Annotated in this window: 41 protein-coding genes (1 of these 41 running past the window's edge); 18 read left to right on the top strand and 23 right to left on the bottom strand. The window is 40.7% G+C overall.

Annotated features, from left to right (window positions below; all coding sequences use genetic code 11):
* The 3 genes from thrB to ATS75_RS18755 form a co-directional block, all read right to left on the bottom strand.
* Nucleotides 1-472 carry the 5' portion of a homoserine kinase gene (gene thrB, locus ATS75_RS18765; protein ID WP_058561955.1) on the bottom strand. 455 nt of this gene lie to the left of the window's left edge, so 472 of the gene's 927 nt are visible here — the first part of the coding sequence; its start codon is at nucleotides 470-472; its stop codon lies beyond the left edge, outside the window.
* 9 nt (nucleotides 473-481) lie between these two features.
* Entirely contained in the window at nucleotides 482-2,899 is a 2,418-nt protein-coding gene (gene thrA / locus ATS75_RS18760) for a bifunctional aspartate kinase/homoserine dehydrogenase I (protein ID WP_058561954.1), read from the bottom strand.
* Nucleotides 2,900-3,128: 229 nt separating this feature from the next.
* Nucleotides 3,129-3,494, bottom strand: coding sequence for a response regulator (locus tag ATS75_RS18755; RefSeq protein WP_058561975.1), 366 nt, complete (start codon nucleotides 3,492-3,494; stop codon nucleotides 3,129-3,131).
* 252 nt (nucleotides 3,495-3,746) lie between these two features.
* Here ATS75_RS18755 and ATS75_RS18750 point away from each other — a divergent pair, with 252 nt between their 5' ends.
* A complete protein-coding gene (locus ATS75_RS18750) occupies nucleotides 3,747-5,510 on the top strand; it encodes a sensor histidine kinase (RefSeq protein WP_058561953.1) in 1,764 nt (587 codons plus the stop codon).
* A gap of 146 nt (nucleotides 5,511-5,656) precedes the next feature.
* Nucleotides 5,657-6,568, top strand: coding sequence for a recombination-associated protein RdgC (gene rdgC, locus ATS75_RS18745; protein ID WP_058561952.1), 912 nt, complete (start codon nucleotides 5,657-5,659; stop codon nucleotides 6,566-6,568).
* 47 nt (nucleotides 6,569-6,615) lie between these two features.
* On the opposite strand, the gene ATS75_RS18740 is transcribed toward rdgC, so the two are convergent.
* The gene (locus ATS75_RS18740; protein ID WP_058561951.1) at nucleotides 6,616-7,455 is read right to left on the bottom strand and encodes an HDOD domain-containing protein; all 840 of its coding nucleotides are present in this window, start codon (nucleotides 7,453-7,455) and stop codon (nucleotides 6,616-6,618) included.
* A 276-nt stretch (nucleotides 7,456-7,731) separates the two neighbouring features.
* Here ATS75_RS18740 and ATS75_RS18735 point away from each other — a divergent pair, with 276 nt between their 5' ends.
* Nucleotides 7,732-9,423, top strand: coding sequence for a dipeptidyl-peptidase 3 family protein (locus ATS75_RS18735; protein WP_058561950.1), 1,692 nt, complete (start codon nucleotides 7,732-7,734; stop codon nucleotides 9,421-9,423).
* Nucleotides 9,424-9,467: 44 nt separating this feature from the next.
* Here ATS75_RS18735 and ATS75_RS18730 read toward each other — a convergent pair whose 3' ends face one another.
* Both ATS75_RS18730 and ATS75_RS18725 read right to left on the bottom strand, forming a co-directional pair.
* Entirely contained in the window at nucleotides 9,468-10,025 is a 558-nt protein-coding gene (locus ATS75_RS18730; protein ID WP_058561949.1) for a fused DSP-PTPase phosphatase/NAD kinase-like protein, read from the bottom strand.
* Nucleotides 10,026-10,092: 67 nt separating this feature from the next.
* The gene (locus ATS75_RS18725; RefSeq protein ID WP_058561948.1) at nucleotides 10,093-10,500 is read right to left on the bottom strand and encodes an HIT domain-containing protein; all 408 of its coding nucleotides are present in this window, start codon (nucleotides 10,498-10,500) and stop codon (nucleotides 10,093-10,095) included.
* A gap of 113 nt (nucleotides 10,501-10,613) precedes the next feature.
* Between ATS75_RS18725 and ATS75_RS18720 the strand changes: the two genes are divergently transcribed.
* Together ATS75_RS18720 and ATS75_RS18715 are read left to right on the top strand one after the other, a co-directional pair.
* Nucleotides 10,614-12,839, top strand: a complete 2,226-nt coding sequence (locus ATS75_RS18720; RefSeq protein ID WP_058561947.1) for a S9 family peptidase — start codon at nucleotides 10,614-10,616, stop codon at nucleotides 12,837-12,839.
* A gap of 326 nt (nucleotides 12,840-13,165) precedes the next feature.
* Nucleotides 13,166-14,803 carry a methyl-accepting chemotaxis protein gene (locus ATS75_RS18715; RefSeq protein WP_058561946.1) on the top strand — a complete coding sequence of 546 codons (1,638 nt, stop codon included), beginning with the start codon at nucleotides 13,166-13,168 and terminating at the stop codon, nucleotides 14,801-14,803.
* 262 nt (nucleotides 14,804-15,065) lie between these two features.
* On the opposite strand, the gene ATS75_RS18710 is transcribed toward ATS75_RS18715, so the two are convergent.
* The 3 genes from ATS75_RS18710 to dinB form a co-directional block, all read right to left on the bottom strand.
* A complete protein-coding gene (locus ATS75_RS18710) occupies nucleotides 15,066-16,589 on the bottom strand; it encodes a M17 family metallopeptidase (RefSeq protein WP_058561945.1) in 1,524 nt (507 codons plus the stop codon).
* 124 nt (nucleotides 16,590-16,713) lie between these two features.
* Entirely contained in the window at nucleotides 16,714-18,396 is a 1,683-nt protein-coding gene (locus ATS75_RS18705; protein ID WP_058561944.1) for a carbon starvation protein A, read from the bottom strand.
* A 314-nt stretch (nucleotides 18,397-18,710) separates the two neighbouring features.
* Nucleotides 18,711-19,763, bottom strand: a complete 1,053-nt coding sequence (dinB, locus tag ATS75_RS18700; protein ID WP_058561943.1) for a DNA polymerase IV — start codon at nucleotides 19,761-19,763, stop codon at nucleotides 18,711-18,713.
* A 224-nt stretch (nucleotides 19,764-19,987) separates the two neighbouring features.
* Between dinB and ATS75_RS18695 the strand changes: the two genes are divergently transcribed.
* Nucleotides 19,988-20,416 (top strand): acyl-CoA thioesterase, encoded by a 429-nt coding sequence (locus ATS75_RS18695; RefSeq protein WP_058561942.1) that lies wholly within the window; start codon nucleotides 19,988-19,990, stop codon nucleotides 20,414-20,416.
* An 11-nt stretch (nucleotides 20,417-20,427) separates the two neighbouring features.
* Nucleotides 20,428-21,480: an aldo/keto reductase gene (locus ATS75_RS18690; protein WP_058561941.1), complete on the top strand. Its 1,053-nt coding sequence runs from the start codon at nucleotides 20,428-20,430 to the stop codon at nucleotides 21,478-21,480.
* A gap of 296 nt (nucleotides 21,481-21,776) precedes the next feature.
* Here the strand turns inward: ATS75_RS18690 and ATS75_RS18685 are convergent, their stop codons facing one another.
* The 3 genes from ATS75_RS18685 to ATS75_RS18675 all read right to left on the bottom strand — a co-directional run bounded on the left by ATS75_RS18685 (nucleotide 21,777) and on the right by ATS75_RS18675 (nucleotide 26,357).
* A complete protein-coding gene (locus ATS75_RS18685) occupies nucleotides 21,777-22,382 on the bottom strand; it encodes a fumarylacetoacetate hydrolase family protein (protein ID WP_058561940.1) in 606 nt (201 codons plus the stop codon).
* Between the two features lie 182 nt (nucleotides 22,383-22,564).
* The gene (locus tag ATS75_RS18680; RefSeq protein ID WP_058561939.1) at nucleotides 22,565-25,084 is read right to left on the bottom strand and encodes a glycoside hydrolase family 3 protein; all 2,520 of its coding nucleotides are present in this window, start codon (nucleotides 25,082-25,084) and stop codon (nucleotides 22,565-22,567) included.
* A 13-nt stretch (nucleotides 25,085-25,097) separates the two neighbouring features.
* Entirely contained in the window at nucleotides 25,098-26,357 is a 1,260-nt protein-coding gene (locus ATS75_RS18675; protein WP_058561938.1) for a sugar MFS transporter, read from the bottom strand.
* Between the two features lie 271 nt (nucleotides 26,358-26,628).
* Here ATS75_RS18675 and ATS75_RS18670 point away from each other — a divergent pair, with 271 nt between their 5' ends.
* From ATS75_RS18670 to ATS75_RS18655, 4 genes are all read left to right on the top strand, one after another.
* Entirely contained in the window at nucleotides 26,629-27,921 is a 1,293-nt protein-coding gene (locus ATS75_RS18670) for a GH1 family beta-glucosidase (RefSeq protein WP_201020982.1), read from the top strand.
* Between the two features lie 18 nt (nucleotides 27,922-27,939).
* Complete coding sequence (locus tag ATS75_RS18665) at nucleotides 27,940-29,271, top strand: glycoside-pentoside-hexuronide (GPH):cation symporter (RefSeq protein ID WP_058561936.1); 1,332 nt, start codon at nucleotides 27,940-27,942, stop codon at nucleotides 29,269-29,271.
* A 21-nt stretch (nucleotides 29,272-29,292) separates the two neighbouring features.
* Nucleotides 29,293-30,294 (top strand): LacI family DNA-binding transcriptional regulator, encoded by a 1,002-nt coding sequence (locus tag ATS75_RS18660; protein WP_058561935.1) that lies wholly within the window; start codon nucleotides 29,293-29,295, stop codon nucleotides 30,292-30,294.
* Between the two features lie 99 nt (nucleotides 30,295-30,393).
* Nucleotides 30,394-30,906, top strand: coding sequence for an NUDIX hydrolase (locus ATS75_RS18655; RefSeq protein ID WP_058561934.1), 513 nt, complete (start codon nucleotides 30,394-30,396; stop codon nucleotides 30,904-30,906).
* A 58-nt stretch (nucleotides 30,907-30,964) separates the two neighbouring features.
* Here ATS75_RS18655 and ATS75_RS18650 read toward each other — a convergent pair whose 3' ends face one another.
* Nucleotides 30,965-31,999, bottom strand: coding sequence for an NAD(P)H-dependent flavin oxidoreductase (locus ATS75_RS18650; protein ID WP_058561933.1), 1,035 nt, complete (start codon nucleotides 31,997-31,999; stop codon nucleotides 30,965-30,967).
* Nucleotides 32,000-32,110: 111 nt separating this feature from the next.
* Nucleotides 32,111-33,205: an endonuclease/exonuclease/phosphatase family protein gene (locus ATS75_RS18645; protein ID WP_058561932.1), complete on the bottom strand. Its 1,095-nt coding sequence runs from the start codon at nucleotides 33,203-33,205 to the stop codon at nucleotides 32,111-32,113.
* Nucleotides 33,206-33,650: 445 nt separating this feature from the next.
* Here ATS75_RS18645 and ATS75_RS18640 point away from each other — a divergent pair, with 445 nt between their 5' ends.
* The 4 genes from ATS75_RS18640 to ATS75_RS18625 all read left to right on the top strand — a co-directional run bounded on the left by ATS75_RS18640 (nucleotide 33,651) and on the right by ATS75_RS18625 (nucleotide 39,848).
* A complete protein-coding gene (locus ATS75_RS18640) occupies nucleotides 33,651-35,231 on the top strand; it encodes an ATP-binding cassette domain-containing protein (RefSeq protein ID WP_058561931.1) in 1,581 nt (526 codons plus the stop codon).
* A gap of 60 nt (nucleotides 35,232-35,291) precedes the next feature.
* On the top strand, nucleotides 35,292-36,146 hold the full coding sequence (rhlP, locus tag ATS75_RS18635) for a rhombotarget lipoprotein (protein WP_058561930.1): 855 nt from the start codon (nucleotides 35,292-35,294) through the stop codon (nucleotides 36,144-36,146).
* Nucleotides 36,147-36,211: 65 nt separating this feature from the next.
* Nucleotides 36,212-38,266: a TonB-dependent receptor gene (locus ATS75_RS18630; protein WP_058561929.1), complete on the top strand. Its 2,055-nt coding sequence runs from the start codon at nucleotides 36,212-36,214 to the stop codon at nucleotides 38,264-38,266.
* Nucleotides 38,267-38,630: 364 nt separating this feature from the next.
* Entirely contained in the window at nucleotides 38,631-39,848 is a 1,218-nt protein-coding gene (locus tag ATS75_RS18625; protein WP_082665526.1) for an MFS transporter, read from the top strand.
* Nucleotides 39,849-39,906: 58 nt separating this feature from the next.
* Here ATS75_RS18625 and ATS75_RS18620 read toward each other — a convergent pair whose 3' ends face one another.
* From ATS75_RS18620 to ATS75_RS18605, 4 genes are all read right to left on the bottom strand, one after another.
* Entirely contained in the window at nucleotides 39,907-41,046 is a 1,140-nt protein-coding gene (locus tag ATS75_RS18620; protein WP_058561927.1) for a Na/Pi symporter, read from the bottom strand.
* 459 nt (nucleotides 41,047-41,505) lie between these two features.
* Nucleotides 41,506-41,757 carry a TIGR03643 family protein gene (locus ATS75_RS18615; RefSeq protein WP_058561926.1) on the bottom strand — a complete coding sequence of 84 codons (252 nt, stop codon included), beginning with the start codon at nucleotides 41,755-41,757 and terminating at the stop codon, nucleotides 41,506-41,508.
* Between the two features lie 49 nt (nucleotides 41,758-41,806).
* Complete coding sequence (locus tag ATS75_RS18610) at nucleotides 41,807-42,187, bottom strand: VOC family protein (RefSeq protein ID WP_058561925.1); 381 nt, start codon at nucleotides 42,185-42,187, stop codon at nucleotides 41,807-41,809.
* Between the two features lie 83 nt (nucleotides 42,188-42,270).
* A complete protein-coding gene (locus ATS75_RS18605; protein WP_058561924.1) occupies nucleotides 42,271-43,266 on the bottom strand; it encodes a fatty acid desaturase in 996 nt (331 codons plus the stop codon).
* Nucleotides 43,267-43,796: 530 nt separating this feature from the next.
* Here ATS75_RS18605 and ATS75_RS18600 point away from each other — a divergent pair.
* Nucleotides 43,797-46,958: an HD domain-containing phosphohydrolase gene (locus ATS75_RS18600; RefSeq protein ID WP_058561923.1), complete on the top strand. Its 3,162-nt coding sequence runs from the start codon at nucleotides 43,797-43,799 to the stop codon at nucleotides 46,956-46,958.
* A gap of 36 nt (nucleotides 46,959-46,994) precedes the next feature.
* Here ATS75_RS18600 and ATS75_RS18595 read toward each other — a convergent pair whose 3' ends face one another.
* The 3 genes from ATS75_RS18595 to ATS75_RS18585 all read right to left on the bottom strand — a co-directional run bounded on the left by ATS75_RS18595 (nucleotide 46,995) and on the right by ATS75_RS18585 (nucleotide 51,521).
* Nucleotides 46,995-49,430: an ABC transporter permease gene (locus ATS75_RS18595; protein ID WP_058561922.1), complete on the bottom strand. Its 2,436-nt coding sequence runs from the start codon at nucleotides 49,428-49,430 to the stop codon at nucleotides 46,995-46,997.
* 85 nt (nucleotides 49,431-49,515) lie between these two features.
* Entirely contained in the window at nucleotides 49,516-50,253 is a 738-nt protein-coding gene (locus tag ATS75_RS18590; RefSeq protein WP_058561921.1) for an ABC transporter ATP-binding protein, read from the bottom strand.
* A 17-nt stretch (nucleotides 50,254-50,270) separates the two neighbouring features.
* The gene (locus ATS75_RS18585) at nucleotides 50,271-51,521 is read right to left on the bottom strand and encodes an HlyD family secretion protein (RefSeq protein ID WP_058561920.1); all 1,251 of its coding nucleotides are present in this window, start codon (nucleotides 51,519-51,521) and stop codon (nucleotides 50,271-50,273) included.
* 345 nt (nucleotides 51,522-51,866) lie between these two features.
* Here ATS75_RS18585 and ATS75_RS18580 point away from each other — a divergent pair, with 345 nt between their 5' ends.
* Nucleotides 51,867-53,216 carry a sigma-54-dependent transcriptional regulator gene (locus ATS75_RS18580; protein ID WP_058561919.1) on the top strand — a complete coding sequence of 450 codons (1,350 nt, stop codon included), beginning with the start codon at nucleotides 51,867-51,869 and terminating at the stop codon, nucleotides 53,214-53,216.
* Complete coding sequence (locus ATS75_RS18575; protein ID WP_235591211.1) at nucleotides 53,213-54,508, top strand: sensor histidine kinase; 1,296 nt, start codon at nucleotides 53,213-53,215, stop codon at nucleotides 54,506-54,508. Before ATS75_RS18580 ends, ATS75_RS18575 begins: the two co-directional genes overlap by 4 nt.
* A 122-nt stretch (nucleotides 54,509-54,630) precedes the next feature.
* Here ATS75_RS18575 and ATS75_RS18570 read toward each other — a convergent pair whose 3' ends face one another.
* Together ATS75_RS18570 and ATS75_RS18565 are read right to left on the bottom strand one after the other, a co-directional pair.
* On the bottom strand, nucleotides 54,631-55,104 hold the full coding sequence (locus ATS75_RS18570) for a GNAT family N-acetyltransferase (protein ID WP_058561918.1): 474 nt from the start codon (nucleotides 55,102-55,104) through the stop codon (nucleotides 54,631-54,633).
* 202 nt (nucleotides 55,105-55,306) lie between these two features.
* On the bottom strand, nucleotides 55,307-57,244 hold the full coding sequence (locus ATS75_RS18565; RefSeq protein WP_058561917.1) for a BspA family leucine-rich repeat surface protein: 1,938 nt from the start codon (nucleotides 57,242-57,244) through the stop codon (nucleotides 55,307-55,309).
* Nucleotides 57,245-57,671 lie beyond the last annotated feature (427 nt).

Here is a 57,671-nt window from a genome sequence, read left to right as displayed (position 1 = left end):
AATCACCTGTTAACTGCAACCCACCTAAGTAACATGGGGTAATATTGTCATAATGGCGACCCCCACTGACAATGGCTTCAAAGTCAGCCATTAACTCAATGAGCTGAACTTGACTAAGCTTTGTATCAGCAAATTTGTCCAATGCAGCAAATGTGGCAACAACTGAACAGGCACTTGAACCTAGCCCCGAGCCGATAGGTAAGTTCTTTTTAAGTTCTAGCTTCACACTTGGCATGCTCGGTGCTATGTGTTCACGAAAATGCACTAAACACTGAAATGCAAGGTTCTCTTTGGCGTCCGAGGGGAGTTTCGCTGCGTAATCACCTGAGCAGACAAACTCATCCGAGTCTGAAGCTGAAACAACAACGGTATCACCAAGTAAAGAGCCATCGATGGGCGCAAGTGCCGCGCCAAGTGCATCAAACCCCACTGAAAAATTTCCAATAGAGGCAGGAGCATATACTTCAATCATAGCTCTCTCCTACCGCGATAACGTTTTTAAAATATCAGCAAATACACCCGCAGCAGTTACTGCAGAGCCCGCGCCATAACCACGAATTACAAATGGGCGCGGTTGGTAATACTCACTCAAAATTGCCAATGCGTTTTCACCATCACGAATAACACTCAGGGCGTGGCTTGAATCAACAGCCTCAATACCTACTTTACAGTGACCTTGTTTGATTGTGCCAACATAACGTAGCACTTTGCCTTCACTTGCAGCACTGTGAATGCGGTCACTAAAAGCAGCATCTAAGTCAGGCAACTTAGCCATAAACTCATCAACACTCTCACCTTGTGCAAACCCTTCTGGTAGCACAGATTCAACTTCGATATCACTGAGCTCTAATTTTAAACCTGCTTCACGTGCAATAATTAATAATTTACGCGCTACATCTGTACCAGACAAATCATCACGCGGGTCCGGCTCAGTAAAGCCACTTTCTTTAGCTTTAATTGTTGCTTCAGATAACGATAAACCATCTTCAAGCGCACCAAACATATACGATAATGAGCCTGATAAAATACCACTAAATTCAAGTAGCTCATCACCAGCACCGAACAATGATTGCAAGTTATCAATCACCGGAAGGCCCGCGCCGACATTTGTTTCATATAAAAATTTGCGGTTATTTTTTTGAGTGGCGGCAATTAAATCTTGGTAATAAGCGTATGAGCTTGTTGTCGCTTTTTTATTTGCTGCAACAACATGAAAACCAGCATTAAGAAAATCGACATACTGGGCAGCCAAAACATTAGATGATGTGCAATCAACTAAAACAGGGTTGATCAAATGATTTTGTTTAACAAATTGCTCTACCCGCTTTAAATCAAACCCTTGTTCTGATTGAGAAAGTTTTTGTTGCCAATCAGCAAACTCTATACCTTCACTGTCTAGATGTAGTTGACGCGAATTCGCAACACCATATAAATTAAGTTTGATATTACGCTTTTCAAGCCATGCTTGCTGGCGTTCTAATTGCTGGATAAGCTCTTGTCCAACTAACCCGCAACCGAGTAAAAACACATCGATAGATGGAATATGAGTAAAAAAGTTTTCGTGACATACTTTGACTGCATCGTTACATAACTCGCCATCTATCACGGCAGAAATAGCACTCTCTGTAGAATCTTGTGCAATGGCCACGATATTGACCTGCGCTTGTGCCAATGAAGCAAAAAACTTTGCAGCTAACCCTTTGTGTGCACGCATGTTGTCGCCCACAAGCGTGACGATTGCTAGATTTCGTTGAACTTGCACAGGTTCAATTAAACCGGCTTGTGACTCTAGTTCAAAAGCTGTTTGCAATGCCTCTAACGCAAGGGCTAAATCTGATTCATGGACGCAAAAGCTGATACTGAACTCGCACGATGACTGAGTAATTAATACAATCGACACATTATCATGGGCGAGCGCATTAAAAACTTTTGATGCCATACCAACCTTGCCTTTCATACCAGGTCCTGACACGGTCAACATAGCTAAACTTTGTAAGCTTGACAGTGCTTTAACAGGTTCAGATGAAACGCTTTCATTACTGATCAAAGAGCCCTGAGCCTCTGGGTTATGTGTGTTTTTAATTTCACAAGGCACGCCCGCTTTTGCACACGGTAAAATGGTTTTAGGATGAAGTACTTTTGCACCAAAATATGACAGTTCCATTGCTTCTTTGTATGATAAGAAATCAACTTTGGTGGCTTTTTTAATATAGCGAGGATCTGCACTGTAAACACCATCTACATCGGTCCATATTTGGCAAACATCAGCGTCTAAACACGCGGCTGCAATTGCTGCAGAATAATCAGACCCATTGCGACCAAGCGTTGTTAACTCACCTTGTTCATTACTGGCTGTAAATCCTGGCATAATATAAATTCTGGTAGGGTCTTGCTTTAAAGCGACTTGAAAACGCGCTTTACTTAGTGCCAAATCCGCTTCAGCATCAATGTAACCACCAGTGGAGGTAATACATGCTGTTGCCTCTAAATAGCGGGCATTATGGGAATTTAGTAGTTGCTGCATCAGTGAGACACTGACACGCTCACCAAAGCTAATTACATAAGCACGCACTTGGTCTGGACAACACTTTAGAAGCTTTACACCGGCTAACTTATTGCTCAACAAAGTTAAATCAGGCCAATTTTGAACCGTACCACACTCCGCCTCAACTGCCTTTTTTAAACCTTCACAGCGCGTAGTAAGTGCCTCCCATTGCTCACTATAATCATGACCTTGCTCAGCGCTACTTGCTAGTGCGACTAATGAATCAGTCATTCCGCCAGGTGCTGACAATACTAGCAACATTTCATCTTTTAGCTGTGCTTTGACCAACTGAGCTACCTGCTGTAAACACGCAAAGTCGGCGAGCGATGACCCACCAAATTTTAATACTCGCATCTTTATGTTTCCTCATCCCATAAAACGAAAAAAAGCCTGTGTTCTTAGTGAACACAGGCCTTTAAATTTATTGCACCGACCTATGCCACTATCCAGTAAGAATGGTGGTTGTAATAATAATGGTCAGTACGTGATTATATGTTTTCATAGCCTTTAGACTGCCTTAAAGGAGGCTATGCTGTCAACCCTACTTAAAAAGATAAATTATGTCTTTTGGTTATATTAGAAACTAGTGAATGCCAAATTTATGCAAGACCTCTTTCAATCTCGGTTTATCTATTGGCTTGTGAATAAAATCAATTGCACCTAATTGAGTCACGCGCAGCTTCATTTTTTCTTGAATATCGGCCGATATAACCAAAACAAAACACTCTATTTTTTGTGCTTTTATCGCTTCTAAAACCTGCACACCATCTACTTCAGGCATCGTTAAGTCAAGACACAACAGGTCAAAGCTCTGTGTCTTCATTAATTCAAGTGCTTCTTTACCGTTTTTAGCCTGCTTGATATCTGCATCAATACATTCATTTAAACAGCGCACTACTTGCTTACGTGCTACGGTTGAGTCGTCACAGACTAATACAGAAAAATTCATACCTTTAACTACTCGATTAGGAATAAAAAAGTTAATAAGTGGATTATACACCCATTGCGTTTTATCAAGCGATCATAGATTTTATACCACAAATAATAAAATGAGATAAGCTTAAGTTTTTGCTAAAAAAAGAAAAATTACTTACTTTGTTGCTTAATAAACAATTCTTTTATTTATTTTTATACGTTTATTAGCTAACTTTAGTAAAAGCAAAACGTAATTCAATTGCCACCAAGGAGCTATGGACAATCCATGCTACAAAAAAGTCTCTCAAAAAAGCTATTGACCAGCGTATTATCTGTCTACTTTTTACTTACATTCGTCGTCACTTGCGGCCAAGTAATTGCTGAATATATCAATACAAAAGATTACATTCGAAACGAGCTAACTACCTTACAAAAAACGTTTAGCCGTAGTTTAACTCGGGCAATTTGGGAGCTAAATACCAAACAAACCATCACCACTGCTGAAGGCCTGCTTGCGATCCCAATGATTGAGGGCATTATTGTACGCGACGACAGCGGCGAAATAATTTCACAACTTGGGCGTTCATTAGACATAAGAGAGCTATACAGCCAACAACTCGTTCAAGAAGAAGCGATTATTGAAGATACACCTTCTGGTTTATTTGGCTACACATTCCCCTTAATTTTTGAATTTTCAGGACGTGCAACTCAAGTCGGTGATGTGACCCTTTTCTCAAGTAGAGAAGTAGTTTTTAGCCGCATTATGATCTCAATTTATTTCTTAATTGGTAATGCCATGATCAAAACTACGTTTTTGATCATTTTGTTCTTAATGGCCTTTAGGAAGCTTTTAACTGATCCCCTGGCTCAATTAACAGAACAAATAGAAGATTTAGAATTAAACGAGATTGAAGGCCAACACATCAACATTGAAACAACTGAACATAATGAATTAAAAGTTATGGAGCAGTCTTTTAACACATTAATAGACAAAGTGGTGCAATACCGCAAAGAGCTTGAGCACACTCAAAAAGAACTCATTATAAGTAATGAAAAGCTCGACCAACAAAACCTGCAACTGGAGCAAGAAGTCGCACGAAAAACCTCTAATTTAAGCCAAGCGATGATGGACTTACAGCAGCAAAAATATGAACTAGAAAAACAAAAGCTAACATTGACTGAAGAAGTTGATTTACGTCGTCATACTGAGCAAGAGCTGCTTACTAAGCAAACTCAGCTACAGCGCTATGTTGATGAGTTAAATATTGCGCAAGAACGCCTAGTTGGCTCAGAAAAAATGGCTGCACTGGGTGGTTTAGTGGCGGGTATTACCCACGACATCAACACACCTGTAGGTATAGGTGTGACAGCAACGTCATTTTTACAGGAACGGCTAGTACAAATTGAAGCAGCCTATAAAGATAAAACACTCTCACCAAAAGCACTTGAGGAGTTTATTAATGACGCAAAACAAAGCACAAGCTTATTAACAAGTAACTTAGATAGAGCATCTGAACTTGTTGCCAGCTTTAAACAAATCGCTGTCGACCAAGCAAGTGAAGCAGTACGAACAATTAACTTCAAAGAATACCTGGGTGAAGTAATTCGCTCATTACACCCTAAAATCAAAAATACCAGCCATCACATCAATTTAGATTGCCCTGAAGAGCTCACTCTGAACTTACCTGCTGGTGCTATCAGTCAAATTTTTACTAATTTAATTATGAATTCATTGATCCATGGTTTTGATGGAATAGAAAATGGCATCATTGATATCATAATAAAAGATGATGATAATCATGTTGTTATTGATTTTAAAGACAATGGCAATGGCGTAAGTGAGCAACAGCTTGAAAAGCTTTTTGACCCATTTTTTACCACAAAACGCGATCAAGGTGGCAGTGGGTTAGGCACACACATTACATTTAATTTAGTTAAGCAGACACTCAGTGGGGATATAGACGTATCGAGCTCGCCGGGCAATGGTCTTCATTACCATATCAGTTTCCCTAAAGACATGCCTAAACCACTGTCTATCTTTAATAATTAACCCCGTTTTTGCGCACAGGTTAATGCTGAGTATAATTACTAAGCATTAACCTTTACTACTGTGCTTAGCTTTACTAAATCAGTCATTTCAGCATCTTCTTTTTATTGCTATGATTGAGCAAATTTACCAAATGGATCAATTCCCCTATGTGGTTTAGTAACCTTATTTGTTACCGCTTTAAGCAAGATGTTTCTTACACTCAAGAAGACTTTGATAACGCCCTTGAACAGGATGTATTTCGTCCATGCGGCAGCCAAGATTTAAGCACTTTTGGCTGGACTAAAGCCTTTGGGAAACACGGTGAATCACTTTCACACTTCTCACAGAAAAGTATCTTAGTGTGTGCAAAACGTGAAGAAAAAGTTTTACCTGCCGCCGTTGTGAATGAAATGGTTGCTGAGAAAATTGAGCAAATCGAAGCAGAAGAAAACCGCCCAGTAAAGAAAAAAGAAAAAGACGAACTTAAAGAAAACATTCTGCATACCTTATTACCACAAGCATTTAAAAAATCGAGTTTACAATTTGCATTTATCGACCAAGAAAATGGTTGGGTAGTCGTTAATAGTGGTAGTTTCAATAAAGCTGAAGAACTATTAGCTCTGCTTCGCAAGTCACTTGGCACTTTACCTGTAGTGCCAGCCTTTGCTAACTACGATCTGGATGTATTTCTAACAGATTGGTTAACTAACTTTAGCACTCCTGAGGGTTTTGCAATCGGTTCAGATGCCGAGCTTGAAGAAGCGGATGACAGCGGCGCGCAAGTTAAATTGAAAGGGCATGATTTAGCCTGTGACGAAGTTAAGTCCCACCTTGAAAGTGGTAAACGTGTAACTAAGCTAGCGCTTGATTGGCAAGAACGTCTAAAGTTTATGTTACAAAACGACGGGTCAATTAAACGATTAAGCTACTCTGATACGCTCAAAGAAGAAAATGCTGATATTCCTAAAGAAGACATGATGGTTAAGCTTGATGCAGATTTTATTTTAGCTTCTGAAGAAATAAAGCAAATGCTAGAGGAGCTAACATCGGGTTTAGGTGATGCTGACGATTTAGCGTAATCCAAAAAATAAGCGCCTAAATGGCGCTTATCAATCTAGGTAAAACGTTAACTAAAAACAGATTTCACATCATCTAACATGTCGTTGTATTCATCCGTTGCAAACACATCTAAAGATGAAATCGTGCCTTTGTCTACATACATTTGTAACGCAGCCGATTTATCAGAAACTTGAAGAATGCCTTCCATAATCGCACCAATGCGAATGAAATCAACATAACAGATATGCTCAGGGCGATAATTTGGATTTGCCCAACTCTCAGCTACTTCAACGAATTCATCCGTAAACTCCCATGCACGCATAATAGCGCCACCCACTTTGCCACTTAACTTTTGAATTGCATGAGCTAAAAAGCTTGGGTTTGCGAAAACTTCAGGATGACGTTCTGCTTCGGTTAAAATTGGTAATACCCCAATATTATAAACAAGAGCAGCTAACGTAATTGTGTCTCGGTTTAATGAAGTTTGTTTATTCTCTTTTAAAAAGAACTCCATCAATGTAATTGAATGGCACGCTACCTTCAGCGTTTTTTGCCATGCCTTGTCCATATAACCTTTAATGAGCTCATTATGAGAAACAAAGAGTTGCTCCATCGCCATGGCGGTTGCGATATTTTTAATCTGTCTGAGGCCGATACGTGTTACTGCTTGATTTAAATTGGATACTTTAACAGTGCGCCCCATAAATGCACTGTTTGCGACTTTAATCATACGCGCTGCTAATGCGGGATCATGTGAAATAACATCAGCCATTTGCATTAAGTTTACGTCAGGGTCATCCGCTGCTTGGCGAACGCGAATAGCAATTTCAGGTAATGTAGGTAACACTAATGTGTCATTATTAATTCGGTCAACCAAAATGGTTAGTAGTGCGTTTTCTGTTGACATAGATGTGCCATCCTTTTTTATTAGCTTGCTTAAAAAGCCAAACTATTTAACTTTTATTTGTTATACCCACAGTATTGTCTAAGTTCTCGCTAAAGTTAAGGAAATTACTCAAATTATCTCGCTTTATTTTAATAAAGAGACCCACTTCATCCAGTCTATTTATTAAAATACAGTAAACTTGCTATTTGCGCGTTAGGTTTGCTTTAATGCGTTACACAAGCGAAGCCAGTAACATGGAGTAACTGGTTATTAATTTACTTTTTGACAGGCTATAAAATGACTCTTAACCAAATTAGCAAAGCACTCGTTTTATGCGGTGCGGCTTTTCTTAGTGCATGCTCCGAACAAGCTTCAACCACAAATTCAGCCACACAAGCTCAAAATAAAACTCAAAAAACGGTCTCGCTGCAGCTCATTAATGCCGATACAGATCGCTTAGATATTTATACTGACTTTAGCTTAACCACAGACCTTTCACATTTAAGTGATAATCAAAAAGCCATGATCGCAACATTAATTGATGCATCAAAAATCATGGATGACTTATTCTGGCGTCAAGCATTTGGTGAAGACAAGGCTAGCTTCTTAGCGAAAATCAACGATCCCAAAGTTCAAAAATTTGCAGATATCAACTACGGCCCGTGGGATCGTTTAAATGGCGACCAAGTATTTTTATCGGGTTATGAAGAAAAAGCACTCGGTGCACAGTTCTACCCTGCTGATATAACAAAAGAAGAATTGAATAATGCAGACATTGAAGATAAAAACGGCCTATATTCAATCGTAAAGCGTGATGAAACAGGTAAACTTTATAGTGTTTCGTACTCAATTGAGTATGCACAAGCCCTTGAGAAAGCTGCCGTGCTTTTGCGTGAAGCAAGTCAGCTTGCAGACGATAAAGAGTTCGCAAACTACTTAAACCTGCGTGCAGAGGCTCTCCTAAATGATGATTATCAGCCATCTGATTTTGCTTGGATGGATATGAAAAACAACCCTGTCGATGTCGTTATTGGACCGATTGAAACATACGAAGACCAATTACTTGGTTCGCGCGCTGCATTTGAGTCCTATGTATTAGTTAAAGACTTAGCATGGAGTGAACGACTCGCTAAATTTGCAGCTTTCTTACCTGAGTTACAAAAAGATCTACCTGTTGATGCCAAATATAAGCAAGAAGTACCAGGATCTGATGCCGATTTAAATGCCTACGATGTTGTGTATTATGCAGGGCACTCGAACGCAGGTAGTAAAACAATTGCCATAAACTTGCCGAACGATGAACAAGTCCAACTAGAAAAAGGCACGCGTCGTCTGCAACTTAAAAATGCGATGCGCGCTAAATTTGATAAAATTTTAGTGCCTATTGCTGAGCAGCTGATTGTACCTGAGCAACGTAAACATATTACCTTTGATGCTTTCTTCGCAAATACCATGTTCCATGAAGTTGCGCATGGCTTAGGTATCAAAAATACAATCACGGGTAAAGGCACCGTTCGTCAGTCTTTACAAGAACACGCCAGCGCGCTTGAAGAAGGTAAAGCAGATATCCTTGGCCTATACATGGTTGAGCAATTATTGAAAAAAGGTGAAATTACACAAGGTACTCTGGAAGATTACTACACCACGTTTATGGCGGGTATTTTCCGTTCCGTTCGCTTTGGTGCTTCAAGTGCACACGGCAAAGCAAACATGATCCGTTTTAACTTTTTTGCCCAAGAAGGCGCTTTCTCTAAAAACGAGCAAGGCCTATACCGTGTAAATATGGAAAAAATGGGTGATGCAATGGCCAAACTATCTGAGCTTATTTTAACTTTGCAAGGTGATGGCGATTACCAAAAAGTCGATCAACTTATTGCCACCCATGGTGACATAAAATCCGAACTTGCTAAAGACTTAGAAAAACTAAGCCAAGCCAATATCCCTGTAGATGTAACCTTTAAACAGGGCAAAGATGTTTTAGGACTTTAATGAAATAAAAAGTGAATGAGCGAGCTCAATGCCGCTCATTCTTTTTAATTTTGATTGTTAATAACGCTCAGGGCAACTGGCTCTAAGCTTTTTAACCCCCAACGTTTACCTTCATCAATTGCAGCCTCCGTCTTTAGACCTTTTAGGTGGGCAGAAATGGCTATTAACGCACCGACTCGGTTACTGCTTGCACAATGCACCAGCACTCCTTCCCCTTTAAGCCTATTTAAGAGGTCTGATAATTTGGCTGCATTTTCGCTATTTACCTCATCTGCATTTGCAATCGGCATTGCATGGTAGGTCATACCTAAACCATTAACTAAGTCGTTTTCATCCCATGTTTGCTCATCAGGAGAGCGCAAATTAATAATATGTTTGATGCCACTCTCAGCCAGCATTTTTAGCGCTTCTTTCGACGGTTGACCTGCTGAATAAACGTGCCCGTCATGGCTCACAAAGTTGAGTATTTTTGCACGCTCAATTTTAGCTATATTATCGCTTACCTGCGATGTCTCAGCTGGCAGGCTTTGCTTAGCCAGTGTAGACAAGCTAAGAGATGATAAAACTAAAAAAACACAAAAATAATGCGATGTGAGTGTCATTTTATTTCCTTTACTATCAATATAAATCATCCTGCATCAGGGGTGATGCTATCTATTACTGAAGCAATTACTGCTCTTTCGTGAAAATACTTTTGAGCTTTTCAAGTTGTGCATCTTCATAAGGAACCGCAGAATGCTTTCCCCACACAGGTGCAGGCCAAGCGACATCGTTTTTAAACCGCACAATATGATGAATATGCAATTGCGGCACCATATTACCTAAAGCAGCCACATTCAATTTGTCAGGCGAAAACACCGCTCGTAGCAGGTGGCTTAACTTGGCAGACTCTTGCATTAATAGCACCTGTTCTGATTCTGTTAAATCTATACTTTCTTTTAGGCCTGCTTTTCGAGGCACTAAAATAAACCATGGATATTGGCTATCATTCATTAATAACACTTTACAAAGTGGCCAGTCAGCCACGTCAATGCAATCACGGGCAAGCTCAGGGGCTAATACAAATTCAGCTGCCATTCTTTTAATCCTCTTCAGTTAACGACTATTTTGTCACTTTAAAGCATTTAGTTGCAGTTGCCCACGCTTGGCTTTAACATCATGACAGTTTTTATTCGAGCGAAGGTAATTACGTGTTAAAAAAAATTAAACACCTCTCATGGGCTCTACCCCTAGTAGCAACGACCCTAACCGTGCAAGCACAACCTCTATCACTAGAGCGTATTTTTGACGACCCTAGTTTAGCGGGAAAAGCACCTGTACAACTTAAATTTTCGCCTGATGGTAGCCGTGTCACTTACCTACAAGGTAAAACAGATGATTACAACCGCTATGATTTATGGGAATACAATCTAAAAGATAACAAAAACCGCCTACTAGTGGATTCTGCCCAATTATTTTCTGGTCCAGAGAATCTATCTGATGAAGAAAAAGCGCGCCGTGAGCGCCAGCGTATTTTTGGTAAAGGTATTTTAGAATACAAATGGTCAAAAGATGGTAAAGCGCTTCTTTTCCCACTTAATGGCGACCTTTATTACTACGATTTAGCATCCGCAAAAAGCCGTAAATTAACAGATACCGACGCCTTTGAAACCGATGCTCGCTTCTCACCAAAAGGGAATTTTGTCTCTTTTATACGTGAGCAAAACTTATTTGCGCTAAACCTGAACTCAGGTAAAGAAATTCAGTTAAGTAAAGATGGCGGCGGTGTCATCAAAAATGGCATGGCTGAGTTTGTAGCGCAAGAAGAAATGGGCCGTATGACCGGTTATTGGTGGTCTGGTGATGAATCAAAAATCGCTTTTACACGCATTGATGAAAGCCCCGTAAAAGAAGCCATCCGTAATGAAATTTACGCCGATGAAGTTAAGCTATTTAATCAACGCTACCCATTTACCGGCACTAACAACGTAAAAATTCAACTGGGTGTTGTTAAAATTAATGACCAAAAGACAGATTGGATTGATTTAGGCAAAAATCAAGATATCTATATTGCGCGTGCAAAATGGCTAGAAGACGACACCACGTTATCTTACCAATGGCAAAATCGCTCACAACATAAGTTAGAGCTGCGCTTTTATAACGCTAAAACTAAAAAGCAAAACGTTGCCCTAACTGAAACCAGCAACACGTGGATCAACTTACATTTTGACTTACAGTTCTTAAAAGACAAAAAGCATTTTGTATGGGCGTCTGAACGTGATGGTTTTAAACACCTTTACCTATACCGTACTAATGGCAAACTTGTTCGTCAAATAACCCGCGGAGACTGGGTCGTTGATAGCTTAAAAGGTATTGATGAGAAAAAAGGCATTGTGTATTTTGCTGGCCGAAAAGATACCCCGTTAGAGAGCCACTTATACAGTACGCCACTATTCAAAAAAGGCGATATCAAACGCATCACCGAGCAAGGTGCTTATCATAAAGTGGTTATGGCTAAAGACAGCAAAACCTTTATTGATAATAGCTCGTCGGTTAATCAACCTAATTCAGCTGCACTTCGCAAAGTAAATGGTGAATTTATTACATGGCTTGAACAAAACAAGCTTGATGACAGCCACCCATTGACTCCTTTCCTTCAGGATTTAGCTGAGCCTGAATACGGCACACTAACAGCAGAAGACGGTCAAGTAATGCACTACCGTTTATTCAAACCTGCAACCATTAATACTGGTAAAAAGCATCCTGTGCTTGTGAACGTTTATGGCGGCCCACATGCCCAGCGAGTAACCAATAGCTGGCGTAGCAAAAACCTCTATTTTCAATATATGGCACAACAAGGCTATGTTGTTTTCCAACTTGATAACCGAGGCTCTTATAATCGCGGTAAAAAGTTTGAAGACGCTATATATAAAAACCTAGGTGAAATCGAAGTTGCCGACCAAATAAAAGGCGTTGAATTCTTACGAACACTTGATTATGTAGACCCGCAACGTATTGGCATATATGGCCACAGCTACGGTGGTTATATGGCACTAATGACCATGTTTAAAGCCGGAGATTATTTTCAAGCCGGTGTTTCTGGCGCGCCAGTAACTGATTGGGCTTTGTATGATACGCATTACACTGAGCGTTATTTATCGCACCCAGCTACGAACGCTGAGGGTTATACACGCAGTGCTGTATTCCCTTATGCAGATGGCTTAAAAGGTCCATTGATGATTTACCATGGCATGGCTGATGATAATGTATTGTTTACTCACGCAACCAAGTTATTTAAACAACTGCAAGATAATAAAAAGCAGTTTGAAATGATGACTTACCCAGGCTCAAAACACAGCTTACGCGGTAAACATGTACAAACACATTTACATCAAACCATAACAAACTTCTTTAACCGTCATTTTGAAGTTAAATAAATCCATTAAATGACATCAAGTTTAGACTAAAGGCTGATTGCAAAAATCAGCCTTTTTTTGTGTTAACTAATACTGCGCAAAGTGAAATTTAAGCTCATAAATAGGCAGCAAACACCTAGATATATTACCTTTTTTTACTACACTTATATCAGAGTGTATACCCATAACACATAAACATAATGAGCACGCGCTCGAGGTTTTTTGCATTAAATGCAACCTTTAAAGCATGTTGTGTGTGATCACCTAAGTACTGACTGTCAATATCAGGAATTAGTCACAAGAACATAAACTTAACCTTCAACACATTACTTACTTGAGATACAGCTATGTCGTACCTTCGTCAATTTACAATATTTCAACGATTAGCGCTTTTAGTATGCGTTGTTGTCATTGGATTAATGCTGTTAAGTGTTACTACATTAACTCAGCAATATGATTCACTAAAAAATGAGCAGCACACAAAAACTAAAAACCTCGTTGAGTCTGCACACAGTATTCTGACTCATTTTTATGAGTTGCAACAAAGTAGTGAAATGAGCGAGGATCAAGCCAAAAAAGAAGCGCTCAATACAATAAAAGCCATGCGCTATGATGATGATAACTACTTTTGGATTAATGACTTCGCGCCGACAATGATCATGCACCCTTTCAAGCCAAATCTTGTCGGCAAATCGCTAAGCGGTACAAAAGACCCTGATGGCGTATTGCTGTTTGTTGATATGGTTAACCTTGTTAAAAAACAAAACGAGGGAATTATTCCTTACAAATGGCCTAAACCAGGAAAAGATAAACCCGTTGATAAAATAGCCTACGTAAAGGGCTTTACTCCTTGGCAAATGATTGTTGGTTCTGGTGTTTATATTGACACCATAGATGAAGCTTTTGCACACCTTCGCAACTTAGTCATTATTAATGCAACCGTGATCATTTTACTGTTAATTGGGCTTAGTTATTTAATTGCTCGCAGTATTTTATTACCCACAAAGCTTGCTGCTAATATGATGAAAGATATCTCGCAGGGTGAAGGCGATTTAACTCAAACACTTGATGAGCAGGGTAATGATGAAGTATCTCGGCTTTCGCGTTACTTTAATTTATATACAAATAAAATGCGTGAATCACTCAAGCATGTAGCTCAAAGCGCCAATAATGTTAACCAATATGCGCATAGTATTGACGACGCGAGCAAAACGAATCTGTCATTCATCGAATTACAAAATGACAGTTCAACACAAGTGGCAACCGCTATGGCGCAAATGACCGACCAAATACACGATGTGAGTCGCAATGCTGAAGCCGCAGAACGTGCCGCAGCAGAGGCAGCAGGTAACGCCTCGGATAGTAAAAACGTGGTAGCGCAAACAATAAAAGCTATTGAAACGCTGTCGCATCATATCGAAACAGTTAGCCAAGTGACCGCTGATTTAGCACAAGAAAGTAACAACATAGGCTCTGTACTCGATGTGATCCGCGGCATTGCAGAACAAACAAATTTACTCGCATTAAACGCAGCAATAGAGGCAGCGAGAGCGGGCGAGCAAGGTCGAGGCTTTGCTGTTGTTGCTGATGAAGTTCGAACGCTTGCAAGTAGAACAGGTAAGAGCACCGACGAAATTCAGGCCATGATAGCCAAACTACAAAAAGGCGCGCAGGCGGCTGTTGATGCAGTAACAGCAAGCCAACAACTATCTAGTAGTACAGTTGAACAAGTCGGCACGGCTAACAGCTCACTCTCTGAAATTGAGCGTCTTGTCACGGTTATTACCGATATGAATAGCCAAATAGCACGTGCAACGGAACAACAATCAAGCGCAGCGAATGAGGTTAATTTACGCATTAACGAGTTATCACAATCAACAGAACAATCCCTAGAGAATACAGCTCAATTATCTGATGCGAGTGATAATTTAAAGCACAGCAGCCAAGAACTAAATGACGTAGTAAACCGCTTCAAATTGGATTAAAAACCCCAAGCAAAAAAAAGCCCCGCCATGTTAATTAGCGGGGCTTTTTATTTAACCTGAACTCTGGTTAAGATATTAATAATATTTTGATATTAAATTACAAATTTTTCCCTGAGTCTCCAGCCGAAGACTTTTAGCAATAACAAGGCGAATTTACGCGTCAATAGCTGGTCTATTGCAAGTAAATTCAACGCAGTTAGCGTTAAAAGTAGTCGCTGGAGATAGATTTATTATCCAGCGCTCAGGTTATTTAGCATTTAGATTACAAACAGTAACGAGCGAACAAGCTACTTAAACCTGCAGCTGTCGGCTTACCGTGCTGCCAATCCCCGCCTTCGACACCACTTCCAGCAATATCCATATGGATATAAGGAATTGGGTGCGCAGATTCACTGCCATGCTTATCCAATCCGCCAACAATGGCTAGAAACGCCATTGGGAACTGATGTCCTCGGGCAGTTACCGCAGACGCTGCGTTATTACTTGATAGTACATCATCGGCCAAGGTACGTGGTTTAACAAAGTCATAATCTTCACGGCGGCTACGCGATACTTCAGCGCCATCAGCCCATAAATCACCGCAATCGGCCAATTTACGAGATACATTAGCAAGACGTGCAGGGCCATTTTCAACATAAGCACTGTAAGGCCCCATCGCACGAGCGGCATGACCAGTTAATGTTGCAACAGTGAAAAGCTCTGGGTTAACCTCATTTTTAGCGAGATCTTTCATCTCACTCAATAAATCGCCCATTGCTAAACGCCCTTCTGCATCAGTATTACCAATACGAACGCGAACACCTTCACGGCTGGTAATAATTTCATCGGGTACAAAACAATCTGAACCAATAGAGTTGCGAACCACAGCTAAAAAGGCAATAACTTTAACGCCTTTTGGTTGAAAGTCAGCCACTGACTTCATAAAGCCCGCAACCGAGGCTGCACCGCCTTTATCGCGGCTCATGCCAGCCATGTAGCCGCCAACTTTCAAATCTGCACCACCCGTATCGTAAACCAACCCTTTACCGACAAACATTAACGTGCGGGTAACTTCGCCCTCTGGGGTATATTCAAGTTTTACAACACGTGGATGATGGCGCTCTACCGCATACGATGCACGCGCTACTGTGCTCATCATTGGGTAATCTTTATCAATTGCTGCAATGTCTGAGATTACTTCAACATTTACGTTAGAGTCTTTAAATAAATCAACGCAATAATCGGCAAAACGTGGCGGTGCCATACGCTCAGGTTCAGTACCACATAAATCACGTGCTGCGTACTGCCCTGCAGCAATCGCATTAACGGCTTTAATGGTTTCTTCTGTGGCACCAAATAGCGCAATTTGTGTAATAGGCTCAATACCTTCACCGTGGTGCTCACGGGCTTCAAGCGGTTGCCACAATGCTTGACAAGCACCTAAGTATGCAACTTCTAACGCATATTGATAACGAGAATCTTGGCTTGCCTGAGGAAGGAAAATCGCAGGCTTTTTACTACCAGACGCTTTTGCTTCATTGATAGCCAATTTTGCTGCATCAAAATAACGACGTACATCATCGTAATCACGGTTTAAAGGACCCGTTGGTGCTAAAATTACGCGTTTAGAGTCAACGACAAGGAGTGTTACTTGTTTACCTATGCGGGCATCAACGGCCATTTGAGCTTTAATTGCTTTGCTCAAATTAGGATCGTCTAGTTCAGAAAAGTCATCAGCAATAATAATAAGCGCATCATGTTTAGCGTTATCTAATTGCGGGGCCACAACTGCATGGGGGTATGCCATAAAAAAAGGTCCTGTTGTCAAAAAGCTTAGGACCTTATTATCATTTATTTATATAGCCATTGCCAGCAATGTGAGATGAGTTAACACATTACTGGCAAGTAAGTTTTACAGCTTAAACTACCTGCTACTCGCTAGGTTTGAGTGCGTTTTCGCGGCGGTGTTTAGCAATAACGGACCATGCTTCAAGCATCACCAATACACTAATTACTAGCACGACAACATCAAGTATCACCAGTAACCAATTGCCTTGCTGGTAATATTCGCCTAACTTAATCACACCCGCGAAGAATGCCATCACTAATACAAAGCTCATTGGGATCAGCGTATATCGCGCAGGACGGTTAGCTTTAATCAATATCACAGAGATAACCAATAAAGTTAAACTTGCTAATATTTGATTCGTTGATCCAAACAGAGGCCATATAATCATTCCACCGCTGCCGCTAGCACCACCCGCACCAAACGCCAACAATAGGCAACTTAATACCGCAATTAAAGTTGCTATCACACCATTTTTAATTACTTTAATGTTATAGATATCACCCCACTCTTGGATAATATAGCGCTGCAAACGAACACCTGAATCCATCGTCGTGCCTGCAAATAACACTACCATAACCGCAAGCAGTGTGGAGGCAATTTCATTGGATATCCCCCAACCACTTTCAATCAAATTAGCGCCGCCATTAACAAAGGCCCCAACGCTGCCCGCACCCAAATGGCTATATATTTCATGCCACTCTTCAGGTGATACAGCTAATGCAGCACCACTTACCGCAACCAGTGTAATTAATGCAAGCATTCCCTCGCCAACGGCACCTAAGTAACCTACAAAGCGACCATCAGTTTCTTTGTTTAATTGTTTAGAACTCGTCCCTGATGACACTATGCCATGGAATCCAGAAACCGCACCACAGGCTATTGTCACAAACAACAACGGGATAATACTTGGGGTATCGAGGGCTGTTTGCGTATTAAATGCAGGTGCAGTGATATCAGGCATTGAAACAAATACAGCGCCATATAAAAGCACTAGCCCCACCAGCAATTGCATGCCGTTAATAAAGTCACGGGGTTGCAGTAACATCCAAACGGGTAACAAAGACGCAATGGCTGCGTAAACAAATAAAATGATTATCCAGTTTGCGTTTGCAGATAAACCAAATAGTTCATCCGGTAACATAATTGGCATACTGCTGCCCAGATAAATGGTGTAATACAAGATCCCTACCCCAATAAAACATAGCGGGATAAGCGATACTTTTTTACGCAGAAGTTGACCTATAACAAGTGCGACTACGATAGCTGACCACGCAGGAAATACCGCATTTGGGCTATTAATAAACGACTTTGCTATGACCACTCCAAATACGGCATTAACCATTAACAAAACAAGGAAAACAACAATCATAAACAAAGCCCGAGTACGTTTGCCTATAACCGATTCTGAGAGTGCCCCCATGGATTTACCTTTATTGCGCGCACTTGCCCATAAAGCGCCCATGTCATGTACACCGGCAAAAAATATAGTACCAAATACAACCCACAGTACGGCAGGTACCCAGCCCCAGTAAACGGCAATTGCAGGCCCTACAATTGGTGCAGCCCCTGCCACAGAGGTAAAGTGATGTCCCCATAGAACCACTTTGTTTGTTGGCACATAATCCACACCATCTTCTAACTCATGAGCGGGTGTGACAAAGTTGTCATCCATCTTGAAAATCTTTTCGGCGATAAATTTTGAGTAAACAAACCAACCAAAAAGCATTCCAACCATACCCAGTAGTACAATTACAACTGATTGCATAGCATTCTCTCTTATAATTAAAATTGATATACCCGTGTGCGCACAAAATACAAACAAGGTTGAGTGCAACACGTTATTTTGACAAGCAAATTAAAAAGACAATCATCCTTCCCATTAGCAAATCAGTTATATACGGTTAAAAAACACGTTACCTAATTGTATTGATTACTTTAAAAAGGCAGGTGACCACTCACTCGTAGCAATACGTATTCCCAGTTTTTGGCGCTCTCAACCTGAATATTTTGAAGCGACACAAGTATAAGTATGTTCAATTTATACACTAACAATAATTGAGTCACGCTGACTCTAAACCTTTAGTCTAATATACTTAATTGAAGGTGCTGTTGTGGCTCACTTTTTATACCAACACCAATACCTAATAAACGAACAGGTTGCTGATTACCGCGTTGATATGCTTTGGTTAGTAGCTCGCTTAATATAACCGAGTTGAGTTGGTGTGCACTTTGATCCGCGGATGTCACCACAAAATTAGCAAACTTTACTTTAACGCTTAATTTATTTATCCGCTGAGCTAACTGCTGCTTGGCCAACCGTCGAGTGAGCTCTTCTAATAAAGCAGGTAATTGATCTAAGCATTCTTGTAGACTGGTTTTATTGTATTCATAGGTGTGCTCTACACTCAGCGATTTTCTTACTCTCTCTGTTGATACTGTGCCAATATGTAACCCCGCACATTTTTGATAAAGCGATACACCAAAGTTACCCACATGCTGCTGCATCCAATTAACTCCCTTTTCGCATACATCGGCACCGGTATACAACCCCTTTAAATTAAGCTTTTCCAGTGTGACTTTCCCAACTCCCGGTATTTTACCTAGTGGTAAGGTTGCTAAAAAGTCATCTACATTTTCTGGTAGCACAACACATTGGCCATTAGGCTTATTTTCATCACTGGCTATCTTGGCAATAAACTTAATCGGTGCAATACCCGCAGACGCGGTGAGTCCGGTTGTTGCAAATATATCGGCTCTAATTTGCTGCGCTATTAAGGTTGCACTGCCTTTGCATGCGCTGCTATCGGTCACATCAAGGTAGGCTTCGTCTAATGAAAGAGGTTCTATTAGGTGTGTATAATCTTGGAAAATCGCGCGAATTTGTTGAGATACTTCTTTGTAAACATGCATGCGCCCTGGCACGATCACTAAGTCAGGGCATAGTTGTTTAGCATGGTAGTTCGACATTGCCGAGCGCACACCATATTGTCTAGCAATATAATTAGCGGTGGAGAGTACACCTCGTCGACTCTTCCCCCCTATCGCTAAGGGAACATTCGCAAGTGATGGATTATCGCGCATCTCAACGGCTGCATAAAAGCAATCCATGTCGATATGAATAAACTTTTTCATTCCCCAAACCAAACAACTGTATATATGAACAGCTATTATTGATTAAGTTTTGCTGATTAGCAAGGAGTGTATTTTACACTGAAATATTTCCCATTACATAGCACACAAACACTGAACAACATCACGCTTAAAACAGCACAGCTGTAGGTGAAGTTGTTTATTTTCTTGAGCTGAAAGCGTCATGTTGCTAACCTAACGACTCTTTAAATTAATAGAGCTTTGCTATGCAATCGTTTATGGAACAATACCCTATCCACACTAAAATAAATGTAGCGTGGGGTGAAATGGACGCCCTGCAACACGTCAACAACGTGGTATATTTTCGTTACTTTGAAACCGCTCGCATTGACTTTTTTAATCAAGTAAATCTACTCGAAGACTTACAAACCACCGGAGTAGGCCCGGTGATCAGTGAAAATAATGCCCGCTACAAACGCCCTGTGACATTTCCCGACACCGTACTCGTTGGCGTGACAATCAGTGATATTCAAGCTGATCGTTTTATGATGCACTACACTGTTTTTAGCCAGCAACAAAATGCCATAACGACCATTGGCTCATCGCAAGTTGTTATGTTTAATTTTAAAACCGGTAAAAAAGCCACCTTAAATGAGCCTCTCATTGAGGCGCTCAAAACTTACTTGCAAGAATAAAAGGAATAGCCATGTTATACAGCCCATTAGGTAAAAGTGGAGTCAATGTTTCTCGCGTATGTTTGGGAAGTATGACTTGGGGCCTGCAAAATACACAAGCTGATGCTGATGAACAAATAGCCTATGCATTGGCTAATGGTGTTAACTTTATTGATACCGCAGAGATGTACGCCGTGCCGCCATCCGCTGACACGTACGGCAAAACAGAAGCGATCATTGGCGATTGGTTATCGCGCAATAAAAATAAACGTAATGATGTTGTTATTGCAACTAAAATTGCGGGAAATGGTTTACCTTGGGTAAGAGAAGGTGGCGATATAACACGTCAATCTGTTATCAATGCTGTAGAGGACTCACTCGCACGTTTAAAAACTGATGTTATCGATTTATACCAGCTGCACTGGCCAAACCGTGCAACGCCCCACTTTGGCCGTCATTTTCCTGGCACAATTCGTTTTAGTGATGCAAATACAGTTCAACACACAGCAAGTATGCTCGATATTCTTGAAGGGTTAAATGACTGTGTAAAAGCAGGAAAAATAAAACACTGCGGTTTGTCTGATGATACGCCTTGGGGCATTAGCCAGTTTTTACGCCTAAGTGATGAACATAACTTGCCACGTATGGTGTCTATTCAAAACGAGTTTAGCCTTATTCACGGCAAAGATTGGCCTTACTTAATAGAGCAATGTATTCATGAGGATGTTGCGTACCTTCCGTGGTCTCCCTTGGCAGGTGGCATGCTCAGTGGCAAATATCAAAATGGTGCACGCCCAACTGGCAGCCGCTGGACAATATCGCAACGGAATGGCTTGTTTCGTAATACCCAAGCCTCTGAGCAAGCAATCGACCAGTACATGGCAATAGCCAGCCAGCTTGGTATTTCATCAGCACAACTCGCTCTTGCGTGGTGTAATCAAGTCGATGGTGTTGCGTCAACAATAATTGGTGCCACTAGCATGGCGCAACTCAAAGAAAATATAGATGCATTTAATATTCAACTCAGCGAACAAACGCTAGATGATATTACGCAGGTATACCAGCAATTCCCTGTCCCTTTTTAATATATAATCTTGATAAAATAATGAGCTGCTAATGGTTAATCATTAGCAGCTCATCAAAAATCTTCTATGATAAACACTAGGATAAAATAAATAATAAGCACGGGCAACCAGTGTAACTTGTAAACCAGCTTGTTGATCCCGAGTTTGTTTTGGTCAAAGTGCAGCGAGAAAATTCACGCCTAAGCTAAATGAAATTGCAAAAATACTTCCTTCAAAAGCATATCAACGCAGTCAACTATTTTGGTTAGAAAACTCATTTACTAATTTTAATCAAATTTACCAACAAAATATATTGGCTAAACCGCCTGCCAAGACACCTCAATAAGCGACCGCTCTGCACATAATAAGTGGGCCTTAAACACATCCCCAGCGATTACTTTCCCTACTCCTGCTGGTGTGCCAGTCATAATAATATCGCCATCATTTAAAGTCATAAACTCACTTATTTGCGTTAATATATATGCTGGCTTATAAAGCATTAACCCCACATCACCTTGTTGCTGAAGTTGGTCATTAATACTGAGTGAAATTTTTAATTTAGCAATGTCATCCTGCTCTATTGCAACAAAATGACTAAATAAAGCGGAACCATCAAATGCTTTTGCTCGCTCCCACGGTAAGCCTTTCGCTTTTAGTTCTGATTGTAAGTCGCGTTTAGTAAGATCTAAACCAATCCCCACCTCAGCTAGGCGACCTTGCTGTACTTTAAAACAAATCTCAGTCTCAAAATGCAATGGCTCGCCGTTGTGTTCACTCGATAGTTGACTGCTAATTGCTGTGTTTGGCTTATTAAACACCACCATTTGGTCGGCTATTTGATTGCCCAACTCGTTAATATGTTCAACATAATTTCGTCCAACGCAAACAATTTTAGAGGGAACTAACGATAAAGATGGGTTCATTTTTAAGAGCCTTTATTTAGAGCTTAAACACAGCAGTTTTTTATCAAATCACATTAGCATAAAATTTAATGTTTTTCATCAATAAGTTAGCATGAAAAGGCACAGAGTATACAGGGTGTGAATAGTTAAAAAATAGCAGGTACTAATGGGCTAAGCACCTGCTAGAAGGGATTGAACTGTTTTTACTGGCAGGTTATTGCAGAGGTAGCATCACGATTAGTGTGAATACTTAACTTTGCAATTGATACATGCCAAGCTGCAGACGTACTTATTTGCCAAGGTGAGAATACCTGAGACAAGTTAACTCCTTGATCTGCAAAACACGCTAAATCTATGTTCAGAGTTTGCCAACCACTTTGCCCCTTGAGCTGCTTTGAAATATCAAACTTCCCCTGACAGTCACCGCCACATTGCATACCAAGCCATAGCGGCGCATCAGCAGTCTGATCGACTTTAATTTGCATCTGCAGTTGACCTGACTTTTCAACGTATGAACGTAAGTCTGATGGGAACGCTGCCATTAAACGCACAGCAGCGGTTTCACTGCCTGTAAAACTGATAGCTCGTGCATCTTCTTGTACATCTTTATCAAACGTTTTAACACTGACAGCACCAACAGACTCACGACTACTAGCCATAGTTTTTTGTTGCTCTGCACTTTGTAATACAAGACTCCACGGCGATTTAACTGCACGCTCAAACATTACCAAATCTTCAAGTTGTTGTGATGATTGACCTTGCTCAGCAAGGTCATCGCCTAGCGTATTTTTGTCTTTATAGGTTAAACCAAACCCGTATGGTAACAATGGCGTGTAGTCTTCATCACCACGGTTATGGTTATCAATTGGGTTATTTGGCCAAGAAAACGATAACTTGCCTTTAAAGTCATAATTTACAGAGCCGTCAGCGTGCGAAAATAACACGTCACTGATAGCATCCCCTTCTGTTCCAGGCAACCAAGTTGCCACAAAAGCATCGCTGGCATTTAATTCCGCATTTACCCACATTGGTCGTCCGCTAATAAAAAGAGAAACCACTGGAATGCCTTTATCTTTAAGCTTACGCAACAAAGCTAAATCGGTCTTATTACCACGTTGATACTCAAGATTATCTAAATCACCATTGCCTTCTGCATATGGCTGTTCACCGAATACCACAATTGCAACGTCTGGACGGGTATTAAACTCACCATTTAAGTCATACTGAACTTGGCCACCTGCTTGCTTTACGGTGTGTTTAATACCATCCAAAATTGACGTACCACCAGGGAAGTCACTATTCTCATTGCCTGTTCCCTGCCACGTGATACTCCAACCACCTGACTGCATACCAATATTATCGGCACCAAGACCCGCCACAAGTACGTTAGCTTTAGGTGAAAGAGGAAGCAATTGCTGCTTGTTCTTAAGCAGAACAAGCGATTCACGAACGGCTTGTTTTGCAATTTCACGGTGTTCAGCGCTACCAATCACTTCTGTTTTACCTGACAGCGGTCGTTTTGCAGGGCTTGGTTTGTCAAATAAACCCGCTCGCATTTTCACACGTAAAACACGGGTTACAGCATCATCGATGCGTGATTGCGCAATGGTGCCATTTTTAACTTGCTTAATCAGGTTGTCATACAAAGGCTTCCACGCATCTGTTGGCACCATATAAACATCTAAGCCCGCATTCGCCGCTTGTGCACAGTCACCGTTGGTACACCCAGGGATTTGTCCATGACCGTTCCAATCACCAACAACAAATCCATCAAATCCCATTTTGCCTTTTAACACATCAGTAAGAAGGTACTTGCTGCCATGTATCTTTTCACCATGCCAGCTATTAAACGATGCCATAACCGTTTGCGCACCCGCGCTTAAGCCACCCACATACCCTTGCGCGTGAATAGCAAATAAATCCGCTTCACTGTCTATATTATTCCCTTGATCATCACCGCCTTGTGTACCACCATCACCCAAAAAGTGTTTAACTGTGCTGATCACTCGCCTATCTGATAAGAAGTCTTCATCTGCAGCGCCTTGCAAGCCTTTTACAATTGCCGCTGAGTAGGTTTTAACTATCTCAGGATCTTCTGAATACCCCTCATATGTGCGGCCCCAACGATCATCACGGACAACAGCGACGGTCGGAGCAAATACCCAGTCAATACCTGTTACCATCACTTCTCGCGCTGTAGCAGCGGCTATTTTCTCTATTAACTCAGGGTTATTTGTTGCCCCTAAACCAATGTTATGCGGGAATAACGTCGCACCAATAACATTATTATGCCCATGCACAGCATCGGTTCCCCACATAGTAGGGATATTGATGCCATCTAACGAATCATCGACTGATGCCTGATACATTTTTTCAGCCAAGTCTATCCAATCTGCAGCAGAGGCATGTTTATTATTATTAGGAAATGCCCCCCCACCATTCAAATAAGAGCCAAAGCCGTATTTACGCATATCTTCAACTGTAATATCACGGATTTCAGGTTGGATCATTTGAGCGATTTTTTGCTCTAACGTCATACTCGACAACAACGTTGCTATTTTAGTTTCCATATCAGCGTCGTCATTAATACCCGTTGTTATCACAGGCCAAACGTCAAGATCGTGTTTAACACTTTGCGATTTAGGAGCAGGGTCAGAACAGCCGCTCATCGCTATTGTCGCCATAATTAGGGTCGAGAGTGTGAATGGTTTTTTTAGAGTCATGGTTTGCACCTGATTATAGTTGACGGGTTGAAGAAACCTTTGAGCCTGATAGCGCAAAGTATGTGATGTAAAGGTAACAAACAATGGGCAGCATCAATGCTAATTGTACGCCTATATTATCGGCTAATACGCCCTGCAACAGCGGCACAATAGCACCACCAACAATCGCTAGACACAAAATGCCCGATCCCTGAGAAGTGTATTTACCTAAGCCCTGTAATGCCAAACTAAATATAGTCGGGAACATAATTGAATTACATAAGCCGACCAATAAAATAGCCCACATAGCAAGTGAACCTTGTCCTGTCATCGCAACCAGAATAAACACAACAGCTAACAATCCATGACAAGCCAGAACAACATGCGCATTGACTTTTTGCATGATTGCAGCACCGGCAAAACGCCCAATCATCGCACCTGCAAAATAATAGCTGATGTAATGTGCTGCTTGTTGCTCACTTAACGCAGCAATATGGTCAAGGGTTAAAAAGCCCACCAAAAAGCTACCAATCGCGACCTCAGCACCGACATACACGAAAATACCGATTGCACCCAAAATAAGGTGGCGATACTGCCATACACTGCCTAAATCAACAAAGTTATCATCTGGCTGAACATGTTCTTGAGAATCTGTCTTACCCAATTTAGGAAGTTTTAGAAAAGCAAAAATAACAGCTAATACTAATAAACTTGCCGCAAGAATTAAATAAGGCAGTTTGACTTGCTCAGCTGTGGCTTGGCTTATTTCACTAAGAATCAACCACCCACCAAAAATAGGAGCGACAGTTGTGCCTAACGAGTTGAACGCTTGTGTCATAGTGAGGCGAGAAGAGGCTGTTTTAGCACTCCCCAATACGCTAACATATGGGTTAGCTGACACTTGTAAAATTGTTATACCGCAGGCTAATACAAACAGCGCAAATAAAAATAATTCATAAACATGTGCATCGGCGGCTGGATAAAACAGTGCACACCCTATTGCCGCCACGACTAACCCAACAACAATGCCGTATTGATAGCCAATTTTACTAACCAGTTTTCCTGCGGGAATAGACATTACGAAATAGGCACCAAAGAAGCAAAATTGCACCAACATGGCCTGCGTGTACGTAAGCGAAAACATGCCTTTTAAGTAAGGTATTAAAATGTCGTTTAAACACGTTATAAACCCCCACATAAAAAATAAAGTGGTCAACGATGCAAGCGCAAATGTTTGTTTAGGCATCGTCGGGGTGTCATTGTGTTGATGTGTTGTCAAAGGCGCTTGTGCCATAATATATCTCTAATTATTAATAATTATCAGTTGATTGCCCCTATACACCCACTTTCCCAAGTATTTAAAAAAGTAAATAATAGTTGCAACATAAAATGTAAGCGCTTACATTTATACCATATAAATTTTATTTAGCAATTTATTTACAATAATATTGTAAGCGCTTACATAAACTCGCTATGATGTGTTTTATCTAATGCGCATTGCCATTAAAAGTAAGAGGATATTCTCAATCGTGTTTAAAACAATCTCTTTACCTAAGCAATCAGCAATGCTCAAGCCGCCATTTACTTTTGGTGTTGCTACCGCCTCATTTCAAATTGAAGGCGCACGGGATACGCGCCTTACCTGTATTTGGGATACCTTTTGTGCGGAGCCCAATACCATTGCTGACCAAAGTAATGGCGATATAGCATGTCAGCATGTTCAATACTGGCAGCAAGATATCGATATGATAGCCGACTTAGCCGTGGATGCTTATCGGCTCTCAATCTCATGGCCTCGTGTAATTAACCAAGATGGCAACGTAAATCAACAAGGCATCACGTTTTACCGTAAATTATTAACAGCATTAAAAGCTCGTAATATCAAAACGTATGTCACCTTATATCACTGGGACTTACCACAGTATTTGGAAGATGAAGGTGGTTGGCAAAACCGCGATACGGCGTATGCCTTTGCCGCTTACACTGACATTGTAAGTTTGGCGTTTAAAGGGCTGGTTGACTCATATGCAACATTAAACGAACCTTTTTGCAGCGCCTACTTAGGGTACGAGATTGGCGTTCATGCACCTGGCATTAAAAGTCAAAAAGCCGGTCGACACGCTGCCCATCACTTATTGTTAGGCCATGGTTTAGCAATGAAAATACTACGTAAAAACTGCCCTGACGTTGAAGCCGGTATTGTTTTAAACTTTAGCCCCACTTACCCGCTTACTGAAGAGGATAAGCTCGCAGCACAACGTGCTGATCAATACCATAATCAATGGTATATAAAAGCGGTGTTAGAAGGTCAGTACCCTTCACTTATTAATGAGTTACCACTAGATGTTCAACCTAATATTGCGCCTGATGACATGGCAATCATTAGTCAATCGATTGATTTTTTAGGGGTGAATTACTACACCCGAATACACTATCAAAAAACAGCTGATGACGGGTTTGAAGAAGTTGCATTACCCGATGTTGCCATCACAGATATGGGCTGGGAAATATACCCACAAGGCTTAACAGAACTATTAACCTCATTGAATAAGTTGTACACCTTACCTAAGGTTTATATCACTGAAAACGGTGCAGCCATGGCAGATACACGCCAAGGTAATCAAGTGCTAGATTACGACCGTGTGAGTTACTACCATACCCATTTGAATGCCGTTGACGACGCGATAAAACAGGGCGTAGACGTACAAGGTTATTTTGCTTGGAGCTTGATGGATAACTTTGAATGGGCTTATGGTTATGAAAAACGCTTTGGTCTGGTTTATATTGATTATATAACCCAACAACGCATACTTAAAGAAAGCGCAAAACAATACCGCGCACTCTTAAAACAACGCTAATAACAATAAGAGCCGGCCATGCTAACAAAAAAAGAAAAAATAGCCTACGGGTTAGGTGATACGGCAAGTAACATCATTTTTCAAACGGTGATGCTATTTTTAACTTTTTTTTATACCGACATATTTGGTATTTCCCCAGCCGTAGTGGGGACATTATTTTTAGTCGTTAGAGTCATCGATGCAATCACCGACCCGCTAATGGGCTCATTAACAGACTCAACGCGCACTCGCTATGGCAGTTATCGACCTTATTTACTTTGGCTAGCTGTGCCTTTTGGGCTAATCAGTGTTATTACTTTCACGACTCCTGATTTAACTGATTCAGGCAAAGTCATCTATGCATTTGTCACTTACACCCTGTTAATGCTAGTTTATACCGCAATTAATATTCCTTACTCTGCGCTTGGCGGTGTGCTTAGTCGTGAGCCGAGTGAACGTGTCTCGATTCAGTCATATCGATTTGTATTTGGTATGCTCGGTGGCTTAATTGTCAGTGCATGCACCTTGCCATTAGTCAGCTGGCTAGGTAAAGGTGATAACGCGTTGGGTTATCAACTAACTATGGTGCTGATGAGTGCCCTTGGCGTCGCGTTATTTCTCATTTGCTTTAAGTTTACTAAAGAGCGGGTTTGCGCCAGCCAAAACAAACGACTCAATTTAAAGCAACAAATGACAACTCTTTGGAAAAATGGCCCCTTTAAGGTGCTATGCGCCGCATCAGCAGTCCTGTTAACAAGCATGGTACTTCGCACAACACTCGCTATTTACTACATAAAATACGTACTGGGTGAAGGTGATTTAGTCACCCAATTTGTGACCCTTGGCATGATCGGTAACATTTTAGGCTGCGCTTGCGCTCAGCCTTTAAGTAAATTTGTTGACAAGAAAACAGCCTATATTTATTTACAATTTATATCTGGTGCTATTAGCTGTATTGCCTTTTGGCTACCCAATGACAATCTTATTTTGGCCTTTGGTGTTTATTTTTTATGGTGTTTTTTCACACAAATGGCAACCCCCTTATTGTGGGCAAAAATGGCCGATACAATTGACTTTGGTCAATGGCAAGATGGACAACGTTTAACCGGGCTGGTTTATGCTAGTGTGGTATTTTTTATCAAGCTTGGTCTTGCCCTAGGCGGTGCGTTAGCAGGCTGGTTACTCGCTTATTATGGTTATGAAGCAAATACAGTGCTCAGTGAAACAACTAAAAATGGTATATTGATGTCATTCACCTTATACCCGGCTATTGGTAGTGTGCTTGTCGCGTTGATCATGAAAAGGTATATTCTTGATAATACAACCGTAAAAAAAATACACGCTGATTTAGCAACAAGTAATAACACGTAAACGAATACGTAAAGGAAAAACATGGCCACCATTTATGAGGTGTCAAAGCTTGCAGGGGTGTCACTTGCCACTGTTTCACGCGTAATGAACAACAATGCGAATGTGAGCGATACCACACGAAAAAAAGTAACGTCCGCAATGAATGAGCTCGGCTATAGACCCAACTCAATTGCTCAGTCACTTGCCTCTAATTGTTCAAACAGTGTGGGGTTATTAGTATCCGAGTTATCAGGTCCTTTTTATGGGCCAATGATGGGAGGTATTGAGAATGTATTTCGCAAGCAGAGTAAGCACGTTATTATTGCCGCTGGCCACAGTGATAAAGCACGTGAAGAGCAAGCTATTGAATTTTTAATTAGCCGCAATTGCGATGGCTTAATTTTGCATGTTGAAGCTGTAAGCGATCACTACCTTATTGAGCTGGCTAAAGGTAAAACACCGTTTGTTTTACTCAACCGCTTTATTCCTGAATTAGCTGAGCGCTGTATCACTTTAAATAATAAGCACGGTGGCTACTTAGCGGCAAAGTACGTTTTAGAGCAGGGCCATAAAAACATTGCCTATATAAGTGGCCCTCTTTGGAAAAAAGATGCACAAGCGCGTTTAGCTGGCCACAAGCAAGCCTTGCTCGAATACCACATCGCGTTTGATGAAGAACTACTTTATGAAGGTGACTTTATGGAAAGTGGTGGCACCCAAGGATATAAGCATTTACATGCTACGTCACATCCCTTCACAGCATTAATTTGTGCGAATGATGAAATGGCAACAGGCGCAATGGCATGCGCAAGAGAGCATGGGGTTGAACTGCCTGAAGCTCTTTCTATCATGGGTTACGACAATGTCTTTTTCACTCGCCATGTATTTCCACCTTTATCTACAATCAATTATCCTATCAACGAAATGGGGAGAATGGCCGCTAACTGGATTTTAAGTGAGGTATATCAAAAAACCACGCCAACGTTACAAACCGTTTTTGAACCTGAACTGGTGATACGCCAATCAATCGCCAATAAGACGTGATAATAAAGATAAATTGATGGATTTTAGTAAGACAGAGTCGATTTTAAGTTGGCTTGTCATTTTTAAAAGCTATTTTTTTAATATATTTTTAGAGGCTTTATGCATCTTCTTAAAACAACGACTCACCCAAGTATAACCGCCGATAACCCAAACCAATTTACCCGTCTTACCGGCCGTGCGATTGTTTTGAAAGGTGAACAAATACTATTAATGTATACCGCTCGCTACGAAGATTATAGTTTACCCGGTGGCGGCGTTGATGATTTTGAAACACTTGAACAAGGGCTGATACGCGAACTACAAGAAGAAACCGGTGCGCAAAACATTCAAGTAATTGGGGAGTTTGGTCTGTATGAAGAATATCGCCCATGGTACAAGGATGACTACGAAGTCATTCACATAAAGTCTTACTGCTATTTTTGTGACATTGATGACACCTTAGGCCAAGCACAACTAGAGCATTACGAACTACAAAATGGCATGCAAGCTAAATGGGTAGACATACACAAAGCGATTGCTCATAATGAGCGCACATTAGCCAATAGTGATAAGCAAGGGCTCTCTATTATTCGTGAAACTTACTTACTTAAAGCAATCGCTCAGCAGCTGTAGTTACTTTCATATTTAATGTAAAACAAGAAAGTGAGTATAAACTTACACCATACTATTTCTAACGCCAGCCTTGCATAAGTAACATGGTAACTTGTTCTGCGTTAAGGTTTGGTCTAGCTATAAAATTTTGCCCACACCACAATGGTGAAAAGTCACTATCGCCGAGCGCTTCAGCTTCTGTTCTGAGTGCGGTCATTGCGATGCTGGCAAAAGGAAATGGCGGGACATGAATCGAATGTTCTGCCAATTCAGTCATTGCACGATTACAAATACCCCGCGCGGCGCGCCCAGAAAATACAGACGTCAATGCGGTATCGTTTTGTGCAAATTTATTTAAAGCCGCTTTATGCAATGACGATGTTCGTGCTTCATCACACAACAAATAAGCACTCCCTACTTGCACTGCTGATATTCCTAACGCCTGTAGTTCACCCACACCTTCAGGTGTTGTAATTCCTCCGGCGGCAATAACAGGAATTGATAACTGCGCAACACATTGCTCCACTAAATGCTTTACGCCACACTGCAGGCTCACATCATTCTTTAAAAAGTGGCCGCGATGACCACCCGCTTCAAGTCCTTGCGCGATAACGGCATCAGCCCCATGATCAACGAGCCATTTAGCTTCATCAACCGTGGTTGCACTTGATATCACTTTTGCACCCCACCCTTTTATTTTATTGACCATATGTGGCTTAGGTAAACCAAAATGAAAGCTCACTACAGGTGGTTTAAAAGGCGCTATTAAATCGATAATTTCATCATCAATAGGCTTACGCGAGGCGTTCATTCCTATTTTTGACTCATCCACACCATACTCATCAAAATACGGTGTTAATAACGAATGCCATCGGTTTTTTTGCGCCATAGTGTAGTTTTCTGGGGTGTGGCAAAAAAAATTTAAGTTATAAGGGTGCTCTGTAGAATTAACTAACGTATGCAGCTGATTTAAAAGTTGTTCATTAGAAAACATTGCACAAGGTAATGAACCTAACCCACCAACATTGCACACCGCACTGGCTAAAAATGCATCTTGCACACCAGCCATCGGTGCTTGAATTAACGCAAAACGTGTATTAAATAATGTTGACATAACTGACTCCCTGTAATTATTTTATTTCTTTGCATTTATTATCTATCAAACTTTAAATATCCGTGCGTACAGCCTATAAGTGTCATGCGTTCACTCACTAAAATACTGTTTTTAAAGTAACTCTTTATTTTTCTTATCTTCAAACATAGGCACTGATTGATGCGACGTATTATCCATTTGCAATTTGTTTACAGCTTGCTGGATGTCCATATCATCATCTAACTGCTGATTACTATTAACGGGCTTATGCACTAACTCAGTTAACAGCGCAAAATGATCTGAACCATATTTGGCTAAACGTTTAATCCGTTTAACCGTAAAGCCGTGACTATGAAATAAATGATCAAGTGGCCAACGCATAAAGAAATAACCAGCATGAAAAGTATTAAAAAAGCCTCGCCCCTTTCGTGGGTCTAACAGGTCACTTATTTCCATAAATAACCGTGTGCTTCTAGACCAAGCAACATCGTTTAAATCTCCTGCGACAATCGTCGGCCGAGTATTATTTTTTAATGCTTTAGCGAGTAAAATCAGTTCGGTATCGCGCGGCCTTGAGGTGTCTTCTTCTGTTGGACTAGGTGGCGCGGGGTGAATAAAGTGCCCTTGCATTACAAGCCCTTGCGCGGTCTCAAACAAGATATGTATGGAAGGAATATCCGCCTCAACCAGTTCGCAAATCTGCTGCTTTAATACCTTGCATTTGCTGTATACGTGTATGCCATAGCGGTTATCTTTAGGGCAGAATATAGTATAGGGGTAATCATCTTCGAGAATAGAGAGTTGTTGCTGCCAATTACTATCAGATTCAAGCGTGATCAATATATCGGGTTGGTTATCATTGACTAAATCGATTAAATTTTGATAGCTGGTATTCGACATCAACACATTAGCCGACATAATACGAAGACTGTGCTCACTGCCTGCGGGGCTTCGTACAACCTCTTTTTTAGCCAGCCATGTATAAGGGTATATCCATTTCCCTTGAATAAGTAAAATCACGCTGGCCATAATTAGCGATAATAAGACCAATGGTGATAGCGTATTAACAGCAAAATAAATGCTTAAACACAATCCTCCTAGCGCAAGATAAAAAACCTGTAAACGAATAAAATCACAACTACGAATTAAATAATGTTGGCTGTAAGACACAGGTAAAAGCGTCACGAAGAGCAAGACACTCAACATACAAAACAGCGTAATTAACATGCAACAATCCTTTTCAGACAAGCTAAAATATAAGTAGAATCAATAGTCAGCCTACACATTTTCGTATGGGATTGATAATTTTTAGTAAAATGGCAGTAAAGTTTAGCAAAAAAAATGAAAGCAACAAAAATCTTCACCACATAAACAAAGAGAAACTTAAAAGCCTCACTGTACTTAATTACACAAGATGTAGACTGCACTTCAATTAAAATAAGGTTATAAAAGTGCAAAGGCAGACAAATCCTCCTATATTTGTATAATACCCATTCACCTTTGTTATTGGAGTTTGCGCTACGATGAATAACTAACACCTGTTGAAATTCGTTTTATTTTGAATTTATGGGGTTAGTGGGCGCAAAATTCGTCATTTATCAGCAATACTGTTGCTTTTATCAAGTTATTTTAAACACTTTGCGCGCCATGCCCTGCTCACATCAGAGGCATTATGCATACACTACACATTCACAACTTAAGCTATCAACACCTTGATGGCCACACACAGTTTAAACAACTTAGCATTTCAATCTCTGAAAAGCTCACCGCATTAATTGGTGCTAATGGCAGTGGAAAATCCATATTAGTGAATATAATAGCGGGTCATCAACAACCCTCTAAAGGGCATATTCATTTCCCGGGAACAACATTACTGGTTTCGCAACAATTAAATAACCAAACAACAGACCCCATTCCAACTATTGCAAAAGCCTTAGGCGTAGACAACAAGCTGGCTGCACTGATGCGCGTGAACCAAGGGGCTTCAACAGAGGCTGACTTTGACCTAATTGCTGACGATTGGCAATGTGAGCAATATTACCAACAACAGTTATATAGCATAGGCATAAGGGCTCCTCTTAACACACCGATTAACCAGTTAAGTCCTGGACAACAACGCTGCCTAACACTTTATAGCGCACTGAGAGCTCAGCCTGATTTATTAATTTTAGATGAGCCTACAAATCATTTGGATAAAGCAGCAAAACAATGGTTAATAACCCAGTTGCGTCAATTTTCAGGGCAAGTGCTTATCGTCAGTCATGATCGCCAATTACTTAATGAGTGTCATGCGACCATTGAACTTAATCACCTTGGCTGCCATTACGAAACGGGGAACTACCAGCATTTTTGCCAGCGAAAAATACTGCAGCAAACAGCACTCTCAAAACAAATACATCACTTAGCCAAAGAGCAAAAAAAACACCAGCAGCAAACTCAAGTTAATCATGAAAAAGCGCAACAACGTGCCGCACAAGGCAATAAACACCGTCAAAGTGACAGCCAAGCTAAGGTCATGCTCGATTTTAATAAAAATAAGGCACAGGCACGTAAAGGAGCTAATGCGCGCTTAGCATCGACAAAGCGCAATACCCTCGCACAGCAGCAACGTGCCCTTAAACAACGACAACCCCACAAGATTGAGAGCAACCTAACATTCACTCAATCCACCAGCAAAAAACGCCTGCTGTTCATTGATAAACTTTGCTCAGCACGCATAAACCGCAGCAACCCCATAACATTGCAGGTACTCAGTGGCAACAAACTGCATGTAAACGGCCCCAATGGCTCAGGTAAATCAACCTTATTAAGGGCCATAAATGATTCAGTGCAAACGCGTATTAATCCGGCTATTCATCTAAACAGTCAGGTACTTTACATTGATCAACAATGTTCTTTTTTAATTCCCTCACAAAGTTTAATGGATGCAGTTCAGCTGCATTGCGACCTTAAACCCCAAGTAATACGAAACGTACTGGCAAACATAGGATTTAAAGGAGATGCCGTTTATCGTCAGGTCGCTCGACTAAGCGGGGGTGAAAAAATGCAATTAGCGATGCTGATAGCCAAACAAAATGCCAGCAGTCATTTGTTGCTTCTGGATGAACCCGACAACCATTTGGATCTCGATAATAAGCGACACCTTGCTAAAAGCCTTGCCGATTTTATTGGTAGTGTTATTTTGGTTAGCCATGATGAAGTGTTTGTAAAACAAACGACAATAACAACAACTCTGACATTAAATGAACCATAATAGAACTTTTTGGTTATTTGCTGTTCAAACTCATCGGATCACTTAATAATAGGGAATAATATGAAAACGCTCCAACTGATTTTAGTATTCGTTATCGTCTCTCTGGCAGGCTGTAGCAGTATGCTTAGTCAAAATGCGAATCAAAAAACACGGTCAAGTAGTCTCGTGGACTTTCTATACCCTGACGAACAAAGCCGTCAAGAGCATCAACCAAGCATTCCTACTCTAAACTTACCTGCTACCGTAGGCATTGCGTTTATTCCAAACCAATACGATTCAGGTATTCACAGTAATGAAGAAATTGCGTTGCTTGAAAAAGTAAAAAAGCAGTTTTTGCAATACGACTATATCGACCGCATTGAGATTATTCCAAGCAGTTACTTAAAAGGTGGTCAGGGATTTACAACCCTTGATCAAGTATCTCGATTATATGATGTTGATATAATGGCACTGGTGTCGTACGACCAAGTGTCGCAAACACTAGAGAATAATGCCGCTTTTTTATACCTCACTATTGTTGGCTTGTATGTTATACCTGGTAACGAAAATACGGTTCAAACCTTTGTAGATACCGCGGTTTTTGATGTGAAAAGTAAAAAAATGCTGTTTCGAGCACCCGGAATTAATAAGGTTGATCAGCGCAGCACGGCCATCGGTATTGACGATACTTTGAACGATCAATCAAGCAGCAGCTTTAATCTAGCCGTAGATGACATGATAGTAAATTTAGATGCTGAACTTGGCTCATTTAAAAACCGAGTAAGAGAAGAAAAAATAGCAAACGTAAACCATAAAAATGGCACGAGTTCAGGCAGTGTTTTTTGGCTGTTAGCACTACTTGCTGGTGGTTTTATTTCAAAATACCGCCAACACACCCGCTTTTTTAAAAGTGCATCAAACGTCGTTCATCGCTAAAGTTTTAGCATTCGCCTAAAAGGCTATATCCTGCCCTTTTGAATTAGATAAGATAAAGGGCTTATATGCTTTTTCGAATACTGTGTTCAACGCTAATTTTTACAGCAGCCAGTGATTCTTTTGCTGCACAAAACAATATTGAACGCATCACGACAACAGCATCTCGGTCGCAGGTAAGTGCCGATCCTCTCCCCTTAGTTGTCAGCAGCATCACCCAAGCAGAGCTGGATTTAATTGCCCCCACTCACATTGAGCAAGTGTTAAAACAAATTGCTGGCGCAAATGTACAACACGGTAATGGTCAAGAATACTTGCCCGCGCTGCGCTCACCGGTGCTATCTGGTGCTGGCGCCTGCGGTGGTATTTTGACCGCTGAAGATGGCATTCCACTGCGTGCGGCTGGTTTTTGTAATATTAACGAATTATTTGAAGCTCACACCGAAATGGCCGAACGTATAGAAGTGTTAAAAGGCCCAGGCTCAGCCCTTTATGGTTCAAATGCAGTGCATGGGGTTATTAATGTCATTACGCCAGATACCACTTACGATGAACATTTACTAGGAGTTGATTTAGGCTCTTACGGTTACAGCCGTTTAAAACTGCGTAGTGGGAAAGATTTAGGTGTTCAAGGAGTTGGAATCAACGCCAGTGTTACGCGCGATACCGGTTACCGTGATGATGAGAGCGTAAACCAAGAAAAACTCAACCTACGCCATCGCTACTTAAATGATGACTGGTCTATTAATACAGGACTGAGTTATACCCACCTAGACCAACAAACAGCGGGCTTTATAACCGGTTTCGAAAGCTATAAAGAAGAAGCAATAGCCCAACAAAACTTTAACCCTGACGCATTTAGAAAAGCCCGCTCTTTTAGGGTTTGGTCAAAAGCACAGTGGCAAACACAAATCGATACAATCACCATAACCCCCTATATGCGTAAACAAAGCATGACCTTTTTCAAGCATTTTTTACCGGGTACACCGCTTGAAGAAAATAGCCAAAATGGCGTTGGAGTACAGTCACTTTGGCAACATAGCTACTCGAATGAACTGACTGTTAACGTAGGCTTAGACAGCGAATATTCTCGCGCTGACTACCTGCAATACCAAGACAAGCCAACCCAAGGCTCTGCGTTTTTAGTTGCGACTGTGCCGCAAGGCAAACATTACGATTACGATGTAAATAGCACGCTGATTGCGCCATTTATTAGTATTGATTGGCAATGGCAACAACTGAATGTCAGCCTAGGTGCTCGCTTTGAACGACTCAATTACGACTATACCAATAACATGCTTGCAGGGCGCACCGCTGAAAATGGCAGCGAATGTGGGTTTGGCGGATGTCGTTACTCTCGCCCACCCAGTGATGAGAATACCTTTACCAATACATCACCCAAATTAGGCTTGAGTTACCAACTAACTGTCGATAACTATTTATACGCAAACCTTTCCCGCGGTTATCGCGCTCCACAAGCTGCCGAGCTTTATCAGCTCCAGCGCGAACAACAAGTGGCTGATCTAGAATCTGAAACAGCAGACAACCTTGAGCTAGGCCTCAAAGGTCAATATCAACAATTGCACTATGTAGTGTCTGCCTATGCTATGGATAAAGAAAACGTCATTTTTCGCGACAGTGACTTTTTTACAATTAATGACGGGCAAACTCAACACCGCGGCATTGAGCTAGAGCTAGACTATCAACTAACTCAATCTTTACAGCTTAGCATTGCAGCAAGCCATGCCAAGCATACATACAACTATGACCGTGTATTATCCGGTGTAAACATTAATGGGAATGACGTAGACACCGCGCCACGTAATATCGTTAACCTACAGGCTAACTGGCAAATCAATGATAACTCCCTTGTTGCAATTGAATGGCATCATGTTAGTGATTATTTTACCGATCCTGAAAACCTTCACAGCTATGATGGCCATGACTTACTAAATTTACGTGGCGCTTTGCAGCTCACTGAGCAACTTAAACTTACCGCGCGAATTAACAACCTAACCAATATCGCTTATGCAGAACGTGCCGATTATACAGGTTTCAGTGGGGATCGTTATTTCCCCGGCAGACAACGTAACGTGATGTTTTCAGCAAGTTATGCTTGGTAATAAGCCTGTGGCCTTAGCTCCCTTTTATTAATAGGGTTTTATTTTATATCTCTAAGTGCGCCTTTAATCTAGGTGCACGGTTGAGCGCCCCTTTAGCGGGCTTTTTATACACGGTAGTTTGCGCTACATTTAGCATTTTATCGGCTTGTCCTCGCTGCTGGGTCAATGTAGTTAAAACTAACCTTAGTTTTGATTACGCCCCCTAACAAACATTTATTACAGCCTATTAAAGTCAGTAAAGTCAGTAAATTCAGGTGCTGCGGCTTTAATTAATGGGTTAGGTATTTTATGAAATGCCGACTCATCCTATTTTATATCTATGCAAGGATAGCCTAGGCTATAATCGCGCCCCTCTTTGTTATTGATGACTTTAATTTTGAATTCAACTCCCATTAAACGTACTGCCTTGTCTTATGTTATTTTAATTTTAGGCATCATCTGTATTGCCGCAAACTTGCGTGCTCCGGTTACTGGGCTTGCACCCGTTCTTGATAACATTATTTTTAGCTTTAACTTAACTCCCTCACAAGCAGGTATGCTGACAACGTTACCATTAATTGCTTTTGCACTGGCTAGTCCAATGGCAACAAGTATCGCTAAAAAACAAGGCTTAGAAATCTCATTATTTATTGCACTCATTCTAATTGGACTTGGTCTGGCATCACGGTTAATTGACTCTGCCACTATGCTATATTTAGGCACAGCGATCATTGGCATCGGTATTGCGATAGGTAATGTGTTGCTACCGAGCTTAATTAAACGCGATTTCCCCCATAAAGTGGCGGTGATGACATCTACTTATGTACTGGCAATGGGGATTTTTGGTGGCTGTTACTCAGCATTAATTATTCCATTAGCTGAGTATAAAAATATTGGTTGGCAAGTCGCTTTAGCCTGTTATGGGCTACTCACTATACTTAGCATTATTATTTGGTTACCCCAATTAAAATCGCACACTAGACCCACCAAAGATTTACTAACGAGTGCTCATAACAACAGGGTTTGGCAAGAGGCACTTGCTTGGCAAATTACTTTACTACTGGGCTTAAACTCATTTTTTACTTATATCATAATTGGCTGGTTGCCAAGCATTTTACTTGAAGCTGGCCACACAGCTCAACATGCTGGTGCTCTGCAGGGAGCATTTCAGATAGCATCTGCAGTCCCTGGCATTATCTTAATCCCACTGCTAGCAAAACTAAACGATCAACGTATTTTAACTAGCTTATTGGCATCAATAGCCGCAATATGCTCACTTGGACTGCTTTATTTCCCTGAGTTTGCTGCCCTGTGGACAGTTACATTAGGCTTTTGTTCAGGTGCGTGCTTTATCTTAGGTTTGTCGTTTATTAGTTTACGTACTCATAATGCACAACAAGCGACGTCGCTTTCTGGTATGGCACAGTGTATAGGTTATTTGCTCGCGGCCTCAGGGCCACTTATTGCGGGGGCATTGCATAGTTATTTTGGAAACTGGGCGACCACATTGTGGTTGTGTACTGTAGCAAGTGCACTCTGTGCAATCTTTGGCTATTTAGGGGGACGTAATATTACGATGAAGCAGGCTATTGAAACCCGCTAAATAAAAAATGCGCTATATGATAACCATATAACGCATTCTTATCATTTTTTTGGTTTGACTAGCGCACCGCAAGTACGATTAAACCGGGTATAACAAAGAACGAACCCAATACATATCCCAGTGCTGCCGACTTGTTCTTCGTGCCTACTTCAGCCAGCTTTTCAGCTAGTTTAATTGGAATCTCACGTAATACTGGAATACCGTAAATAAGCGCAACAGCAAACACATTAAACATAACATGCACAAGTGCAATAGTCAGTGCCACTTCAGCCATTGGACCGGTAATAGACGTTGCAGCCAATAATGCAGTGATCGTCGTACCAATATTTGCACCTAATGTGAATGGGTAAATTTGACGCGTAGTAAATACACCGCTGCCCGCAAGTGGAATCATCAAGCTTGTTGTTGTTGACGACGATTGCACCATAACCGTTACAGCTGCACCTGATGTAATACCCGCGATTGGACCACGGCCAATTGCACCATGTAAAATGTCTTTTGCTTTACCAACAAGCGCCTTTTTAAGAAGCTTACCTAATGTTGTTACTGCAAATAAGATTAAAAAGATACCCGCAACGACCATTGCTGCACCCAACATTTTTGTATCTAAGAAACTAAATGCATCTTTGATTACACCCACAGCAGGCTTTACCAAAGGTTTAACAAAGTTATAGCTCTTTAATGATAAGTCAGCATCGCCCACGAATAAATGCGATAACATGGCTGAAAGCTTTTGTAATAGACCAAACATGATTTCAAGTGGTAAAAAGATAGCAACAGCGAACAAGTTAAAGAAGTCATGAACTGTTGAGGCAGCAAACGCACGCTGAAACTCTTCTTTTGAGCGAATATGACCAATTGATACCAACGTGTTTGTGATAGTTGTACCAATATTTGCGCCCATTATCATTGGGATAGCAATACTTAAAGGTAAACCACCTGCCACAAGACCAACGATAACCGATGTTACAGTAGAAGAAGACTGCACTAAAGCCGTTGCTAAAGCACCTAGTAATAAAGCGATAAACGGGTTAGTTGCAAATGCAAAAATTTCTTGCGCGCCTTGTGTACCACCTGACGCTAACTTAAAACCACCACTGACTGTACCTACGGCAACCAGTACTAAATAAACTAAAAAGGCGATTGCTGCCCAGTTAAGCGTTTTAATTAATAGCGTGTTCTGCTTTGATTCACTCATGTTTAAATCTCAATTATTGTCTTACCGAATATGGCATTTTAATGACGTTTTTGTTTCAGAGCGCATTAGAACACCTAAATATTACAGAAATATTTCACTCAAATTAACGAGCGCTCTTAAAACCTTCATTCACAATGTAAAAACTCTTAACTTAGATAAAAAAAGACTGAGATATAAAAAATAGTTAAATATTATCATAAGGTTAAATATACAAACGACCTTTACATTGATTTACAGAGCAACTGAGTTCTCATTATTCTATTTATTAAATAAATTGTATTTTTCTGTCTAAGGGAAGAGTTGATTTATAGCCTAATGTCATAAATACGAAGCGGATTGAAATTGCAAAAAACAAAATTGAGTTGCTTTTCAATTCAAAAAGCAGGTCATTGAGGAGCATTTAAAGATGAGGGCAAAAATTTTAGGTCAATTAAGCCCCCTTCTTAGATGGACAACACACTAACGATGTTTGTATTGTGTTTTACAGTGGCTGCGCATAATGGCTGGGTCACGTAACTTTAAATGCTTTGTTGTGCGACCACTGTGACGTTTGCGCCACACTTTGAATGAACCACTGGAAACATTATTGCGCATAAAAGTAACGAGCTGTGGGTGGCTTAAACCAAAAAGGTCTTCAATAGCTTCAAAGGGTGTGCGGTCCTCCCACGCCATTTCAATAATCCGAGAAGTTTCACTGTCATTAAATTGCATATTTTACCCAAAATATGTTCATACGCAGTCATTTCTACTTTAGCTCACCTTATTGAACACTTATATCAACTCGCCATGGTGGATTTAAGCGGTTTTCTCCGGCCCAAAAAAGCTTAATTTGGTTTCCTGATGGGTCTGTCAGCCTAGCCTCCTGCCATAAGTAACGCTGCTCAACAATCTCTGTATCAAATTTAATGCCTTTAGCTTTTAGTAGCTCAACCCACTCAGTGAGTGTGTTACTTTCAAAGTATATTGTTGCCCCATGACTAACCACGTCATGTGTAAATACTAAGGAAAATGTAACATGATTAGCGCACTCAAAGCGCGAATAATGAGGTGTTTTTACAATTTGCGTAAAGCCCAAAGCCAGGTAAAAAGCGTTGGCTTTTTCAATGTCAGTGACAGGTAAAGTGATTTGATTAAGGTTCATAGTCGCTACCTAAATATAAAGTTAGGTAACGACTTTAAAACCTTAACCAAACTTGAGGTCAATTAGTAATTTGCACTTAGGTATTAAGAAGCTTGATAACGATTTGCCTGCTTGATACTGGCAAAGTCATTAAACCGCACCCCATGTTTCTTCATAACCTCAAGAACCTTTTTACTGATCATTTGGCGTAAATAGAATGGCTGATTCGGCACAAAATGATGAATAGTATGGGTGTGACCAAAGTTAAAACAGAACAAGTTAAACGGGGCAAATAAACGGCTAGTTATTACATGAGTTTGCTCCAGCATGTTATTAACGCCGCCATAATAATGCATTGATGACGTAACAAAGTTCAGCGAACTTGAGCGAACAATATTAGGCACAATCAACACCACCATCAAAAACTCAAATACAGCCATAATTTCTAACGCAAAAGCAGGTGAATTAGCTTCAAGCGGCATAAATAAATTAACCAAATGAAACACAATTACACTATACAAAATGGCAAAGTAAGCCGTTGTTACCGGAAAACCCGCATTAAATACACTTAAAAAGCTAAAGTTTTTAATTTCTTTACTGAAACGCTTGGCATTTATTAACAAACCAAGCAAACCATCCACAATCACCAAGGCGCGTAAAAATGGATTTTTAATGCCGTTACCGACTAAACGTTCTTCTAAATCTTGCTCCGTGCCTGACACCTTATGGTGATGTAAATGCATTTGACGACGATACCAAGGGCTAATAGTGTTTGGTCGCATAAGCCACACTGTTAACATCATAAAATTATGCAAAAAAGGTTTTTTACTAAAGTATTGCTTATGAATGAGGTCATGTTCCAGTTCATGGGAGATTGACGTCGCAATCGCAGCTAACACGATACACAACCAAGCAGGAATTATAGCAAGGTAATACAGTGTGCCTACACCAATCAAGGCACTAAGTGAGAGTAATAAAATAGCCATCCCTAACGTGTTTTGATGGGCTAACAATGGATGTTTCTGACGAAGCTTAGCTTCTTCTGCTTTAATAGCTTTAACAATGGCTTGAATATTTTCTTTGGCGCTCAACGGGGTCATAACTAGCAACTAATAATCAACGTTGCGCAAATGATACCCGAATAATTAACACGCCGCTATAGCGAGCTAAGCGGTAAGCGGTAAGCGGTAAGCGGTAAGCGGTAAGCGTAAATTACAAAATGGAGTTATTTAAATCAAGGAATGCTCTCAAGATAAATACTTTCAATTCAGTTGTTCATCTCTACAACAATTTATAGAACGATAACAGCCTTCCAACAACTATCAGCAAAACACGGTTACATCTCACTGTTCTTATACCTAAACAACCGTTTCACATGCATAAAAGTATAAAAAGAAAACAATATTAACTGGTATTTTTCTTATTATTTCCTATTTTTATATCAATCGAATTAAATTCAGACCGTTTTTAGCAACAGAATAGCAGAATGATAACAAAGCAACATTTTTGACGTGTTGTTGCTTTAAATGAAAAATGACTACCATTGTTAGCACTAGAATGGTTGCATGTTTAAGTCGATTGTAAATATATGGAATGTGCCTATTCAGTAACTTATTGACAAGGAAATGTCATGTCATCTCTTTTTGGTTTTAAACTATCAATCCGTTTTACTTTGTTCTCTATCTTTGTGATTGCCACCTGTATTACCGCTGGGGTAGCAATCATGCTGCAATACTATTTTGCAACGGAGTATGCAAATAAGAGCGCCTTAAATCAATTTCATATGTCGGCCAAATACACTGGCGATTATTTGGCTGCAATTGATCACAGGGCTACAAAACTTACTGAGTTACTGGCTGCTGATAGTCAGCGTAACCTTGATAATGAGAACCTCAATGTGATGGCAAAAGCCATGGAAAGAAACCCTCTTTATCATTCTATTTTTATAGGTCATCAATCAGGTCTCTTTACTCAACTTATTAATTTAGACGCGACATCGATCACCAGAGAACGCTTTAATGCGCAGCAAACAGACAAGTGGCTTAAAATAGAGATCTTTCCTCAACGAGGAGAAGTCCCAACCCGGCAACTGACTTTTTTAGATGAACAGTTAAACGCCACTTTGGTAACCAAAGCGCCTCATGCGTTTGATCCCACTGTACGCCCTTGGTTCATTGGCGCAAATACGCATCAAGTTTATAAATCGGCACCATATCAGTTTCAATCTCTTGATGCGCCAGGGCTTACTTATTCTAAAAAACTGAAAAATAGCGATGCTATCTTAGGAGTGGATATTGCATTAGCGAGCCTCTCTGCTTATTTAGCAAAAAATAATATGGCCATTGAAAGTCAACTTTATTTGTACCAACCCACCGGAGAGGTTATTGCCACTAATCAAGTCCAAAGCGTGACTGATGACCATGTATTAACGTCTACAAAAATTGCCTTGAGTCGTGATGAGAAAAAACTGATTGAAAATATGCCGGTATTGCTGATCTCAAACTCCAAAGATTGGAGCCCTATTGATTTTGCGATATCGGGCCAACCAATGGGTTACGCGGTAGATAAGATTAATCTAATTACTGAAATGACAGGCATAAAAATAGAGTTTATTAATGGATTTACCTGGCCGGAATTAGTCCAAAAATATAAAGAAAAAAAATTAGATGCCTTGCAAGCTGTTTACCAAACTCCAGAAAACCTTGCCATGGGCACTGTGTCAGCACCTTTTATGGATATGCCTTTTACCACCATTACTCGCACTGATCAGCCGGTTATTACAAACCTAACAGAAATGACAGGTCAGACTCTGGCTATCGCGAAAGGGTGGTCTATTATCCCCCCTTTAAAACAAAGGTATCCATCTATAACGCTCCTTGAAGTAAACACTATTCGAGACGTTTTTGCTGCTGTAAAAGAAGGTAAAGCAAATGCGGGATTAGATAGTCACCTATCGTTAGCACAAACGGCTTCTCAATTTTTTATAGAGGGCGTTAACATTAATCCGCCGCTGTTTTTCGACGATGCACAATTCCCTTCTTCATTGCACCTTTTGGTTCAAAATGAATGGCAACCCCTGCTGCCTATAATTAATCGTGCGCTTAGTAAAATTACGCCTGCTCAAGAGCGCTATCTAAAACAAAAATGGCTATCTGATATAAGTAAAACTAAACATTCACAAAACACATTCGCAGTACCCCACAAAACCTTAATTGATGCTATCGATAATCCTACACTGCACAACTCGCTTATCAAGGCCAATATGGATGGTCAACCCGTGTACCTCTACATCAGTCCAGTTAAAGTAAATGACAAGCAACAGAGCTATTTCGCCATCATTACTCCGAGCGAATTGGTTTATGGCGACACATTAGAAGAAGTAACATTATCCATTATTATCACAACGCTTTGCTTGCTTTGCCTGCTTCCTCTGTCCTACGTTTTTTCTGCGCCCATTGTGCAGCCTATTCATAAACTGATGGCTCAAAACAAAAAAATTCAACAAAGAAAGTTTGATGAAGTAAACGTTGAACCATGCCCTATTAAAGAGTTAGACCAACTTGGCCATTCGTTAAATGACATGGCTAATGCAATAAAAAAACACGAGCAACAACAAGCAAATTTACTCGAGTCATTTATTGAGTTGATTGCGCAAGCGATTGATGACAAGTCTCCCTATACGGCGGGGCATTGTAAACGCGTACCAGAAATAGGCATGTTACTGGCGCAAGCGGCTAACAAATCAGAACAAGGGATTTTTACTAACTTCAAGCTGCAAACCAAAGAGCAGATCAGAGAGTTTAGAATGGCGGCTTGGCTGCATGATTGCGGCAAAATTACCACTCCTGAGCATATTGTTGATAAAGCCACCAAGCTTGAAACCATTTATAATCGCATTCACGAAATACGTATGAGATTCGAGGTACTGTGGCGTGATGCACTTCTTGAATATCAACAACATATTCAACTTAACCCTGAATCACAGACATTTTATAAAACCGAACTCAAACGAAAGCAGCTCAAGCTACAAGATGATTTTGGTTTTATCGCTGAATGCAACCTCGGCGGCGAATACCTCAGTGAAGATAAACTCAAGCGCCTAGAAGAGCTTGCTGCTATTACTTGGGAAAGACATTTTGATGATACTTTGGGCTTATCTGAGTTAGAGCTTGAGTATAAATCTAAAAACAAACGCCCCCTTCCTTGTGTTGAAATGCTATTAAGCGATAAACCAGAGCATAAAAGACAACGCCTTCACCCCCATGAACATGCCGATAAATTTGGCATTAAAATGGATATCCCAACATTATTAGCCGATAAGGGAGAGCTCTATAACTTATCAATTTCACGCGGTACGTTAACACCTGAGGATCGCTTTAGAATCAATGAACATATGATCAGCACCATCAAAATGCTTGATAGCCTGCCCTTTCCTGATGACTTAGCCAATGTACCGCGCTGGGCATCAACCCATCACGAAACATTAATTGGTACTGGCTACCCACGCAAGCTACACAAAGAAGACTTATCAATCCCTGAACGTATTTTAGTTGTTGCAGATATTTTTGAGGCACTTACAGCATCTGACAGGCCTTATAAAAAAGCTAAAAGTTTATCTGAATCACTGAAAATCATGTCTTATATGGTAAAAGACCAGCATATAGATGCGGATATCTTTGAGCTGTTTTTAACCTCTGGCGTGTATTTAGAGTATGCCAGACAGCATTTAGACCCTTCACAGATTGATCCAGTTGATATCACCTTGTTTATAGATGATGCCAAGGTGGCATAAATGCCCTATTCTATATGCCACCTTACACCACCGATTTTACTGTTGTAACCCTTGTACACCGTAAATTGCAGGGTGTTTTAACTGGGCACTTAAAGGTAAATAACACGCCAGTGCGCCAAGACTGATTACAAATAATAACGTCATAAATAACATAGCAAACTGCATAATTTGCGGTATGCCACCAGCAATGAATTGCAATGGTTGCTGTAAAGCCAGCAATAACGCCATACTGAGTAGTATTCCTGTTACGATTGCGCTGCCATTTTGCTTAAACACTAACAAAAACAGTGCCATTGGTTTTGCCCCAACACACAAATGAATACCAATTTCAGCACGCCTTAAGAGTACTGAATAACGCATAATGCCTATTATACCAATACTAGTTAAAGCAATGGTTGCAATGATAATCATCAACGTTGTACCTGATACGACATATTGACGAAATAACGCATTATTTCGCTGTGCACTTAATGGCTCCAATTGATGAATAGATAAGCCCGAATCAATTGATTGTAATAAGGTATTAAGCGTATTTTTTGTTACGTGCTGGGTATGTTTAAATTCGATGATAAATGAATTGTAACCTGCACGAGTAAGATAAGCTTTAGGCTCAAGCGACGTTTTTCCCGGTATTGGCATTGCTTTAACTACACCAATCACGACTAAATCGTTTTCGCGCCCAGAAGTTATATCAAAACTTAAATGCATACCCAGTGCATTACCATCACTTGACATTTTTTCTGCAAGTACTTCATTGATAATTATAACATTTGCATTACTTTCAACATCTTCACTTGTAAAACCACGGCCTTGCAATACGGGCTGTTTCAGGAGTGAGAAGTACAGTTCATCAACAGATTTTCCATAGGGTAATAGGATTTGATTACTAGCTACTTCAACTAATGACCAAGTAATTAAATTATCATTAATAGGTGATGAAGACCGACTGACTTGCGCTACCCCTGGTAATAAAGCTACCTCGTTAGCCACTTGCTTTAGTAATTGATTTGCCTTGTCTCTATCTGCTGCCAGGTGGCTTGCTAGGTTAACTTTTAAACTCGTTAATTGCTCAAGTGGCAGTGTAAAGGCTTCGTCAATATTACTTTTATTTACGCTAAAAACTAAAAAGTTAATAAACAATAATGTACATGCAACACTGACCTGAAAGGCGACTAAGCCCTGCCACACACGCTTACCTACCTGTACTGACATACCTTTGCCCGCTGATTTTAAACTAGTTATTAATTGTTGATAATTTATAATCTGCGTACACAGAAATGCAAAAAACGTGGTTAATATTAAACCACTAACCAATGTTATCAGCAGTGATACTTTATTGATAGCAAGCTCATTAGCACGCGGTAATATCGCCATAGCAAAATCACTCAGAGTCACTAAAAAAAACGCTGCTAACGCAAGCCCTATCAAACTTGCCAAACCAATTAGCAAGGCAATTTCCTGCCAAAACTGTTTAAACAAAGTAAATCGGGTTGCGCCCAGTGCCGCATTCAATGCCAATGTGTGCTTGCGCGCTGCTGTTCTTACAATAAACACATTACTAATGTTTACACAGGCAATAAAAACCAAGCCTGCAACGGCTAAAATCAGCCAATAAATATTTTGTGGCGTCTCTTTTAATATCACTTTTTGCAAGGAGTTAAGCTCAAGTTCGATATGCCAATCCGCAAAAAATGCTTCGTTCGTAATATGTTGTTGCCATACATTATCAACATACTGCGATAACTTTTTACTCGCCTGCTCAATACTTATATCGTTGGGTAACTTAGCCACAAAATGGCTGCGCGAGTAACGATTCCACCAAATTGGTTTAGCCTCTGCTGAAGTTAAATTGTAATCCCACGGCAACCACACATCTGTGATTTGGCCTGTTTCAATCAGTGCAGGCGATTTAAAATCTGCGGCAGCCACACCTATAATTTTGAATTGTTGGCCGCCCACACTCAATGTTTGACCTATTATGCTTTCTTTACTGGCAAAGTCATTTTGCCATGCTTGATAACTGATCACTGCAACAGGGTTAAAACTATCTAAGGCTTCAGCCTGTGTAAAACCTCGTCCTAAATGCAGTTTAATAGCAAATATTTCAAACCACTGTGGAGTAACAAAGGAGGTGTTTACTATAGGCAAACCCGCTACATCATCGAGCCGTTGTTCGGCGTAATAGACCAATGCAGCTTGTTCAAATAAATTATGGTTTTTATATAGGTCTATCAATGCTGGGTAATTAAAAGCACGGGTATTGAGTGAGCCTGTTTGGTCAATTTGAGCATATTCAGCTTTTACTAGCCGCCCCTGTTCAGGGTATGGCAATGGTTTTAATAGCATAATGTAAGCAAGCGTTAATACTGTAATTAACGCTGATAAAACAATGCTTAACGTTGTAACAACACTCAAGCTGTAAACTTTATGATTAGCTATATTAAGTAATGCATTTTTTAAATTATACGTCATTGCAATACTCCGTTAAGTTATATCTAAATAGTCGTTGGCACTTTATTACTTTTGGATATTTCATTTTACTCTCTCAACAAGTTATTTAAGCACTTAACTGCTCTTTGATACCCAAAGCACCTAACATTTCACCATCTAGCAGCTTTAGTTGCCTTGTAGCCATATCACTGTAACGCGGATCATGTGTCACCATGCAAATAGTGGTGCCAGCGGCGTGTAATTCACTTAGCACTTGCATTACTTGGTCGCCCGATTTTGAGTCTAAATTACCTGTCGGCTCATCCACTAATAGTATTGCAGGCTCTGTCACCAATGCCCGAGCGATCGCCACACGTTGCTGCTGCCCACCCGATAACTGATTAGGTGTGTGACTCATACGGTGCCCAAGCCCCACCTTTTCAAGGCAGGCCTTTACTTTTTCAGCAATGACTTGTTTGCTCGGTTTCGTGTGATGGTAACGCAGTGGTAATGCCACATTGTCAAACACACTCAGCTCGTCGATTAAATTAAACGACTGAAAAATAAACCCTATTTTCGCATTGCGAATATCAGCAGCCTGATTTAGCGAAAGTGACGACACGTTTTTACCTTCAATAAAATATTCGCCGCTGGTTGGCATATCAAGTAAACCCAAAAGTGAAAGTAATGTTGATTTACCACAACCAGAAGGCCCCGATATAGACAAGTATTCACCGCGATAAATACACAAATCAATGCTGCGCAGTGCGTATGTTTGCAGCTCTTGTGTTTCAAATACCTTACTAATTCCGTTCATTGCTAATACGACATCCGATTGAGTGTTCGTTACTTTTTGCTCTGTCATTACTTTCGTCCTGCTCATTAATTAATTAGAATTTCGCTATTACGGCGAGTAAGGTTGGTTAAATCTGAAATAATCAATTGCTGATCTAACTGCGCACCACTGAGTATTTCGATGAAGCGCCCAGCCTCGCGACCAAACTTAACATCAACTAAATACGCACTTTGTTGCTGTGCGTTTACCTGATACAGCGCGCTTACACTGTGTGGTTTAACGTTTGCAGGGCGCTCGATATAAGCAACATTTTTTAATTGCGCAACGTTAATATTGGCATCAACGGTTAATTGCGGGCGAACATTTTCAGGGAGCTCTTTAGGCAACGATAACTCGACCTCTACGGTATTGTTGACCACCACAGGGCTGATGCGCGCGACCTTTGCTTTAACAACCCCCCGACGGGTGTCAACATGGGCAAGCTGCCCTAATCGAATATCATCCACTTGATTTTGTGGAACTTGAATTATCGCAATAAGTGAATCAACCGAGCCGATAAGCGCAATTTCTTGCCCTGCGTTTACACTTTGCCCAAGCTCAACCGGTAAGCGCTGGAGTACGCCATCGATTCCCGCTGCAACAGATAGATTAGCTAGCTGGGTTTGTGCCATAGCCACAACCCCTTGCTGCTGTTTTATTTGCTCAAGCTGAATATTTTCAGACTCTATGTGCACAGCTTCAAGTTGCTCTGCACGTTGCTTCGCTATCGCTAATTGCTGACTTAGTTGTTGCTCATCTAATCTACTACGCTGATAATTAAGTGTTGAGACGATCCCCTGTTCAACTAAACTGGTTTCGGCTTTTAATTTTAGTTTGGCATTTTCATAAGCAGCATGGCTTTGTGCCACATCAGAAAGTTCGTTTAATTGCTCGCGGGTATTGTTTAATCTTAACTGACGTAAATTAGCATTGAGTTTATTAAGCTCTTGTTGCGCACTTTTGAGCTGTTGCTCAAGCGCTGGATTGGCTAATTGCACTATGATTGAGTCACTGGTCACAATTGCACCGGGCTTTAATAAAATAGCCTGTACTGTGGCGGGAGTTTTTGCTGTTAATAATTGCTGCTGCGCAGATTTAAGCTCACCATAACCTGTAACCGTAATGGAAAGCGCACCTTGGCGTACATCACTAATAATGATATTGCTGCGCGATACAGACACACTCGCTTGACTATTGCGTTGATAAATCACTCCTACAATTAAAATAACAGCCAGTAATAAAACGAGCTTATGCCAGAGCGATAACTGCTTTACTACTTTTGTTTTTACTATGTCCATCTTGCACCGTATTATGCTTTGTATATGTAAGCTAAAGCGAAACACGTGCCAACATTAAAAACCAATAAATACAACAAATTAAAGATATTCACTGTATAAAAAGCCTTATAAAGCGGCGATACCGGACTACCCAGTGCCAGTTTGAAACTGCTCAGGCACTAACGATTTCAATACACTTAATACTGCAACCCCAAAATCGGACTCAAAGAGTCCGAAATCGGAATAAAACACCTTATATAACCACCTTTAAATAACTAACAAGCTGAAATACAATAATAAAATCACTGGCATAGAAATCGCTATACGCTACAATCATGCTGCGCTTATTCACCGATTTGGAAGTTTATGTCTGCCACTATTTTGATCATCGAAGATAGCCCTGAAATTCGCCTAAGCGCGCGTTTTATATTAGAGGATAACGGCTATCAGGTACTCGAGTGCGACTCGCCCTTTACAGCACATACTCTGATTGAAGACAGCCTGACAATTGACCTTATTTTGCTTGATATGAATTTTACTCGCGACACAACCTCGGGTGACGAAGGTATGGCGTTTTTAAAGCACTTACATAAACAACAATTAGATATTCCCGTCATTGCAATGACGGCATGGTCGAGCGTAGATCTGGCGGTGCGTGCTATACAACACGGTGCGTGTGACTTTATTGAAAAACCATGGCAAAACCAGCGCTTATTAAAACTAGTTGATCAACAACTAACGCTTAAAAAGTTAAATAAACAAAACCAAAAATTGCAGCAACAGCTTAGTGATCATGACACGCCTGCATTTGTGTATCAGTCACGCGCTATGCAACAACTAATAAGCCAGTTAACTAAAGTGGCGAAAACCGATGCTAATATTTTACTGACAGGTGAAAATGGCACAGGTAAAAGCCAGCTAGCACAATGGCTTCATCAGCAGTCTTCGCGTCATACACACCCGTTTATCGCAGTAAATATGGGAGCCATTGTTGAATCGTTATTTGAAAGCGAAATGTTTGGCCATAAAAAAGGCGCATTTACCGATGCCAAAAGTGAGCGTATTGGGCGCTTTGAGCTGGCCGATAACGGTAGCTTATTTCTAGATGAAATAGCCAATATACCGCTGCCACAACAAGCTAAGCTATTGCGGGTACTTGAAAGCCAAGAGTTTGAAATGGTCGGTTCGAGTCAAACCCAAAAAACTAATGTGCGTTTAATATGCGCTACCAATGGCGATATTGCCACACTGATAAATCAAGGCCAGTTTAGAGAGGATTTATACTACCGGGTAAACACGTTGGAATTTGTCGTACCGCCATTGCGTGAACGCATTGAAGATATAGTGCCTTTATGCGAGCACTTTATAAATTTACACGCTAAAAAATACTCAAGCGCAGTACTGACCCTAAGCGAATGCGCTAAACAGGCATTAAACCACTACTCTTGGCCGGGTAATGTACGCGAGTTAAGCCATGTGATAGAACGGGCAATATTGCTGGCAACAAACGACATATTGACCGCTAATGACTTAAACCTGCAAAGCAATCAAAGCAATAGCACATTACCACTTATGACACTAGAGCACGCAGAGCGCCAATTAATTGATCTAGCCCTTAAGCAAACTCAAGGACATATCCCTAATGCCGCTAAGTTATTAGGTTTAGGTAAATCATCTATGTATCGTCGCCTAGAAAAGTACGGTATTACTGGATGAAAAACACGATAAAACCGAGTTGCCTTTATCAATCATCGCTTGAGCGCAGCTTAATCGGCTTTGCGCTATTAAGCGGTCTTTTTGCCACACTAGGCAGCTACTTGATTGCTCAGTATTTTGCGTTATCTATTGTTACTTCAGCTGGGTTCTCACTCTTATTTTTAGGTATTTACTTTAAGCTGTTTATTCGTACCTACAAAAAAGTAATCAACAGCTTTAACCGCAATCATGCCCATTTAGATGCCATTTTAAACGAAGATTATAACCAGCTCGTTAAACCCAGTTATCAAGCAGGGAGTATTCACCAATTACAGCAAAGTTTGATTTCACTAAGTGAAGAGTTGTTTAAAAAGAAATCGCGATATGATCAGCATGTTTTTTTGGTGTACCAATTAATTGAGCATTTTAATGTGCCTATCATGGTGCTCGATCAACATAATAAACTCAACTATGCCAATAATGCGTTTAGCGAATTTAAACAGACTCAATGGCAAACTTTACGCTATTCAAGCGCCGAACAATTAGGGCTTACAAAGCAAGACGCGCATTGGCAATTTAGCGATGTTATTACAGCCCAGCAATGGCAAATACGCCACAGTGAATTTATAGAGCAAGGCAGCTGCCATCAACTTATTGTTATGATCGACATCACTTCTGCACTTCGAGAAAACCAACTGCAAGCATGGCAGCAAATTATTCGCGTACTGGGTCACGAAATCCGTAACTCACTCACCCCTGTTACTGCAATGGCTGAAAATCTCGCCGTGAAGCTCACCGAACCACGACAAGTACAAGCACTTAATGTAATAAGTGAACGCTGTAATTACCTTAATGAATTTGTCACTCGCTATGGTGATATAAATAAACCACTGGCACTCAATATAGTTGAAATAGACACAGCTGCATTTTTAAAACAAGTCAGTGCAATTTACCCTGATACTGAATTTAGCTGCATAGCTAATGCCACAACCTTTAAAGCCGATCGCACATTTATTCATCAAGTGATGATCAACTTGATAAAAAATGCCATTGAAGCCAGCACTCCACCGGTGAAAATTGCACTAAGCATTCACCAGCAGGGCAGAGTAAACTGCATCACCGTTGACGACAACGGACAAGGCCTTGCCAACCCTGACAATATTTTTGTGCCTTTTTACACTACCAAACAACACGGGCAAGGGATTGGTCTGAGCTTTTGTCGCAACGTGATAGAGCAGCATCATGGTAGTTTGAGTTTAGCGAATAAAGAAAAACACCTAGGCGTAATCGCAACAATATTGTTACCTGTTTAGCTCGATTCGAACAGAAGTACCTTGAAGAGCGATTAGCTTTATTAGTAAAAAGCTTGAATTAGGCATGTAAACATACCTCATTAACTTTAGTAAAAAGTCTAACTTAAACGGGAGTTTTTAAGTTAAGCACTCTCACTTCTGATCAGCGCTAGCTTTTCAATGCCGTGTTCTGGGGTCCATCGTTTAAACTCTACAAAGTCATGTTTTTTATATAACCTAATCGCGGATTCGTTTACTACAGCGGTTTCAACAACAATAGTCGTTGGCTTAATTGGAGCGGTACTCGCGAAGTCATTAAGTACAAAGTGCATTAATCTATTCGCAATACCTTTGCGAAAGTGTTCAGGGTCGACCACTAAGCTATCAATTTCTAATTGATTATCATTACTTTCCAGCTCAATAACCCCCGCGAGCTGCGTATCGTCATAAAATCCATAAAAAAGCGTTTGCGAACTTTGTATATGAGTAACAGTGCGCGATAAAGGTGGGAAGTTATACGTACCGATTAACTTAGCTTCAATTTGATACGCGCGTTGAAAAGTAGTGTGTATTTGCTTCGCGACTAAATCACTTGCGTTATCTAACTTTTTAATCAATGGGTAAGCTCTGTATCGTCTTATTTTACAGTTCAACTTATCAGTGTATGGCGTTTTTAAACAGGCTTATTAACGTCACTCATAAGCGCCCACTAAATTTACACTTACATAATAGGGCGCTTGTTCTCTCTGCTCTTTCTGTGGTGCCAGTAAAAGCTGCGAAGCTCTAAATTGAGAACAACACAGCTTACTGGTTAAATTGCTATTGCACTAATCCGCCATCAGCAATATTCCATTCGTGTATACCTGTTAAGATGTCGCGTCCGGTTTTTCCAGCTTCAGAGTACTGGCTATTACCTGCATGAAAACCAATTTTTTGCGGTGGTGCTGATAACTTACTCCACCCATTGAGTAAGGCATCGTAGTTTTCAACTGACAATGCAATCCCTTCAAACATACTGCGCATATCACTGAGGTTAGAAATATCCCAATCACTTAAGTTTTGATCAAATGAAACCGCATTGCGAAACATACTGTTCATATAGGCAACACCAGACACATTCCAGCGACCAATGTTTTGATTAAATGCTGATGCACCATCAAACAGATTGCCCATATAAAATACAAACCCAACTTTCCAATCACCTAAGTCTTGATTAAACGACTCTGCATTAGCAAATAGTCCTGTCATCCTATAAACACCGCCAACTGTCCACCTGCCAATTGGTTGGTTGAATTGGCTGGCATTATTAAACATGCGTATCATGTCTTTTAAGCTCGCTGTATCCCAATGGCTAATATCTTGATTAAAGTTCGTTGCACCATCAAACATGTACCCCATTCTTACAACACGAGACACATCCCAACTTTCAAGAGGTTGGTCAAATAAAATAGCTCCTTGAAACAGACCGGTCATATCTGTAATAGTAGAAACATCCCAATCGTTTATGTCTTGATTGAACGATTGCGCATACGAAAACATGTAAGAGAGATTCGTTACGTTTGATAAGTCAGGTGTATCTAAGGCATTAATAACAAGGTTAGCGCAGTTTATAAATGCACGCTCCATTGATGACCAACGAATATCACCCCACTGCTCTACGGTTAATAATTTGTTCCAATCAGCTTGCGTTTCATCAAAGTAAAAACGTGGGAAATCACCACTTATTTTAATGGTATAGGTCCCGCTGGTGTCGTATGTGTGGGTAATTGTATTAACAACATTGCGGTCGATAGTGCCATCGCCCCACTCTATCTGGAAGTTATAACCCTCACCTTTCGTTGTAATTTTAATTGTATTGGCATCTGTGGAGAACAGTTGTGTATTATCCGTTTTCCAGGTTGTGATAAATTCACGAGGTATAACCACCTCAACAGTGCGCTCAATACTTGCCGTGTTTCCTGCTTTATCTGTTGCAGTGTAGGTAACTATGTATACACCTGTATTATTAACATCCACTTCACCAAATACTGTTGCACTGATTGCACCATCAAAGTCATCAAGTGCCGACGCCCCTTGCTCTGAGTACTCTTCATTTAAGAATAACTTAATATACGCTTTACCAATGAGAGTAAGCAGCGGTGGCGAGGTATCTTTAGCGTCAAGTACCGTCACGTTTCGGGTAATTGAACTCGTATTACTAGCGGAGTCGACTGCGGTGTATGTAATTGTGTAGTCGCCGGGCGTGCTTTCGTCCACAGCGCCTGAAATAGCAACACTCACTGTTCCATCCACATTATCTTGTGCTTGGGCTCCTAGCTCTTGGTATGATTCGCCCAGCTCAAGAAAAATAGACTTTTCACCATTCAACGTTATATTCGGCGCTTGTGTATCATCGGGTGCAACTACTGTAATTGTTCTAATTATACTTGAAGAATTTCCCGCGCTATCAGTCGCTGTGTATGTAAACGTATATACACCAGCTTGATTCAGGTTCAAAGAGCCTGACACGCTAACACTGACGCTACCATCCTTATCATCTGAAGCAGATGCACCATACTCTTGGTAGCTATTGCCTATATTGAGCGTAATAGCTTGCGAACCGTTTAAAGTAATCACAGGCGCGGTTGTATCTAGGTTTGAATTAGTTTCTGTGTCAGCTTTTTCTGCACCACCAGAGCCACCGCCACAAGCAGATAATGTAAACAGAATGCACAAAATAAAAATATGCTTAAAGATAAATAAGCGATTAGTCGTCATTTTCTTTCCTTTAAAATGCCTCAATGTACGAACTTGAGTAAGGGTAAGTAATAAAGTAAAAATAGAGTTAGACCGAGCACTCTACCATACCCATATTGGGTAATTTGTATTTATTTACCAATAAACTATTGATGATAAGTTTTTCAATCTGCATAAGGGAAGGTTAAAACAACACAAACTGACTAAAAACGATGGTGGATCGTAATAATCTTATTTTAAGTGGCGCTCGAGTCCGCATTTCATTTTTAAACTTGAGATCATAATTCATCCATGAAGCTGCATCCTTCGTTCATCCATGAACTCACTTCGAGCAACTGCGAAACTATGTTTCGGTTTACTCTCACCCAGCGGGCGGGCTTTAACTCGTAACAGTGCCACTCCAAGTGGCGCTCGAGTCCGAATTGCACTTTTCTATAGGCATAAAAAA

It is taken from the genome of Pseudoalteromonas sp. H105, from assembly GCF_001469215.1.
Lineage (GTDB): Bacteria > Pseudomonadota > Gammaproteobacteria > Enterobacterales > Alteromonadaceae > Pseudoalteromonas.
The sequence above is the reverse complement of the archived record's forward strand: the minus strand, read 5'-3'. Positions and strand labels throughout refer to the sequence as shown.

What these genes read in the sequence shown, in the direction of transcription:
- thrA (WP_058561954.1), bottom strand. Translation starts at nt 2,899, where the DNA reads ATGCGAGTATTAAAATTTGGTGGGTCATCGCTCGCCGACTTTGCGTGT.
- ATS75_RS18755 (WP_058561975.1), bottom strand. Translation starts at nt 3,494, where the DNA reads ATGAATTTTTCTGTATTAGTCTGTGACGACTCAACCGTAGCACGTAAG.
- ATS75_RS18750 (WP_058561953.1), top strand. Translation starts at nt 3,747, where the DNA reads ATGCTACAAAAAAGTCTCTCAAAAAAGCTATTGACCAGCGTATTATCT.
- rdgC (WP_058561952.1), top strand. Translation starts at nt 5,657, where the DNA reads ATGTGGTTTAGTAACCTTATTTGTTACCGCTTTAAGCAAGATGTTTCT.
- ATS75_RS18740 (WP_058561951.1), bottom strand. Translation starts at nt 7,455, where the DNA reads ATGTCAACAGAAAACGCACTACTAACCATTTTGGTTGACCGAATTAAT.
- ATS75_RS18735 (WP_058561950.1), top strand. Translation starts at nt 7,732, where the DNA reads ATGACTCTTAACCAAATTAGCAAAGCACTCGTTTTATGCGGTGCGGCT.
- ATS75_RS18730 (WP_058561949.1), bottom strand. Translation starts at nt 10,025, where the DNA reads ATGACACTCACATCGCATTATTTTTGTGTTTTTTTAGTTTTATCATCT.
- ATS75_RS18725 (WP_058561948.1), bottom strand. Translation starts at nt 10,500, where the DNA reads ATGGCAGCTGAATTTGTATTAGCCCCTGAGCTTGCCCGTGATTGCATT.
- ATS75_RS18715 (WP_058561946.1), top strand. Translation starts at nt 13,166, where the DNA reads ATGTCGTACCTTCGTCAATTTACAATATTTCAACGATTAGCGCTTTTA.
- ATS75_RS18710 (WP_058561945.1), bottom strand. Translation starts at nt 16,589, where the DNA reads ATGGCATACCCCCATGCAGTTGTGGCCCCGCAATTAGATAACGCTAAA.
- ATS75_RS18705 (WP_058561944.1), bottom strand. Translation starts at nt 18,396, where the DNA reads ATGCAATCAGTTGTAATTGTACTACTGGGTATGGTTGGAATGCTTTTT.
- dinB (WP_058561943.1), bottom strand. Translation starts at nt 19,763, where the DNA reads ATGAAAAAGTTTATTCATATCGACATGGATTGCTTTTATGCAGCCGTT.
- ATS75_RS18695 (WP_058561942.1), top strand. Translation starts at nt 19,988, where the DNA reads ATGCAATCGTTTATGGAACAATACCCTATCCACACTAAAATAAATGTA.
- ATS75_RS18690 (WP_058561941.1), top strand. Translation starts at nt 20,428, where the DNA reads ATGTTATACAGCCCATTAGGTAAAAGTGGAGTCAATGTTTCTCGCGTA.
- ATS75_RS18685 (WP_058561940.1), bottom strand. Translation starts at nt 22,382, where the DNA reads ATGAACCCATCTTTATCGTTAGTTCCCTCTAAAATTGTTTGCGTTGGA.
- ATS75_RS18680 (WP_058561939.1), bottom strand. Translation starts at nt 25,084, where the DNA reads ATGACTCTAAAAAAACCATTCACACTCTCGACCCTAATTATGGCGACA.
- ATS75_RS18675 (WP_058561938.1), bottom strand. Translation starts at nt 26,357, where the DNA reads ATGGCACAAGCGCCTTTGACAACACATCAACACAATGACACCCCGACG.
- ATS75_RS18670 (WP_201020982.1), top strand. Translation starts at nt 26,629, where the DNA reads ATGCTCAAGCCGCCATTTACTTTTGGTGTTGCTACCGCCTCATTTCAA.
- ATS75_RS18665 (WP_058561936.1), top strand. Translation starts at nt 27,940, where the DNA reads ATGCTAACAAAAAAAGAAAAAATAGCCTACGGGTTAGGTGATACGGCA.
- ATS75_RS18660 (WP_058561935.1), top strand. Translation starts at nt 29,293, where the DNA reads ATGGCCACCATTTATGAGGTGTCAAAGCTTGCAGGGGTGTCACTTGCC.
- ATS75_RS18655 (WP_058561934.1), top strand. Translation starts at nt 30,394, where the DNA reads ATGCATCTTCTTAAAACAACGACTCACCCAAGTATAACCGCCGATAAC.
- ATS75_RS18650 (WP_058561933.1), bottom strand. Translation starts at nt 31,999, where the DNA reads ATGTCAACATTATTTAATACACGTTTTGCGTTAATTCAAGCACCGATG.
- ATS75_RS18645 (WP_058561932.1), bottom strand. Translation starts at nt 33,205, where the DNA reads ATGTTAATTACGCTGTTTTGTATGTTGAGTGTCTTGCTCTTCGTGACG.
- ATS75_RS18640 (WP_058561931.1), top strand. Translation starts at nt 33,651, where the DNA reads ATGCATACACTACACATTCACAACTTAAGCTATCAACACCTTGATGGC.
- rhlP (WP_058561930.1), top strand. Translation starts at nt 35,292, where the DNA reads ATGAAAACGCTCCAACTGATTTTAGTATTCGTTATCGTCTCTCTGGCA.
- ATS75_RS18630 (WP_058561929.1), top strand. Translation starts at nt 36,212, where the DNA reads ATGCTTTTTCGAATACTGTGTTCAACGCTAATTTTTACAGCAGCCAGT.
- ATS75_RS18625 (WP_082665526.1), top strand. Translation starts at nt 38,631, where the DNA reads ATGACTTTAATTTTGAATTCAACTCCCATTAAACGTACTGCCTTGTCT.
- ATS75_RS18620 (WP_058561927.1), bottom strand. Translation starts at nt 41,046, where the DNA reads ATGAGTGAATCAAAGCAGAACACGCTATTAATTAAAACGCTTAACTGG.
- ATS75_RS18615 (WP_058561926.1), bottom strand. Translation starts at nt 41,757, where the DNA reads ATGCAATTTAATGACAGTGAAACTTCTCGGATTATTGAAATGGCGTGG.
- ATS75_RS18610 (WP_058561925.1), bottom strand. Translation starts at nt 42,187, where the DNA reads ATGAACCTTAATCAAATCACTTTACCTGTCACTGACATTGAAAAAGCC.
- ATS75_RS18605 (WP_058561924.1), bottom strand. Translation starts at nt 43,266, where the DNA reads ATGACCCCGTTGAGCGCCAAAGAAAATATTCAAGCCATTGTTAAAGCT.
- ATS75_RS18600 (WP_058561923.1), top strand. Translation starts at nt 43,797, where the DNA reads ATGTCATCTCTTTTTGGTTTTAAACTATCAATCCGTTTTACTTTGTTC.
- ATS75_RS18595 (WP_058561922.1), bottom strand. Translation starts at nt 49,430, where the DNA reads ATGACGTATAATTTAAAAAATGCATTACTTAATATAGCTAATCATAAA.
- ATS75_RS18590 (WP_058561921.1), bottom strand. Translation starts at nt 50,253, where the DNA reads ATGACAGAGCAAAAAGTAACGAACACTCAATCGGATGTCGTATTAGCA.
- ATS75_RS18585 (WP_058561920.1), bottom strand. Translation starts at nt 51,521, where the DNA reads ATGGACATAGTAAAAACAAAAGTAGTAAAGCAGTTATCGCTCTGGCAT.
- ATS75_RS18580 (WP_058561919.1), top strand. Translation starts at nt 51,867, where the DNA reads ATGTCTGCCACTATTTTGATCATCGAAGATAGCCCTGAAATTCGCCTA.
- ATS75_RS18575 (WP_235591211.1), top strand. Translation starts at nt 53,213, where the DNA reads ATGAAAAACACGATAAAACCGAGTTGCCTTTATCAATCATCGCTTGAG.
- ATS75_RS18565 (WP_058561917.1), bottom strand. Translation starts at nt 57,244, where the DNA reads ATGACGACTAATCGCTTATTTATCTTTAAGCATATTTTTATTTTGTGC.